Source organism: Bacillus sp. NPDC060175, assembly GCF_042728695.1.
Lineage (GTDB): Bacteria > Bacillota > Bacilli > Bacillales > Bacillaceae_G > Bacillus_A.
This window is the reverse complement of sequence record NZ_JBHWYR010000001.1, coordinates 1-56189: the sequence shown is the minus strand read 5'-3', so window position 1 is coordinate 56189 and position 56189 is coordinate 1. Positions and strand designations below refer to the sequence as shown.

Sequence of the window (56189 nt, the reverse complement as noted above, 5' to 3'; positions counted from 1 at the left end):
GCACCTGTATGAAGGTGTCCCTTTCACATTACATAGCTGTTGGTAGAGGGGGTTTGTATGAGCAAGAAGCAGAAAAAGAACCAGACAAAGACAAAAACCCACGTTCCCTTTCGGTTAAACGTGTTGTTTTTTTGCGTGTTTTTAATGTTCTCCGCGGTTATTGTAAGGCTTGGATACGTACAAATTGTTCGTGGCGAGGAATATAAAAATGAAGTTGAGAAAAAAGAAAATTCAACGATAAGTAATCCTGTACCACGCGGGAAAATATTTGATCGTAATGGAGAAGCGGTCGTAGATAATGAGCCTATTCGCACAATTACATTTACAAAAATGAAGGGATCAACTGCAGCAGATCGCTTAGAAACGGCGAAAAAGTTAGCAGATTTAATTGAAGTCCCAACAGATAAGTTAACAGATCGCGATAAAAAAGATTATTGGCTTGCTTTACATAAAGAAGAAGCAGAAGCAAAAATCATAAAAAAAGATCGTGAAGAGTTTAAAGCGAATAAAATTGACGATAAAGAACTAGATGAACGTCAACGAAATCGTGTAACAGAAGAAGAGATTAATCAACTGTCAGCAAAAGATTTAGAAATATTGGCGATCAAAAGTAAGATGGAAAGCGGATATGCAATGACGCCGCAAATCGTTAAAAAAGGTGCAACAGAAGAAGAATACGCGATTATTAGTGAAAATTTGGCGAAATTGCCAGGTGTAGATACAAATGTCGACTGGGAACGAAAATATAAGTATGACGATATGTTCCGAAGTGTACTTGGTGGTGTAACTTCTTCTGATGAAGGGTTACCGAGAGAAAGGCTAGATTACTATCTTGTTCGTGATTATAATCGTAATGATCGCGTAGGGAAAAGTTACCTTGAGCAACAATATGAAGATAGCCTACACGGTACAAAAGCTGAAGTAAGAAATGTTACAGATAAAGACGGAAATATTTTAGAAACTATTAATGTGTCACAAGGACAACGAGGTAACGACCTGAATTTAACGATTGATATGAAATTACAAAAGCGCGTAGAAGAAATTCTTACGAAGAACTTAATGAGATTTAAAGGGAGCGAACCTCTTTTAGACCGTGCATTCGTTGTAATGATGAACCCGAAAAATGGTGAAGTTTTATCTATGGCGGGGAAACAATTAGTGAATAAAGACGGCGAAACGAAAGTAGAAGATTTTGCATTAGGAACGATGACGAGTTCTTATCCTATGGGTTCAACTGTAAAAGGCGCGACAGTACTTACGGGATATCAAACTGGTGCAATTCAACCTGGATCTGTACAGTTGGATGAACCAATTAAATTAAAAGGTACACAAACAAAATCATCTTGGAAAACGATGGGGTATATTAATGACCTTACAGCGTTAAAACAGTCTTCTAACGTTTATATGTTTAAAACAGCGATGAATATCGCTGGGGTTTCATATGTACGAGGCGGTACGTTAGATATTCCGAAAAGTGCGTTTGATACTATGCGTTACTATTTTGGTCAGTTTGGACTTGGTGTAAAAACAGGAATTGATTTGCCAAATGAAACTGCTGGCCAGATGGGTAAAGGGAATCAACCAGGTTTCTTATTAGATTTATCAATTGGACAGTATGATACGTATACACCGCTTCAATTAGCGCAATATATTTCGACGATTGCAAATGGTGGATATCGTATGCAACCACAAGTTGTAAAGGAAATTCGTCAGCCATCGGCGAAGCCAGAGGAAGTTGGAAAAGTGGTTCAATCCATGGAACCGAAAGTATTAAATCGTGTTGATATGCCTGAATCACAAATTAAACGTGTTCAAGAAGGATTTAGACAAGTGTTTAACGATACAGGTGGTACAGCTACAAAATACTTTACAGGTGCACCATATAAAGCCGCTGGGAAAACAGGTACAGCTCAAACTGTGTATGGCGGAGATAAAGAGATTGGTAGAAATGCAAAGGGTGAGCGTGTTGAAACATATAACTTAACATTAGTAGGTTATGCGCCACTTGAAGATCCAGAAGTAGCATTTTCTGTTGTTGTACCATGGGTACATGATGATAAAACAGGAATTAACGGATATATTGGTCGTGAAATAATGGACGCTTACTTTGAGTTGAAAAAACAAGAATTAACTGGTGAAGCTCCAAAAGATGAAAAAGAGAAAAAAAGTAATACACAAGATGATGAATAAAAAAGTTGTAAAAAAAGCACACTATCTAAAAAGATAGTGTGCTTTTTTTTATGCTTTATGCATATGGTTTAGTAAATGTGGACAAGCGTAAAATGTTGAAAAAAACATGTAGTTTCAAAAACGATGAACATAACAAGATGAGTGCATACGCTCTAAGTTTGTCTTGTGTGATAGGAGATAACAGTTTTATCCCGCTATTTGTGGGCAGTAAAACTCCCACCTCAAAATTCAGTTGGAGCAAAGAAGTTAGGTGGGAGCCCTGCTGCCCGTAAACGCCCGATTGGTGAAGGCTAATAATCAGTGGGGGGATGAACAAAACCCCCACTGATCAAAGTTTCACTTTATGGATGATTAGAAAATTTCCTGCATCTAAAGTACAAAATTCAAAATTAAATTTGTGTATACAGTTGTTTTTGTGGAACTTTACAAAACTTTTACAAACAATTAAAACCGAATTAATAGTTTAGCAGTATTCTTATATCTGTAATCCTGTTATTTCCGGTTACTTCTAGGAGGAAAAACACGTGAAATGGATGAGCACATCGATTAAAGTTTTGACATTATCGACATGTTTCCTTTGTTTTAATATGTCTACTGCATTCGCTACAAATGAAATGGGAGAAGTGAGAGTTGATGGATCCTCAACGGTTTTTCCTATTATAGAGGCAGTAGCAGAGGAATATACAAAGGCCCATCCAAACGTGAAAATTTCTATTAGTATTTCTGGGACAGGAGGAGGATTTAATCGTTTCAGTAAAGGAAAAGTAGATATAAACAATGCTTCGAGATTGATGAAACCGGTAGAAGAAAATGCAATGCAGAAAAACTCCATTCAATTTACACCATTTGAGGTTGCTTATGATGGTCTAACGATTGTTGTGAATCGTCAAAATACGTGGGTAAACAATATGACGATAGACGAGTTACGTCTATTATGGAGTGAAAATGGAAGATTGAAACGATGGTCACAAATTCATTCATCATGGCCACGTGAACAAGTTAAATTTTATGCGCCAGGCGTAGACTCTGGTACTTATGATTATTTCCAAAATGTTGTCTTACAAAATAATCGCCTTGTAAAAACGGTTTCTTTGTCTGAAGACGATCAAGTTATTATGCAAGGGGTAATGAATGATAAAAATGCCATTGCTTTTGTAGGATATGCTTATTATATGGCCAATCGAGATAAGGTAAAAGCAATACAGGTGGATGGTGTATTTCCAACGAAAGAGACCATTCAATCGGGTACGTATAAGCCATTATCTAGGCCGCTATTTACGTATGTGAATCATGCATCTATCAGAAATAAAATTAATGTAGCAAATTATGTTGAGTTTATGATTAAGCATGTTGGAAGCCTTGCTGAAGAGGTCGGATATGTAAAATTACCAAAAGAAAAATATAATGAACAGCTGCGAATGTTAACAGAAATAAAAAGGTAATGTCAGGGTGGAAAGGGGTTTTCATCTTTGGCTCATAATGACAAAAGTCAAATTACATTTTCTGTACAACATTTGATTGAGAGAAATACAAATAGAAGAAAAAAAACGCAGCGAATCAATCGAATTGTTCCGTTAATACTAAAAGTCATTGCTAGCGTGTCCATTGTAACGACACTTGGAATTATTATTACGTTGGCAAATGAAACAATCATGTTTTTTCAAAAGATATCATTGTATTCTTTTTTGACAGAGAAAGAATGGTTACCTTTTTTTGAAAATCCGAAATTCGGTATATTACCACTTATATGTGGAACAATCCTTGTAACAGCAATTGCCATGTTCGTAGCAATTCCTATTGGTTTAGGTTGTGCCGTGTTTTTAAGCGAATACGCTTCGAATGGCGCTCGGAAAATATTAAAACCGTTGTTAGAGCTACTAGCAGGCATCCCGACAATTGTATATGGTTTTTTCGCGTTAACAGTTGTCACACCACTTTTACAACGCGTTATACCAGATTTGCAGTTTTTTAATGCTATTAGTCCGGGTATTGTTATAGGGTTCATGATGATCCCGACGATTGCGTCTCTATCTGAAGATGCGATGAGAGCTGTAGAAAAAGGAATTAAAGAAGCCTCATTAGCGCTAGGAGCGACTCGTTTTGAGATGGTAAAACAAGTGGTGTTTCCATCGGCTTTTACGGGCATAATGGCAGCGATTATATTATCAGCTTCCAGGGCGATTGGTGAAACGATGATTGTTGTTATTGCAGCTGGATCCACACCTAATGTATCGATAGATCCGACTCATTCTATTCAAACATTAACAGCCTATATTGTACAAGTGAGTTTAGGTGATGCTCCGCACGGAACGATTACTTATTACAGCATGTATGCTGTAGGTGCAACGTTATTTATGTTTACTTTTATTATGAATATCATTTCGCAATATATTATGCGCCGTTTTAGGAGGGTGACATAATATGCGAATGTTAAACCATAAAAAAATACAAGAAAATATGGCATCGCGTTTTTTAAAGGATCGGATTTACAAGTGTTTGTTTTATATAGCAATTTTGTTTTCAGTAGTAATACTTTTTATATTGCTTTTTCAAATTTTTGAAAAAGGTATAAGTTATCTTTCAATAGATTTCTTTACAAACTTCGCCTCACGTAATCCGAGAGAAGCTGGGATTGTCGCTGCTTTGTCAGGAACAATACTATTTATGAGCATTGTTATACCGGTCTCTTTTATATTTGGAGTCGGAACAGCTCTTTATTTAGAGCATTATGCGAAGGAGTCCGTTTTTAAAAAGTTAATTGAATTAAATAATCAAACATTAGCAGGGGTACCTTCCGTTGTGTTTGGTTTACTCGGGTTAACTATTTTCGTATACGCTCTCCATTTAGGAGAGAGCATAATGGCAGCGGCACTGACGATGAGTTTACTCGTCTTACCAACTGTTGTTGTAGCTAGTCAAGAAGCGATTCGAACTGTGCCGAGCTCATTACTAGAGGCTTCTTACGGATTAGGTGCTACGAAGTGGCAAACGATGTATCAAATTGTATTGCCAGTAGCTTTGCCAGGGATTGTAACGGGATGTACGTTAGCGGTATCGAGAGCAATTGGTGAGGCAGCACCATTATTAGTCATTGGGGCTCTTGCCTTTGCAAATTATGTTCCGTTCAGTATGTTTGATAGATTTACGGTTTTACCAATTCAAATTTTTAATTGGATGAGTAGACCACAAGAAGAATTTCAGTATGTAGCAGCAGCTGGGATGATTGTTTTGTTAGGGTTGCTGCTCTTTATAAATATATTTGTCTTATGGTTACGAAATCGAAAATAAGTTGGAAGTGGATGAAAGGGGAATTCAAATGGTAGCAACAGTAGTAAATGTACAGGTGAAAAACGAGAAAAAGATTGAGACAGCACCAAAAAAAGTGGTATTTGATACGAAAAATTTAAATTTATGGTACGGAGAAGACCACGCTTTAAAAGATATCAACTTAAGTATTCATGAGAATGAAGTAACAGCGATTATCGGTCCAAGTGGTTGTGGTAAATCAACGTACTTAAAAACACTAAATCGTATGGTAGAGTTAGTGCCTATCGTTCGAACTACGGGCGTTATCGAATATAGAGAACGAAACATATTCGAAAAGTCATATCCGGTTGAAGAATTACGTACGCATGTGGGTATGGTATTCCAAAAGCCAAATCCATTCCCAAAATCTATTTATGAAAATGTAGCATATGGCCCGAAAATCCATGGTGTTCGTGACAAAAAAACACTTGATGAAATCGTTGAAAAGAGCTTGCGCGGAGCAGCGATTTGGGATGAGTTAAAAGATCGTTTGCACGATAATGCATATGGTTTATCAGGTGGACAGCAACAGCGCCTATGTATTGCACGCTGCTTAGCGATTGAGCCAGACGTAATTTTAATGGATGAGCCAACATCGGCGCTAGATCCAATTTCAACATCAAAAGTAGAAGAGCTAATTCAGGAGTTAAAGAAAGACTTTAGTATTGTTATCGTGACGCACAACATGCAACAAGCAGCACGTATTTCAGATAAAACTGCTTTCTTCTTAAGTGGAGAAGTTGTGGAATATACAGATACGAACAAATTATTTACAACACCTACAGATAAGCGTACAGAAGACTACATTACAGGACGATTTGGTTGATATCGCTAGCAAGGCTAAGAGTAAATGCCCCCTTAACAGAGGGCATTTCTCACTTTCACCTCATTCTAATAGGGGAGTAATATTTCTCTTTTCTCAAGGCTTAATAAACGTACAAGAGGCTGGGTAGGGGATTTATATAAAATGGCACATAATATTGAGGGGGAAGAAACGATGGTAAGAGAACAGTTTCAATGTGATTTAAAAACGTTACAGCAAAAGGTGATTGAGCTTGGTGAGTTAGCAAGGGAAGCTTTATTGATCGCTATGGAAGGTCTTCACAACAGGGATGTAGAGAAAGCGTTAGAAGTCATTGATGGGGATTATCGCATGGATAATTTAGAAGAGGAAATAAATGACCTTGCGCTTATGCTTATTACAAAGCAGCAGCCTGTAGCAAGTGATTTAAGAAGGATTTTCATTTCAATTAAAACAGCGACAGATTTAGAACGTATTGCAGACCATGCTGTTAATATTGCGAAATCAACAATTCGTCTTGGTGAAAAAGAAGTGGTCGTTAGCTTGCGTAATCTTGAGGAAATGTTTGAGATTGCTCATAAGATGTTAAATTTAGCATTAGAAGCATATGAGCAAGAAAATTTAACTTTTGCTAAACAAATTGCTGAAATGGATGATTCAGTTGATGAAATTTATGGGAAAGCGATTCGTGAATTTATTTCCTCTGTCCCTGGACAACCAGAAGCGATTACACAAATTACACAACTATCCTTTGTTGCAAGATATATTGAGCGTGTAGCAGACCATGTTACAAATATTGCTGAGAATGTATTTTATTTAGTAAAAGGAAAGCATTATTTATTGAATGAGTAGGGGAAAAAGTAGGTGATGAGAAATCACCTACTTTTTTTAGTCAAAACATGACAAAAAAAGCTCGTTGTTTCCTTTAGTCTATGATGATAAGATGTATCATAATTAATGGGAAAATAAGTACATATGTGTTAGTTACGTCTTATTAATTATTTTACTAAGTTAATGGTAAACGCTTTCTTTTTTATCGGGAGTTAAAAGGCACATTTATTCATAAAGTGAGGCTTTAATTAGTGGGGCTGTCTCTCACTGATTGTTAGATTTACCAAACCGGACTTTTCCTGCAGTTAATGTGGGATAAATGATATACGGAGTTCTTGAACATTATATAAGTGGAGGCTGAAGTATATGAAGGGGGTTATTTTAGCTGGAGGAAAAGGGAGACGTCTTAGACCATTAACATGTAATACTCCAAAACCGATGTTACCATTGTTAGAAAAACCAGTTCTTGAATATAATATTGAATTATTACGTCAGCATGGTATTCGTGAAATTGCAATTACAGTTCAATATATGAGTACTGCCATTAAGCAATACTTTGGTGATGGTAGTAAGTGGGGAGTTAACTTGTATTATTTTGAAGATTCTCCTCCGCTTGGAACAGCAGGGAGCATTAAGCAAGCGGAAAGTTTTTTAGATGAAACATTTGTTGTTATTAGTGGGGATGCATTAACTGACTTTCAATTATCAGAAGGAATTGCATTTCATGAACAGAAGAAGAGAATGGTAACGATGTTTGCGAAAGAAGTAGAAAACCCACTCTCATTTGGGTTAGTTGTAATGAATAAAGAACAAGAAATTATACGATATATAGAAAAACCGAGCTGGAATGAGGTAGTTTCTAATATTGTGAATACAGGTATTTATATAATGGAGCCAGAAATCTTTTCTTACATACCATCCATGGGATTTTCGGATTTCAGTCATGATGTGTTTCCGTTATTGGCGAATAAAAATGCTTTATTTGCATATTTATCAGAAGACTATTGGCTAGATATTGGTACATTTGATCAATATCGGCAAGCTCAATTCGATTTGTTGACGAAAAAATTGAAGGTGCCTATTCCATATACAGAAGTATTACCAATGGTGTGGATGGGAGAAGGTGTAACGATAGGAAAAGGGACGAAAATTCATGGTCCTTCTTTTATTGGGGAAGGAGCAATGATTGGTGCGGGGGCTGTAATTGAACCGTACTCTATTATCGGGAAAAATAGTATCGTTTCAAGTTATTCTCATCTTCAAAAAAGCATCATTTTTGCAAACGCTCATATAGGAAAAAATTGTGAGTTGTTAGAAACAACAATAGGAGATCATACAATGGTCGAAGATGATGTTACACTTTTTCAAAAAAGTATTGTAGCGGACCATTGTCATATAGGGAAAAGTACAGTAATTAAGCAAAAAGGAAAAATATGGCCATATAAGGAGATAGATAGTCATTCGATAGTAGGTTCTGCCGGTGTTAAAGAGAGTGAAAAGAGTGCAGGGTGGTTACAAAAAAGCAGGATTGTAGGAAGGGGTAATGTTGAAATTACTCCTCAATTTATTGTGAAAGTTGCAATGGCTTATGGATCTCTTTTTGCTAAAGGAGAGAGTATATTGATTGGAAGTCAGGAAAATATAGAAACAACTTCCTTTAAAAATTTATTCCTCCATGCCATTCATGGCAGCGGGATTCATACGATGGAATGTAAAGAAATGAATGAGTCGCTTTTTCAGTATGCCATTCATAATTTGCAATGTGCAGGTGGAGTTTTCGTTCAAGTGGAAAGCGAAAGAGGGATTGTTATACAATTGTATGGTAAGGAGGGCTCATTTTTAACGTATAAGCAGCAAAAAGCGATAGAACAAGTATATATGTCTGAGTCGTTTTATTACGCTTGTGAGAAAGAAATGGGACGAAATAAGCTAGTTCACGTTTCTGTAAATAATTATGTAGAAGCTGTGTTAGAGCATATTGATATTGAAACGATACAAAAACAGAAGTTTCATCTTCTTATTAATAAGAGAAATGATATGTTACAACATTTACTTATGATTTTTTTGCAAAGGCTCGGATGCACAGTTACATGGATTTATGCGGGCGAACAAAAGCATCATGTGAAAGCCTTGATGAAATCAAGTAAAGCAAATATGGCACTTATGTTTTCAGAGCAAGGAAATTATTTCGAGTTATATGATAATCATAGTAATATTTACCAGGGAACAGATTTTGAAGAGGTAGATATTCCAGATTTATTACTTGAATCGGCAGGAAATATTTACCCGATGTCTTTGAAATTAGGAGAATGTTACCTTCTATTTTATACGCAGGATGAAAAAAAGTCGTTTCAAGCGAGATGGAAGCGAGATATTTTATATCGAATTGGAAAATTATTCGAGCTAATAGCATTGCAGGGAAAAACATTTCTCAGCATAGTAGAGCAATCACCTCCGCTCTATCTACTTTGTGATGAAGTTGTATGTTCATGGAATGAAAAAGGGAAAGTAATGAGGAAATTATTGGCTGATATGGAAAGAAAGGAAGAAGGTATATTTGAAGGAGTACAGTTCAAATATACTGAAAAAGAGTGGTCTTATATCGTTTCTGACACAAAACAACCGAAATTTTTAGTGTATTCGCATGCTAGAAACCCAGTAATAGCAAGGGAAAACATGAAAAATCTTATAGAAAAAATTAGACAATATCAAAAGGTGTAGAATTTTTATTTTAAAAGTGGTATTATAGTATAGTCTGATTTAAGTTATTAGTACTGGAGGGAAATAAGAATGCGTGTGAATATTACTCTAGCATGTACAGAATGCGGAGATCGTAACTATATCTCAAAGAAAAACAAACGTAACAACGCTGAGCGTATCGAGCTTAAAAAGTATTGCAAGCGTGACAAGAAGTCTACGTTACACCGTGAAACAAAGTAAGCAGTAGGAATATTTTCCTACTGTTTCTTTTTTTATTCGGTTCCTCTGTTAAAAGTGATACACTATCATCGTAGAGCAAAGTGTCACTGTGAGGGGGAAAATGTGTGAGAGAAGAGAAACTACGTTTACGTAAACAAATAATAGAACACATGAATTCTTTATCAGAAGAACGGTATACAACTTTATCAGAGCAAATTGCAGCTTCGTTGTATGCGCAAAAAGAGTGGGTTGAAGCTAAAACAATTGGAATCACCCTCTCAATGGAAAATGAAGTGAATACATATCCTATTATCGAAAAAGCTTGGGAAGAAGGAAAGAAAGTTGTTGTTCCGAAGTGTAATAAAGGAACACGAACGATGTCTTTCCGGAAAATTAGTAATTTTGATCAATTAGAAACAGTGTATATGAATTTACGTGAACCAATTCCAGCGCTTACGGAAGAAGTGAATGCAGATGAAATTGATCTTCAAATCGTGCCAGGCGTAGCTTATACAGAGCGAGGAGAACGGATTGGATATGGCGGTGGCTATTATGATCGTTATCTCGTGCATTATAAAGGGAAAGCGCTATCATTAGCTTATAGTTTTCAAATGTTAGAACATATTCCAGTAGAGCCATTTGATAAAAATGTAGAAAAAATTATTACAGAAAAAGGAACAATGGTTAAAAATGGGCTTGTATAGACAAATAAAAATTGACGAGACTTTTTCTTCGTGATTATAATAAAATATGTGAACGTTTTCTTATTATAATTTTTTATAGTAAGTGAGCATAGAGGGTGATGAAATGGTATCTATTTATGATATTCAGCAATTGCTAAAGAAATTTGGTACGATTATTTATACGGGTGATCGAATTGCAGATTTACAATTAATGCAAGATGAATTGCGTGAATTAAATCAATCACAGCTAATCGATCCACAAGACTATCAAACAGCTTTATTTTTATTGAAGCAAGAAATTCAAAAAGAGCTAAATAAGAATTAGATAAAGGTAGGTAAGTAACATGGAAGAGAAATGGTTAGTTGGTGTTGACCTTGGTGGTACAACGATTAAATTAGCATTTATTAATGTGTACGGTGAAATTTTACATAAGTGGGAAATCCCTACGAATACAAATGAACAAGGAAAACATATTACACTTGATGTAGCGAAAGCTATTGATAAAAAGTTAGAAGAATTAGGTGAATTAAAAAGCAAGCTAATTGGTATTGGTATGGGAGCTCCTGGTCCTGTACATGTGGCATCTGGAATGATTTATGAAGCGGTTAATTTAGGATGGAAAAACTATCCGTTAAAAGACTTGCTAGAAGTAGAAACAGGATTACCTGTTGTGATTGATAATGATGCAAACTTAGCGGCGCTTGGTGAAATGTGGAAAGGTGCTGGCGAAGGAGCAAAAGATTTAATTTGTATGACACTTGGCACTGGTGTTGGTGGTGGTGTTATCGCCAATGGTGAGATTGTACATGGTATAAGCGGTGCTGCTGGTGAGATTGGACATATTACAGTTGTTACAGAGAACGCTTTTCCATGTAATTGCGGGAAGTCAGGTTGCTTAGAAACAGTAGCTTCTGCAACAGGTATTGTGCGTGTTGCTATGCAAAAAATACAAGAGACAGATAAAGAAAGTGTTTTACGTTCTATGTTAGCAGAAGAAGGGCTTATTACATCAAAAGATGTGTTTGAAGCGCTTGGACAAGGTGACGAACTAGCAGGTGAAGTAGTGGAAAAAGTAGCTTCTTATTTAGGATTAGCTGTAGCGAACCTTGCTAGTACGTTGAACCCAGAGAAAATCGTAATTGGTGGTGGCGTATCTAAAGCTGGAGATGCACTATTAGAGCCAATTCAACGTTATTTCGAGCAATATGCTTTCTCTCGTGCTGTAAAGAGTACAAAATTAGCAATTGCAATACTTGGTAATGATGCAGGTGTAATTGGAGGAGCGTGGCTTGTAAAAAAGCACAAATACGAGGCGAAGATGATATAAGTTGTGAATAATGAGAAGAGGAAGGGACCCCCTTCCTCTTTTTATGCAAGATCTTGTTGGAGAATAAAAATGTAAATGGATTAAGCTGTTGGTGGGTACCCATTATATAGAACAGTCATGATTGTAAACCATCCGAAAACAAGTACGGTTGCAATAGCGAAGCCGCCCGCGAATAAGTTTTTTTCGCGAAGTGTTCTAAGCGTAGCAAATACAGCTAACAGAGTGACTAGCGTAAAAATAATAACAAGGCCCATACAATATCCTCCTCTGTCTACTCATTCCTTAGGATGAGTTTTTAGAATTTTTACTCTTTTATATTGTACATGTTTTAAAAATGATTGTCGAGATAACACCCCTTCTTTTCCTAAGAGAAAGAAATGTTGTATCATTGAAAGTAAATTAAATAACTGGAGGAGATTTTCATATGAAATGGATACAAATGCCGTTAGGCCCATTACAAACAAATGCTTATATTTTAACGAATGATCAAAATGAGTGTATTATCTTTGATCCTGGCCATGAAGGAGAGAAACTTGTTACATATTTACAAGAAGCACAGTTAAAACCACTTGCGGTTTTATTAACACATGCTCATTTCGATCATATCGGTGCTGTTGATGTGGTGAGAGACGCTTTTCATATTCCTGTATACGTACATAAAGAAGAAGCGGATTGGTTAGGTGATGCAACTGTGAATGGCTCGCAAATTTTTATGATGAACCGCAGTATTACAGCAAAACCAGCAGATCATATTATTGACGAAGAGGGTACATTAACGATCGGTTCTTTTAATTTTGAAATTTTTGAGACACCAGGACATTCTCCAGGAAGTATTTCTTATTATAGTAAAGAAGCGAATGCTGTATTTTCTGGAGATGTATTGTTTCAAATGAGTATTGGAAGAACGGATTTACCTGGTGGAAGTTTTGCTGAATTAATTGGAAGTATTGAAGAGAAATTATTTGTATTACCAGATGAAACAGCGGTGCTATGTGGACACGGTCCAGAAACAAGCATTGGTTTTGAAAAAGAAAATAATCCATTTTTACAATAAGGAGTCATTATGGGGATGGAGCTCATTTTAAGAGAATGGATGGGAAAAGAAAAGGATCATTCGATTTCATATAGTACGTATATGAGCCTCGTATTATATGCAGAGGAACATGGGTATTATATGAGAGAACGTGAAAAAATTGGCAGACAGGGAGATTTTTTTACGAGTAGCAATGTATCTTCTGTATTTGCGAAGACTTTTGCTAAGTTTTTTATTCGGCTTGTTGAAAAGGGAGAAGTTTCTCCAAATATTTGTGAGATTGGTGGGGGAACAGGAAAGTTTGCCTATGATATTTTACAAGAATGGAAACAATTATCTCCGGAAACCTTTATCAATTTAAACTATTCAATTATTGAAGTGAGCCCTTTTCATAGAAGGCTACAACAGGAGAGGCTTTGCTTATTTGATAATGTGTCGTATTATACATCTTATATTGAAATGGGAGAGTCTTTCGAAGGAATTATTTTTTCGAATGAATTATTTGATGCGTTTCCTGTTGAAATAGTTGAGAAAAGAAATGGAATTTTGTATGAAGTACGTATCACGTATACAGATGAGGGGAACCTTACAGAAGTATTTAGACCGATAGAGAAAAGAATCGGTCGTTACTTATTGAAATATAACATTCACATTGCTGAGGGACAGCGCTTTGAAGTGCCTATTGCAATGGAAGAGTATATAGAAGAGATTGCGAAATGGTTTCAGAAAGGTATATGTATTACAGTTGATTATGGATATACAAAAGAAGAATGGATGCATCCTGCACATCATGAAGGAAGTTTAAGAGGATATTATAAGCATAAGCTAATTCGTAATCCACTTGCATATCCAGGAGAAATGGACCTTACTACGCATGTTCATTGGGATGAGTTGAAGATGAATTTTGAGCTACAAGGAATTAATACGATATGGCATAGGAAGCAATCAGAGTTTTTGTTAGCAGCAGGAATATTAGATCAGCTTGCTAGCCATCAAGATACCAATCCTTTTTCTGAAACTCAAAAACGAAATCGAGCAGTTCGTTCTATGATTTTGAACGGAGGATTAGGTAATGCTTTCGATGTTGTTATACACACGAAAGATATGAAGAATTTACTTTTGAATCAATATTTAACAATATAAAAAAAACAAGACACAGTATTTTCTGTGTCTTGTTTTTTAATACGACTTTTAATTATGTAGCATTATATATTTTCTCTCATGATATATATTTATATTAAAGATATGAGATGAAAAATATAGAATACGCTCTTTTTCTCTGTCTATAGGTCCCTAACCTAATAATACGCGAACGAGTTGAATAATTGTTTCGTTTTCTACTTTGTAGTAAATTTCCAATCCTTTTCTTTCACTAGAAACGATTTTAGCACTTTTTAACTTTGCTAAATGCTGTGAAATTGTAGATTGTGGCATGTTTAAGCCTGTGTACATTGTAGAAACGTTGCTTGGGCCACGTTCAATTAATCCCTTTACAATACATAAGCGAACAGGATGAGCAAGCACTTTCAATAATTCTGCATTGCTTTCATAAAGTTCTATTTCTTTTTGAAAGGTTTCTAACATGTTCTTTTCCACCTCCGTGTGAGCTGTTATACCATACTATACATACCAAAAAATTAAAGAAAAGAAAACAGTTGTTGCAGAAAAAAAGTCCTAAAGTAAAGAAATTGTAAGAAAAGAGACCCTGATGTAAATAAAATAGATAAATTTGCACAGTTTTGTAAAATGACATTTTTGGGTGAAAATTTTGATGCGTTTCAAAAATTGAAAGATATAGATATATTCGTAACACAATTTTATCATGATTTTCTTATTCTTTCAAATGAATATACAAAATTTTTAAAATAATATGAAAAAGGAATTATAATGTTATATATAGAATATAAAACAGTTTAAAAGAAGCCCAATGTAATCAGCTTCTTTATGATGATAATGAGACACTTGAGTGTAGCTGATAAATCTTAGAATGATCCAGTCATTAGTCATTAGTCATTAGTCATTAGTCATTAGTCATTTATTCTAGAGCTCATCTTTTATCAACTTTAAAAATCTGTGGTTCCATATATTCTCATAAAAATCAATTGTCTCTTTTGCGGACATAAATGGATTGTTTAACGTAGAGGTTGTTTTCTGTCCCATGAAGTTTTCGTATCCTAGTCCGTGGGCAAATTTAATCGTAGCATCCATGCAGTATTCTGTTTGGGCACCACAGAATTCAATACGATGTACAGATAATTGATCTAAAATTTCTTTTAAGTTTGTTTTATAAAATGAATTTGCATGTGTTTTTCTTACAAAAAAATCTTGTTCTTGAACATCTAAATCGGTATGAATAGCCCAAAGTTCTTTTTCGGGTACTAAATCATCATCACAATGTTGAATAAAAATGATTGGTTTATTTGATTTTCTGTATGAAGAAATTCTTTTATTTACTTTTGTAAGCAAGTTTTGTAAATCAAATAAATGCTCTCCGCTATAACATACCCCATTTTGTAAATCGATAACGATTAAAATATCTGCGCAAGTATCCATTATTTTTACCCCTTTTTTATTTCTTAATATATCAATTAATCCATTACTTGGAAATAGATGATATACTTTTATTTTTTAATGAACTATACAAAAAGAAAAAACATTAAAATGAATATGCTAGACAGCATAAAAAGAAGATATGAAAACTTAATTTCATATCTTCTTTTCTCTCTATGCATTTACAGGTTCTTCTACATAAGAAAGAGCATTTTCGAAATCGGATATTAAATCGTTAACATTTTCAAGACCAACCGATAAACGGAGTAATGAATTAGAAATCCCTCTTTCATCACGTGCTTCCTGTGATAAGGCTGCATGTGACATTTTTGCTGGATATGAAAGAATAGATTCAACAGCTCCTAGACTAACCGCAAAAACGGGCAGTTTGACTTTTGATAAGAATTGGCGCAGTGCATCTTCGGATTGTAAGGTGAAAGATAAAACAGCCCCAGCCGATGTTGCTTGATTTTGTTGAATATTATAGCCAAGATGTGATTGTAATCCAGGGTAATAGACATTTTGAACTTTAGAGTGCTCCTGTAAAAAATGTGCGATTTTGTTGGTACCTGCAGCTGAATGTTCGAGACGTACATGCAATGTTTTAATGCCGCGAAGCACGAGAGAACAATCTTGCGGTCCTAAAATAGCACCAAAAGCGTTTTGTAGAAAGCCGAGCTTTTGAGCAAGCTCTTCATCTTTTACGACAGCTAATCCGGCGGTGACATCACTATGACCAGCAATAAATTTTGTTGCACTATGAAGAACAACATCGGCGCCAAGATCAAGTGGCTTTTGAAATAGTGGCGTCAAAAATGTATTATCAACAAAAGTAAGAGCACCAATAGATTTTGCAAGATTAGAAACAGCACGAATATCTGTCACTTTTAAAAGTGGGTTAGAAGGTGTTTCTACATAAAAGAGCTTCGTATTCGGTTTAATGTTTTCTTTTACTTCTTCTACATTGGTCATATCAACAAATGTATGTGAAACACCATAACGGGAGAGAACTTCAGTAACAATTCGATAAGTGCCTCCATATACATCTTCTGAAATAAGAACATGGTCACCTTGTGAAAGAAGGAGAAATGCAGTAGAAATGGCTGCAATGCCTGATGCAAAGGCAAATCCTTTTGTCCCGCCTTCTAATAAAGCAATGATATCTTCAAGAGCTTCACGTGTTGGATTTCCAGATCTACTATAGTCATACTTTCCGAAAGCATCTACATCAAACTGATGAAATGTTGATGTGTTATAGATGGGAACGTTAACAGCTCCTGTGTGTGAGTCATGCTTGTATTGATTATGCAGTAAAAGCGTATCTATGGAATAGCTCATATTCTTACACCTTCTTTTACAAGTTTAATTGCTTGCTTTAAGTCTTGAATTAAATCATTGCTATTTTCGATGCCGACTGAAAAACGGAGAAGACGATTACACACACCGCGTGCTGTTCGAATATCTTCTGGAATATCGGCATGAGTTTGCGTTGCTGGATAAGTCATTAAACTTTCGACGCCGCCAAGACTTTCAGCAAATGTAATTAAGGATAAAGATTGTAAGAAAGGATTAATCCAAGTTTCATCTTGAAGGCGAAATGAAATCATACCACCTCTTCCTGGATAAAATACATCTGTCACACCATCTTCATCATTTAAATAAGCAACAATTGCATGAGCGTTTTCTTCATGCTGTTTCATGCGAAGTGCTAAAGTTTTCATCCCTCGAATTAATAGCCATGAATCAAACGGGCTTAAGACAGCACCAGAGGCATTATGATAATGAGCAAGCTCCTCGCAAAGAGATTTCCCTTTCGCAACGACAAGTCCGCTTAGTACATCGTTATGTCCGCCTAAATATTTAGTTGCGCTATGAAGGACGATATTTGCACCTTCTGTTAATGGTTGCTGTATATAAGGTGTATAGAACGTGTTATCTACAATAAGAAGTAGTCCGTGCCTTTTCGCTACACTTGCTACACTTACGATATCAGTAACTTGCATTAATGGATTAGTCGGTGTTTCTATGAAAATAGCCTTCGTTTGAGATGTGATTGCTTGCTCAATTTGTTTAATAGATTGTGTATCTACGTATCTACATCGAATATTCCACTTGTCTTCATGTTCGGAAAATAGACGATATGTTCCTCCGTATAAGTCTTCAGATACGATAAGTTCATCTCCGGAACGGAATAGTGAAAGGACAAGGAGAACAGCGGCCATTCCTGAGCTACAGGCATACCCTTGCTCACCGCTTTCTAAGTCTGCAATTGCCTGTTCTAAAAGACCGCGAGTCGGATTTCCAGTTCTTGAATAGTCAAAGCCAGTAGATTTACCAATTCCTTCGTGACGATAAGCAGTTGAGAAATAAACAGGTGGATTAACAGTTCCTGTTGTAGCTTCGCTACGGTTCCCGATTTGTGCTAGTTTTGTTTCGATTGTTGACATGTGAAAATTCCCCCTTTTAAAGTGAAAGACTAAGTGAATTTAAAATGAAAAAAGCCTTCTAAGAAGAAGGCTTTCGGATTGAATAGAGTCTTCTTCTCATCTGTCAAATCTTTCACAATTTGCTGGAATTAGCACCTTATTAACGAATGAATGTTAATGGTTGCTGAGGCGTCATAGGGCCAGTCCCTCTACCTCTCTAGATAAGAATGTTCGTATGAAATTTTTATTATGTTTTTAACTTTACAACAAAAGATAATTGAATTGCAACTTTATTTTAAATAATTTTTATTTTTCCGCAAGTGTCATTGACTTTTATTTTAGTGCATGCTAAATTTATAAAAAATTAACAAACATTGTTAAAAGGGGAACGTATTTCCTTTTAGCTACATAAATAAAATAATAAAGACAAACTCTTATTGAGAGCGGTGGAGGGAAAGGCCCTGTGAAACCCGGCAACCTTCAAACTAAATGTTTGAAACGGTGCTAAAACCTGCAAAACGTGTGTTTTGCATAATAAGAGGAGGAACAATTATGTCCCCCTCTTCAAAGTGAAGAGGGGGTTTTTATATTGATAGAAATGAGGGAGATTCGTGAAATTACTAGATTTATTATCAAAAGGAATTGTAATAGGTGATGGTGCGGTTGGAACGTTATTACATTCGCATGGTTTACAAAGTAGTTTTGAAGAATTGAATTTGTCTGATCCGGACTTAATTATATCGATCCATAAACAATATGTAGCTGCTGGAGCGGATGTTATTCAAACGAATACGTATGGTGCGAATGAAGCGAAACTCCGCATGTATGGTCTAGAAAATCAAGTTGTTCAAATTAATAAAGCGGCAGTGAATATTGCGAAAGCATCAGTAACAGATCGGAATGCAATTTTAGGGACAATTGGAGGTATGAAACATATTGGTGCTGTTACAACGACTGATATAGAGCGAGAATTTATGTTACTTGAGCAGGCAGGTGCTTTACTAGAAGAACAGGTTGATGGATTATTATTAGAAACTTTTTATGATGAATTTGAATTATTGCATGCCGTTAAAGTATTGCGTAAACAAACGAATATTCCGATTGTTGCTCAGTTAGCGTTACATGAGGCAGGTACGACTCAAAATGGGAATGATGTCAATGAAGTATTAAAACAGCTTTTGGATTACGGTGCCAATGTTGTTGGATTGAACTGCCAACTAGGGCCACTTCATATGACGGAAGCTTTCAAAATGATATCGATTCCTCAAAATGGCTATTTATCAGCATATCCGAATGCAGGTCTCCCGAATTATGTGGAAGGGCGTTACGTATATGAGGGAAGTCCAGCGTATTTTGAAGAGATGACACCAAACTTTATTGAACAAGGTATTCGTTTATTAGGTGGTTGCTGTGGTACTACCCCGGAACATATTGGAGGAATGAAACGTGCTATTGCAAATGTTGTACCTGTAATAGCAAAGGAGACGATTCAAAGGCCTAAAGTGGTCCATACACATGAGAAGCGTTCGAGAGTTCATGTTACTCTCGCAGAAAAGGCAAAGAAACAAACGACAGTTGTAGTGGAATTAGATCCACCGAAAACGTTAGACACGCAGCGTTTTTTTGAAGGGGCAAGAGCACTGAAAAGGGCTGGAGCGGATGCTATTACTCTAGCAGATAATTCATTAGCATCTCCTCGCGTTTCGAATATGGCTATGGGTGCATTATTAACGAAGCATGATATTCCAGTATTGACGCATTTAACGTGTAGAGACCATAACGTCATTGGACTACAGTCTCACTTGCTTGGATTATCAGCATTAGGTATGGAGGAAGTGCTAGCTTTAACTGGTGATCCAGCGCGCGTTGGTGATTTTCCAGGTGCAACTTCTGTATATGATTTGTCATCTATAGAGCTAATTAAAATGATTAAAGAGATGAACGACGGTCGCTCTATTTTAGGGAAATCAATTGGTCCGGCAACAAGATTTTCTGTCGGAGGGGCATTCAATCCTCATGTAAGGCATTTAAAAGCAGCGGTAAAGCGAATGGAACGAAAAATTGATGCTGGAGCAGAATATTTCTTAACTCAGCCAATTTATGATGTCGCTTTAATTAAAGAAGTATATGAAGCGACAAAGCATCTGGAACAACCTATCTTTATTGGAATTATGCCGTTAGTAAGTAAGCGGAATGCAGATTTTCTTCATTTTGAAGTACCGGGTATTACGCTCCCTGAAGAGATAAGACAAAAAATGGATGGACATGAAACGAAAGAGGCTGCTATCGAGGAAGGGATTCGTATTTCACAAGAGTTGATTGATGCGGCAATGAAATATTTTAACGGTATTTATCTTATTACGCCGTTTTTAAAATATGAAATTACAGAACATCTCGTGAAATATGTGAGAGAAAAGCAAGAAGTGAAAGAGGGTATTAATTGATGAAACGAATAGAAGAGAGATTACAACATGAAATTTTAATATTAGATGGTGCAATGGGAACGATGATCCAGCAAGAAGACTTAACAGCGGAAGATTTTGGAGGAGAAGCATACGAAGGGTGTAATGAATATTTAGTAAAAACAAGACCGGATGTGATTTTAAATATTCATAAAGTCTACATTGAAGCTGGTGCAGATATTATTGAAACGAATACGTTTGGTGCAACAAATATTGTATTAAGTGATTATGCATTGTCTCATTTAGATGAAGAGTTAAACGAAAGGGCAGCGCTTTTGGCGAAGCAAGCAGTCAAAGAAAGTGGGAAAGAAGTATATGTTGCGGGAGCGATGGGACCAACGACGAAAGCGATTAGTGTTACAGGTGGTGTAACTTTTGAAGAGTTAATCGAAGCCTATACAAGGCAAGCGAGAGGACTATTAAAAGGAGAAGTTGATGTATTGCTCGTTGAGACGAGTCAAGATATGCGTAATGTGAAAGCTGCGTACCTTGGAATTCAAGCGGCGTTTGAAGAACTAAACAAAATAGTACCTATTATGATTTCTGGAACAATTGAACCGATGGGAACGACTTTAGCGGGTCAAACGATCGAAGCCTTTTATTTATCGGTAGAGCACATGAAGCCATTATCGGTTGGGTTAAACTGTGCTACGGGTCCAGAATTTATGAGGGAACATATGCGTTCTCTATCTGATTTATCGGAGTGTTATATTTCTTGTTATCCAAACGCTGGTCTTCCTGATGAAGATGGGCATTATCACGAATCTCCGGCGTCACTTGCTGAAAAAGTAAAACGTTTTGCTGAAGAAGGATGGATTAATATTATTGGTGGTTGTTGTGGCACAACACCAGAACATATAAGTGCAATGAAATTGGCGCTTGCCTCGATTAATCCTCGTGAGCATCATGAAAGGGTTGGACATGGAATTAGTGGACTAGAAGCGTTGCAATACGATGATTCTATGAGGCCCCTATTTGTTGGAGAAAGGACGAACGTAATTGGATCGCGTAAGTTTAAAAGATTAGTAGCAGAAGGTAAATTTGAAGAGGCTGCTGAAGTGGCAAGAGCGCAAGTGAAGAAAAATGCTCATATTATTGATATTTGTATGGCAGACCCTGATCGTGATGAAATAGAAGATATGGAAAGATTCTTGGCGGAAGTTACGAAAGTGTTAAAAGTACCAATTATGATTGATTCAACAGATGAAAATGTTATGGCGAAAGCTCTTACTTATATTCAAGGAAAAGGTGTTATCAATTCTATTAATTTAGAGGATGGAGAAGAACGTTTTGAAAAAGTGACACCCCTTCTTCGGAAATACGGTGCTGCGATAGTTGTAGGGACAATTGATGAAGATGGTATGGCAGTTAGTGCAGAAAGAAAGATAGAGATTGCTAAAAGAAGCTATGAATTATTAACGAAGAAGTATGGTATACGCCCATCTGATATTATTTTTGATGCGCTTGTGTTTCCTGTAGGAACAGGTGATGAAGAATATATAGGTTCAGCGGCAGCGACTATAGAAGGAATTCGTCTTATTAAAGAAGCGTTACCAGAATGTTTAACGATTCTAGGTGTGAGTAACATATCTTTTGGTTTACCACCAGCAGGACGTGAAGTATTGAACTCTGTCTTTCTATACCATGCAACGAAAGCAGGATTAGATTATGCGATTGTTAACACGGAAAAATTAGAGCGCTATGCGTCAATCCCAGAGGAAGAAAAACGTCTTGCGGATGCATTATTATTTGAAACGACGAAAGAGACGTTAGAAAAATTCACAAACTTTTATCGTGTTGCCAAAAAGAAAGATGTCGCTCCACAAGAAACGCTAACACTTGATGAACGACTGGCAAACTATATTGTAGAAGGTACGAAGCAAGGACTACAAGAAGATCTAAGTCTCGCGCTTACAGAAGGACGAAAACCTCTGGATATTATTAACGGGCCGCTTATGACAGGAATGGATGAGGTGGGGCGATTATTTAATGGTAATGAGCTTATCGTTGCTGAAGTATTACAAAGTGCTGAAAGTATGAAAGCTGCCGTAAGTTATTTAGAGCCACATATGGAATCTAGTGATAGTGCAAAAAAAGGGAAAGTATTATTAGCGACTGTAAAAGGTGACGTACATGATATTGGGAAAAACCTCGTTGAAATTATTTTATCAAATAACGGATATGAAATTATTAATTTAGGAATTAATGTTCGTTCGGATCGAATTGTTCAAGAGGTACAAGAAAAGAAACCTGATATTATTGGTCTTTCTGGTTTGTTAGTAAAATCCGCGCAACAAATGGTAACGACTGCCGAAGATTTAAAAGCAGCGAATATTGATATTCCAATTGTTGTAGGTGGTGCAGCACTAACGAGGAAATTTACAGATAATCGTATTTCTCCATCTTATAAAGGGCTCGTATGTTATGCAAGTGATGCAATGACAGGTCTTGATATTATTAACAAATTACAAAAAGAAGAAGAGCGTGAGAAGATGAAACAAGATAAAAAGGAACGCCATCTTCATATTGTGAAACAAGAGGAGAAAAAAATAGAAATTCCCGCAGTTATTGAGCCGTTGCCAAAAGTAACTGTTATAGTGCCAGATTCGACGAAACGAGTTGTATTACGGGATATTCCTGCCCTTCATCTTGCACCGTTTTTAAATAGACAAATGTTAATTGGACACCATCTTGGGTTAAAAGGAAACGTAAAAAAACTCCTGCAAGAAGGGGATAAAAGAGCGCATGAGCTAAATGATTTAATTGATGAATTATTACAAGAAGGACAATCTTGGTTACGCCCAAAAGCGGTGTATCAATTTTTCCCGGCGCAAAGTGATGGACAAAATATAATTATATACGATCCGGAAGATCACACACGTATTATAGAGCGATTTGAATTTCCGAGACAAGGGAAAGCACCATACCGTACTTTAGGAGATTATGTACGCCCTATTGGAGATGAGATGGACTATGTTGCGTTCTTATCTGTTACTGTTGGGGAAGGAGTGCGGGACATTGCAGAGGAATGGAAGGCGAAGGGAGATTACTTACGCAGTCATGCAATTCAATCGTTAGCACTTGAATTAGCAGAAGGACTTGCTGAAAAAACACATATGCTCATTCGTGATCGCTGGGGAATTCCAGATTCACCTGAACTGACGATGGAAGAGAGATTCCGTACAAAATATAGAGGAATACGCGTATCATTTGGTTATCCAGCATGCCCAGAACTTGCTGATCAAGAAAAATTATTTCGCTTAATTCATCCAGAAGAAATTGGTATTTCATTAACAGAAGGATTTATGATGGAGCCAGAAGCGTCTGTAACGGCTATGGTATTTTCTCACCCTGAGGCAAGATATTTTAGTGTATTATAGTGTTGAAGGGGGAGACGTATGAAAAAAATAGTCTTTACAGGTGGCGGTTCGGCAGGGCATGTAACGCCTAATTTAGCCATTATTCCACATTTACAGGAAGAAAATTGGGACATCTCTTATATTGGTTCTCATCAAGGGATCGAGAAAACGATTATAGAAAAGAAAGGCATTCCGTATTATAGTATTGCAAGCGGAAAGCTACGTCGTTATTTTGATTTAAAAAATATAAAAGATCCCTTTCTTGTAATGAAAGGTGTTATGGATGCGTATGTAAGGATTCGAAAACTAAAACCGGATGTGATTTTTTCAAAAGGTGGTTTCGTATCTGTACCAGTCGTAATTGGAGGATGGTTAAATAGGGTGCCAGTTTTGCTACATGAATCTGATATGACACCTGGACTAGCAAATAAAATTGCGCTCCGTTTTGCCTCGAAAATATTTGTTACATTTGAAGAAGCTGCGAAGCACTTACCGAAAGAGAAAGTAGTATATACAGGATCACCAGTACGTGAAGAAGTACTAAGAGGAAATCTTGAAAAAGGTTTAAAGTTTCTAGGGTTTTCCCGTAAGAAATCAGTTATTACTGTTATGGGAGGAAGTTTAGGAGCAAAGAAAATTAATGAAACGGTTCGATCGGCACTTCCAGATCTTCTGGAAAATTATCAAATTGTGCATCTTTGCGGAAAAGGAAATCTTGATGAATCCTTACAAAATAAAGCAGGATATAGACAATTTGAATATGTACATGGAGAATTACCGGATATATTAGCAGCAACAGATTTTGTTATTTCACGTGCGGGATCCAATGCGATTTTTGAATTTTTAACAATGCAAAAGCCGATGGTTTTAATCCCGTTATCGAAATTTGCCAGTCGTGGAGATCAAATTTTAAATGCAGAGTCCTTTGAAAGACAAGGGTATGCATCGGTATTATACGAAGAGGATGTAACGGTGAACTCGCTTATAAAGCATATAGAAGAGCTATCTCATAATAATGAGATGTATAAAACAGCATTAAAAAAATATAATGGAAAAGAAGCGATTAAAACTATCATTCAACATATTTCAGAGGCATGATTAAACAATCATGTCTTTTTTAGTAGGATGAAAGATTCCAAGAATTGATATTTTTATGTTACAATAAAGTGAAACTTTAATCAGTGGGGGGTTCATCCCCCACTGATTATTAGTTGAACTAATCGGGCTTTTACGGGCAGTTAATCCCACATCTAACTTCTTTGCTTTTGCTGAATTTTGAGGTGGGGGTCTTACTGCCCGTTAATGCGGGATAACAAATGGTTAATAGGGAAATTCCAATTGATTAAGCGTGAAAATACGAATGGATTAGGAGTGACTGTGTTGGAGCTAAGTCTCTATGAAAATACTGCACTTATTATATGCTTTGTGTTGTACGTTGGTAGTGTTATTGTTTATATTTCACGGAAATTTTCACAAGAACGAGAGCTTGAAAAATCAGAAATAACAGCTGAACTAGAAATGTTAGCTGATGAAAGTTATAAAAAACAAAAAATAAAAGAAGATCATGAGGCACCCCATCATTGAAACGCAAATAAGTTCTAAAGATGGGGATTTTTTTTGGGGAAATCCCATTAACGCTAAAAAAGGAGTTTCCCCATACATATTGAAGGAGTGGATATAAATGAAATTTTATATTGCTTCAGGATTTCAAAATAAACATCTTGTTCGTTTCGTATCAAGCCAGTTGAAAGAAGTGGGATGGCAGCATACATATGATTGGACGAAAAATGAAAGAGCAACCAATAGAGAACAATTGCAAAAGATTGGTGAAGAAGAACAAGAAGCGATACGAGAAGCTGATGTTTTCTTGCTCATACTAGAGGGTGGGAATGGAAGTCATACAGAATTAGGGATGGCAATTGCTTTAGAAAAGAAAATTTATATATATCACAAGGGCAATGAGTTGCAAACTACATTCTACCATTTACGAGAAGTTGATATTTTCGAAGGAGAAATTGAGGGGCTTGTCTCATATATATTGAATAAAGTGGAATGTTAGACGTGGGAATGTAGCGAGAAATATTTCTTGCAAAAAAAGAGTGAAGGTTACCATTAGGCTATTTTGGGCACAGTTATTATAAGTAAAGCATATAAAGGAGCTATAAATATGAAATTAGAAAATGGATGGGAAACAAGTTTTTTAGAAGTTGTACAAAACAGTGAATTTAAGAAAGATGCAATTCGTAGTCAATTACTTTTTGCAGATAGTGAAGAAGTAGAAGAGCTTGTTGATGATTACGGTTATGAAGAGATTGTTGAACGCGAACATGATGATGAGTTAGCAGGAATTTTAGGAGAAGAACTTTTTAGTGAGATGGAGCGAAACGTATTCTTAGCTTCACAGCCAGAAGAAAAACTGATTTCATTCGTAAATGGATTAGGTTTTCACGTGTTAGATTGGATCGTGCTTCTTGAAACAGAATTTGGCATTGATAGCGCAAATTTCACATCAGATGCGGTGAAAATGTTAGAAAAGCGTTTTAAACAATTCCCGTACATAGAAGATAAAACGATTTTTGATATGACTTTTGGAGAGGTAATGGATGTATTACAATCCGTTACAGGATTACAACTGAAAGAAAAGATGAACATATAAAGAAAAAGAACGTGAGGATATCACGTTCTTTTTTTACATAATAATAATTTTATCATCTAGCTTTGTTTGTCCAGTAAGAAGTGCATTTAAATACTCTACTTTTCGTATGCAAGCTTGTATATGTCTTTCAACCTCTTGTAACTCTGCTTGGTGATGCGTTTCAATTGGATGAATTTGTACGTTAAATTTTTCGAATTGACTACTATATGTTATTTTTGCATAGCCGCTCATAATATCGGTTTCGTTATGAAATAAAAATTGCTTCGTTTCTTCACAGAATGATACATCCTGAAAGCCATATACTTTTAATGCTTCAATTACTTTGTTAATCATATTTGTATTCATTTTTTAACCCTCTTTACGAAGTTCTACTTTTATATTATAACATAAAAAATTACGTAGAAAGCGCTTCCAAGTGTATTTTATTATAAACTTTACGTTTTAATCATAAAAATGAAACAAAGAAAAAATAATTGTAAAGAAGGAAGGACTCTTTTATTGTTTCGTCATATATATAGAGAAATAGTGCAATGAAAGGAAATTTTCCGAGGTGGAGATTGTATTTCCAATTTGAGCGCAGTAAAAGAGGTGAGAATCTTGAACTTTGATATTGTAGGACAAAAAGCATATATAAAAGATGGGCCGCATCGGAACCGAATTGGAACTGTAAAGAAAAATGAAAAACAATTAGAACCCCACTTTGCTATTGTAATTGGGGAACAAAGTATTGATGTAGAGCTAAAGGATATCGTTTTAGTTGGAGTAGATGTAGGACAATTTCATAAATGGTGCGAGCAGAATGGTTATTTGTGAAAGGGACGGGCTGTGAGATAATGAAGTATATTTGAGAAAAGAGAATATGTTATTGTATTCTCTTTTTCTATGTGTAAGGAGGCGGAAATGAAGTATAAAGAACAAGATTTCACATTGGAATTGAAAGAGAAAATTCAATGTATGGAAAAGGAAATAGAGCGAATATCATTTAAACTTTATAAAGAGCATTCGCATTTATACATAGAAAAAAACATGGAATTAGATATGGGATTTGTAAGAGACAAAGAAAATCCCTTTGAGATGGGTTATTATTCATCAGTTGCGATAGCTATATTAGATGAAGAACAAGAGATGATTGGGTTTCACAATATTCCAATTTGGAAATGCGAAAGACTCTTTTTAGGAATGCAAATTCAATCACGGATTTGGGGGAGTAAGAAAATAGGGGAACTAGTTGAGGAATCTTACTATGAGATTGAGGAAGAGTTAAAAGAGCAACTAGAAGAGTTTTTGGTAGAAGAATAAAGTTTGGATTTTAATGTAAAACATTACAAAAATGTAATTTTTATAAAAGTCAGAAAGGATATATAATTTATTTATAATTATCTATTCTAATATACAGGTGGTGTTTTTAACATGGCTGAAGTAATCGGTAGAGCTTTATTCATAGTGTTTGAGACAATATGTTATGCCCTGTGTTTAAAAAATAAAGAGGAAGATGGAGAGAAATGAAAAAGGACGCTAACATTTTTGTTAGCGTTCTTTTCATTATGAAGCAATTTCACCAGTTTTTACATCGTCTTGATTGTACGTATCTTGATCTAATTCACCAAGCCATTTACTAGAAATAAGACCTGCTGTCATAGAACCACTTACGTTAAGAGCTGTACGACCCATATCGATTAATGGTTCAACCGAGATAACAAGAGCGACAATGCCGATTGGTAAGTTCATTGTAGATAGTACGATTAGCGCTGCGAATGTTGCGCCGCCACCAACGCCAGCAACACCGAATGAGCTAATAGCAACGACAGCGATTAAAGTTAAAATAAATTGTGGTTGTAATGGATCGATTCCTACAGTTGGAGCGACCATCATAGCAAGCATTGCTGGGTAAATACCTGCGCAACCATTTTGACCGATTGATACCCCAAATGATGCTGCGAAGTTTGCGATTCCTTCAGAAATACCAAGCTTTTCTTTTTGTGCTTCAATATTTAATGGCATTGCACCAGCACTAGAGCGAGATGTGAATGCAAATGTTAATACAGGGAACACCTTTTTCAAATACTGAATTGGATTTAAACCAGATAGCGCGATTAATAATAAGTGAATAATAAACATTACGATAAGTGCTACGTAAGACGCTAACACGAAGTTACCAAGTTTTAAAATAGCATTAATATCGCTACCAGCAACTGTTTTTGCCATAAGAGCTAATACGCCGTATGGAGTAAGACGTAAAATTAATGTTACCATACGCATTACGATTGCATATACAGCATCAAGCATCTTCTTAAATAGCTCTGCTTGTTCTGGATATTTTCGTTTTACACCTATAAAGGAAATACCGATAAATGCGGCAAATATTACAACAGAAATTGTTGATGTTGGACGAGCACCTGTTAAATCAAGAAACGGATTTGTAGGCAACAGTTCTAATAATTTGTCTGGAATTGTTGTCTTCTCAATAGAAGTAAATCTTTCTTCTACTAATTTCAGACGAGCAGATTCTGCATCACCTTGTTGTAATCCTGTTGCTGATACATCAAATCCCGCGCTTGCAGCTATACCGACAGCTGCAGCAATTCCTGTAGTAAGAATTAAAATTCCGATAATAAGACCACTGATTTTACCAAGATTTTTCGTTAATTGTAATTTTGTAAATGCTGAAATAATAGATACTAAAATAAGTGGCATAACGATCATTTGAAGTAATTTCACATAACCGTTACCAATTAAACTAAACCAGGTATTTGATTCAATAATTACTTTAGAAGTAGGCTCATAAATAAATTGTAATATAAGACCGAATATAATTCCGACTCCTAAAGCAGTAAATACACGTTTATTAAAAGATACATGCTTACGTTGCATATAATATAATACGCCAACTAAAATGAGCATGACTGCAACGTTAATTCCGACAAGCAGTGTATTCATGTTGATTCCCCCTAATTCCAATGTGTTATATAGAATATAAGGTAATAAAACCTATAAGTCAACTAGGGAATTGCGGGATTAAAAAAAAGATGGCAATTTGCCATCTCTTAATGCCCAGCTCCAGGGACAAGTAAAAATGTTGTGTACCATGTAAATCCGATGAAGAAAACGGTTAAATATGCCCCGAATACGTATATATACATACGCTCTGTTAATTTTAAATAACTTAAAAGTACGAAGAATCCTGTTTGTCCTAAAAATAGTAGTGCGGTCGAATGCATATCCCCTACGTAAAACATAACCGAGAAAATTCCAGTCCAAAAGCCGAGAACGCGAAACATGCGCTCCATGCCATCTCCCTCCTTTTCTAAAAAAGTAAAACCTCTTTTCATTATAGTTTATTTTTCTAACTATTGTAAATATTCATTCATATAAAAGAGAAGAAGCCAATTACAATAATTGACTTCTTATAAGATAGAAAATTAAATTTGCACTTTATAGTTACAAGATTTACATCCGTCTAGTAGGCTATCATTTCGTGTTAATTCCGCGTTCGGGAATAGGATTTCAAAAATCCCCTTCATCATATCACCGTGCATATTACAAATTTCAGTTGGATGATGAACAGCAACTTCTTTAAATGGGCAATTGTGTACATCATAGAAAATTTTTGTACCATCCGTACTTATTTCAAAAGCAGGAGATAAACCAGCTGTTGAGAATGCTTCTTTTGCGATTTGCATTTTTTGTTCTATCGTCAATGCTTCTGCACTTACATTTAAGCGATGCATATGTTGTTGCATTAATTCTTTGCCGAATTGTTTCCCTGTTTCATATAGCGCTTTTTCACCAGCGCTACCTAAGCTTAGCAGTGAATTAAATGCTATCTGCGCTAATAATTGATAATCGCGAAATGGGAATTGTAACTGGATGACATCTTGAGACAAGACGTATAGTCTGCTTGGTCTGCCGCCTTTCCCAGTTTTTTTTGTTTCTGATTTGAGCATATTAACATCTTCTAATTTAGATAAATGTAAACGCGCTACGTTTGGATGAATGTTAAACTCATCTGCAATTTCTTGTACAGTTACGTAATTATGTTTTTGCGAAATATATTTATAAATGTAATAACGAGTAGGGTCAGATAATACACCTGTAATTTTTAAAGCTTGTTCCATTAGGATCTCCACCTTTATCACTTTATCCAAGATATTAACATTATAATACAGATAAACATACATATAGGTAATTTCAGACAATAATTCGGAAATTGTTCATAATTTCACAAACATATTTTCCCTTTTTATCCTAGTGAAAATACAAAAGTCCTAATTTTTCTTTTCCAGTTCTTCATGATATATACATGGTGAGGAGGGAAATTTGATGAATGGTATCGAGCTTTTTGCGAATACGATTATGAAAGAAGCTTGTGGGGTGCAAGCATCGGACTTACATATTGTGCCCAGGCAGAAGGATGTGGCGATTCAATTACGTATAGGGAAAGATTTAATTACGAAACGGTGTATTGAAAAGGAATTTGGAAAAAAGCTTGTTTCGCACTTTAAGTTTTTAGCATCAATGGATATAGGAGAGAGGAGAAAACCTCAAAATGGTTCGTTGTACTTACAAATTGATGGACAAGAAGTGTATTTACGCCTTTCAACACTTCCAACAGTATATCAAGAAAGTCTCGTTATTCGCCTCCATTTACAAGCATCTGTTCAGCCATTGTCTCATCTTTCGTTATTTCCAAGCTCAGCGGAAAAATTACTCTCTTTTTTAAAGCATTCTCATGGATTACTCGTATTTACTGGGCCGACTGGTTCTGGAAAAACAACAACAATGTATGCGTTATTAGAAGTAGCTAGAAAAGGGCAAACACGTCGCATCGTTACACTTGAAGATCCAGTTGAGAGAAGAAAGGACGGTTTATTACAAATTCAAATTAATGAAAAAGCAGGTATCACATATGAGACCGGATTAAAGGCTATTTTACGTCATGACCCAGATATTATATTAGTTGGTGAAATCCGTGATGAAGAAACAGCAAAAGTAGCTGTAAGAGCAAGTTTGACAGGTCATTTAGTAATGACGACGTTGCATACAAATGATGCGAAAGGGGCGATATTACGATTTATGGATTATGGTATTACAAGGCAAGAAATTGAACAATCATTATTGGCTGTAGCTGCTCAGCGGCTCGTCGAATTAAAATGTCCGTTTTGCAGAGGGAAGTGTTCAACTTTATGTAAATCAATGAGGCAAGTAAGGCAGGCGAGTATTTATGAACTGTTATATGGATATGAATTAAAACAAGCGATTAAAGAAGCAAGCGGAGAACATGTTACGTATCACTATGAAACATTGGAAGCATCAGTGCGAAAAGGATATGCTTTAGGTTTTTTAGAAGAAGATATTTATGTTTAAGAGAAAATGGAGCTTAAGTGATCAAGTATTATTGTTGAAAAGGCTAGGGGGGTTATTAGAGAAAGGTTACTCACTTTTACAGGCATTAGAATTTTTGCAGTTCCAATTACCAGTAGGAAAGAAATTACAGTTACAGCGTATGATTGAGGGATTGAAAAATGGACAAAGTTTGCATGCTTCTTTTCATCAATTAATGTTTCATCCGGAGATGCTAAGTTATTTATTTTATGCAGAGCGACACGGTGACATTTCTTTTGCTTTACAACAAGGGAGTGTGCTTCTTTATAAGAAGGATAAGTATAGGAAAGATATGATGAAAGTAATGCGGTATCCTATGTTTTTAACCTTTTTTTTAATGATTATGCTGTTTGTCTTTAACATCATTTTATTGCCTCAGTTTGAAATGATGTATAGTTCTTTACGTTCTACAGCACCACCACTTACGGAGCAAATTTTAGTCGCAATTAAATTATTACCCTACTTCATTTATATCATTTTTCTTATCGTTATAACGGGATTTAGTTTATATATATTTTATTTCCGAAAACTTCCGCCTACTCAAAAGGTAAAGATTATGATCCGTATCCCCCTTATGAAAACATTTCTTATTTTAAATCATTCGCATTATTTTTCCGCTCAATTAAGTGGTTTATTACACGGTGGATTGTCGATACACGAAGCATTAACAATAATGATGAAGCAAAAGTATCATCCGTTCTTTCAGTATGAAGCAGCCCTAATTGAGCGGCAATTAATTGCAGGAGAACCGTTACAATCTATTATTGATAAAAGCGGTTATTACGAGAAAGAACTTTCTTATATCATTACACATGGACAAGCAAACGGTAACTTAGCAAATGAGCTTGGTGATTACAGTGAGCTCATTATTGAAAAGGTAGAACAAAAAATTAAACGTATGTTATTTGTGATTCAACCCATTTTATTTACATGTCTTGGGGTTATAGTCATTTTGATGTACTTAGCGATGATTATGCCGATGTTTCAAATGATGAATTCTATTTAGGGGGCATTTACATGCAGAATGAGGAGGGTTTTACTCTTTTAGAAATGTTATTAGTTATGGTTGTCATAACTGTATTATTACTATTAATTATTCCAAATGTAGTTACACAGCGCTCATCCGTCCAAGGAAAAGGATGTGCAGCCTATGTGAAATCTATAGAAGCACAAATACAAGCATATCACTTGCAACATAATAAGATTCCATCAATAGAGGAACTTGAAACAGGAAAGTATATTACTTCTAAAACTTGCCCGAAAGGTGAACCCATCCATATTTCCGATGATGGTACGGTATCAGCTGGGAAATCGTGAAGCAAAAAGGTTTTACTCTTTTAGAAATGCTACTTGTCTTATTCGCTATTTCTGTACTGAGTGTTGTTACGCATTTTAACGTTACTTCATTATATGAAAAACAAAGAGTCGAGCATTTTTTGAAGCAGTTTTCAAATGATATTTTGTATATGCAGCAGTTAGCGATTAAGCGTCAAAAACATTATACGTTACGCTGGTTTAAAGAGAAACAGATGTATTATATCTCGGAATCGGAGACCGGATTTTTAATTGCTAAGAGAGAATATGATAAAGATGTCCAAATTGATTTGCATACCTTTCCAAATCCAATGACATATAATCCGAGCGGAAATATTAATAGAGGTGGTACGATTTTACTTTCCTATCGAGGGTATAAATATGAGATTGTATTTCAGCTTGGAAGAGGGAGATTTACGTATCGTGAAGTGTCAAAAAGGATCAGTAATGGTTGAAATGGTTGTAGCGTTAAGTTTAATAATGATGGCGGTATCGTTATTGCTCCCGCAAACATTATTAATTATGCAAGAAAGAAAAAATATAAAAATGAGCTATAAAGCATTAATATTATTAAAAAAAGAAGCGGCCTTATTTAAGTATGAGAATGAGGAAAAGCGAGTAAAAGAGCAAGTCATAAAAGGAATTGTATATTACACATATTGGAGAGGAGATGAAGTTTGTACGATGTGGAAAGATACGAGAGGAAAAGCGATGGAGCAATGCCTTTATGCAGAGAAAAGATAAAAAAGAAGTGGGATTTACATTAATAGAAATGATTGCATGTTTGTTGCTTTTATCAATGTTCTTTTTACTTTTACCACGTCTTCATATTATGGGGATAGAAAATACACATTCAAAAGGATTAAATGACTGGGAGTGGGATGTGTTTTTAGGACAAATGCAATTAGAGTTTCGTGAAGTATCAAGTGGGAGGAAGATAGCGCTAGAAAATGGTGGGAATATTTTGCGCTTCCAACTTCGTAATGGTGATGAGGTGACATATGAAAAAGTGAATAGTAATTTAATAAGAAAAGTAAATATGCGCGGAAGGGAATTTATATTGCAAAGGATTGAAGCGATTTCGTATAAATTAACACCTCAGTTGCTATATATATATGTGAAAGATATAAGTGGTGAAATATATGAAGGCGTGGCTGTGCGCTATAGTGAAATTGAGATAGAAACATGAGAAAACAAGATGGATTTGCAATGCCAGGAACAATTATTTTTCTTATTTTATTCATTTCTTTTTTGATGTACGAAACGAATATGTTACTTTCGGATAAAAAATTTTATTCTGAAATAGAACAAAGTTTTTTCATGGAGGAACTTGTTGATCGAGCTATTTCAGATATAAAAAAAGACTTACAGCAAAAAGAAAAAGAGGATGTTTTTTTATTTCAGTATGAAAGAGGAGAAGTGAGTGGGAAGTACGTCTTTGAAAATGATGGTATTATCATTTCGTTGCAATGTGTTACAAAACAGAGAGTTTTCTATAAGGTGAGCTTTCGCTATAGGAAAAGGGATAATAAAATATTGGATTGGGTAGAAGGATAAGATGTAAAATACGGGGAGAGACCCCTTAATTCTTATTGTGGAATGAGTCAATTTCTTTATGGAAAAGGATAAAATGATGTTCAAAAGTTTAAATTTTCTCAAAAAAGAGAAAGGTAGAAAGAATATGATATATTCATGCTATCCAATCATTTTTTCTAGGGAGATAAAGAAATGACAAATAACAATCAAATAGGTGAAAATAAGGAACAAACTATTTTTGATCATAAAGGAAATGCGATTATGACAGAAGATAGGGAAATACAAATTATTTCAAAATTCGAAGAACCACTTATTGTCGTATTAGGAAATGTATTAAGCGATGAAGAGTGCGATGAATTAATTGAAATGTCTAAAAATAAAATAGAACGTTCTAAAGTTGGTTCATCACGTGATGTAAATGATATTCGGACAAGTAGTGGTGCATTTTTGGAAGACAATGAACTTACTTCGAAGATTGAAAAACGAATTTCATCTATCATGAATGTTCCTGTAGCGCATGGAGAAGGATTGCACATTTTAAATTATGAAGTGGATCAACAATATAAAGCACACTATGATTATTTTGCGGAACATAGTAGATCAGCTGCTAATAATCGTATCAGTACTCTTGTGATGTACTTAAATGATGTAGAAGAAGGCGGGGAAACATTCTTCCCGAAATTAAACCTTTCTGTGCACCCTAGAAAAGGAATGGCAGTATACTTTGAGTATTTTTATCAAGACCAATCACTAAATGAGCTTACGTTACATGGAGGGGCACCTGTAACGAAAGGTGAGAAATGGATTGCAACGCAGTGGGTGAGAAGAGGTACTTATAAGTAAAAGCGAGTATATTACGTTTTGTTCTTCATAGTATAAGAAGAACAAAACGTTTTTTTATTAAACAAAGTAGCATCTTTCGTTATAATAACAATTAATACATGACGATTGAGAGGACAGAAAATGAAATCTATATACATAACCGGCTATATGGGAGCTGGGAAAACAACAATTGGAAAAGCGTTAAGTAAAGAACTTCAAATGGATGTTGTAGATACAGATCAAAAAATCGAAGAGAAGCAAGAGAAGACAATTCGAAATATTTTTGCAGAAGAAGGAGAAATGACTTTTCGGGAATATGAAAGTGAGATGTTACGTTCACTACCAGTTCATAATGTAATCATTACAACTGGTGGAGGGATTATTGAGCGAGTGGAAAATCGAAAGTGGATGAAAGAGAACGGAACTGTCGTGTATTTATATTGTGATCCGCATGTAATTGCAGAAAGGCTTCGTGAAGATATGACACGTCCACTATTTCAGAAGAAAGATATAGAGGCATTTGTGACGAAATTTGAATCGCGCCGAGCTTATTATGAAGAAGCAGATATTCATATCGACACGACAAATAAGTCAGTAAAGCAAATTATGAATGAATTAAAGGGAAAGATTAATGAATAAAAAAGTGGACATACTAATCAAGTAGAGGTGATGATAATATGTCTACTAATGATTATGTTCGCTTTGTGACGCAGCAGTTTGTGTCATATATGGATGCTCCAAAAGAGGATCGAAAACAACAGAAACAACAACGTCGTGCGGAGAAAGAGCCATTCTTAAATAAATGGTTTGGTGTTATGCCACTGAGCGCTGCTTTGTTTTATCGAAATGTAAAAAATAAAAGAAAAAAATCAAGCTAACTTTTTCGTAATATGTTTAGCAAAACAAAAATCCCCTAGTATAACAAGATGCTAGGGGATTTTTGTTTATTGCACAGATTCTTTTTCTTCAGTAACCGCATGTATTTTATTGTTTACCCATACAAATCCAATTCCGATACAAATAGAAATGCCCCAGCCAACAGCGGTCATAATAGCTCTCATTTCACCATATCCATCTACACCGAAAACAGAGATGAAATAGATTTTCAAGAAGCTTTTTAATATAAATTGAAGACCGAAAAATAGTGTTAAATATTGCAAGGCTGGATATATACGACTATCACGATAAAGCTCACGACTTTTATCACGATCATGACCTTGGAGTGCTGAAATGTCCGCTGCGAAATATAACATAAGTGGTTTTTTTATAAAGATTGTACATATAACGATGCAGCCAAGTACGATATGATAATATGCATCATTCCATAGCATTCGTTCCGCTGATCCAGATATTAAGTCTACCGTTGTATTAGAGATGAGTGTAATTAAAATAAAGAACCCTGTAACGTTAAACTGTTTTTCTTTTTTAAAGGTATACAGTGTATAAATAATCCCCGGAACAGAGGAAATTAACATTGCGTAATAAGGATCGATATAAGGCTTTGCAAATTTCCAAATGAGGAATGGGAATACGAGATAAAAGACAAGATCTAATATAGCTTTTTTATTTTGATTCATACAAATCCTCCTTAAGTCATACATATATTTTATAATATAATTTCTGAAAATTGTATAAGGTTTAATAAAAAAAAGAAAAGTAGATGATTAGTAGATTGAAAAATTGCCCCTAGCGTAGTAAGTTTTTTTAGTATATAATAAAGGAAACGCTTTCATTTTTTGGTTTGTTCACAAAATGGACGGAAAATCACATATTTACTATTGATATGTTGCTTTATAATGAAACTAATTAAATATATATGCATACAATATTGTGAAATAAATAACATAAATAATCTATATAAATGTAAACGTTATCAAAAAGAGAGGTGGAGACAATGAGTAAATTTTTCTTCAATCATAATCCAGCAACATTAGAGGATGGAAGACTTGTTAAGTATGCTGAAATTATTTATGGAGAAGGTGGCCGTTCTGTATTAGAAAATTTAATGGTGAAGGCATCTATCAGATTGCGTGATCGTTATCCGAATAAATCTGACGAACAGATCTCGAACCTCGTAAATCAAGGCATCCATGATATGTTTCAAAAATACGTGAATGAGTAGGAGTAGCTAATTGCTACTCTTATTTTTTTGTATAAGGATTGTGCTTTTAGCTGAAAATAAAGGTGCATTTTGAAGTGTGTAAAAAGGAGGGAAAAAGATGAGCAATGGAATTGGTCGTTCAAAAGAAAATCTTCCAACTGATGCAAATCATGTAAGCGCGAAGGATCGTGCATATCAAAAACGTATGACAAAGAAAAAACAACAAGAGCGTAATGACGATAGAGAATAGGCTGGAAAAACATCTTAAAGAAAGCTCCTTCAATAGTTGAAGGAGCTTTCTTTAAGATAGAAAATGATTTGCGGTAACATAAAAGAGACCGCCGTTTATAATTTGTATTGTAATGCGTGGTTCGTATTGTTCTTGTAATGCTTGCTTTTCAATTTCATAGCTTTCTGGAAGTTCATCGCTATCTTCGTAAAATCGATTTAAAAGGTCTAAATCGTGATTCCAACGCACTCTCGCTTCTTTTGCCCACGTGTGGTCATCTTCAGCGATTATACTTTTTAAAGCATCCTCTATACGTTGTAAGCCACTTTGTGGCTTAATGATAGGTGAGAGCGTAAAACAAAAATCAGGTATTTTCGGTGTGAGTTTGATCTCTGCTAAAGTGTCATGAAAGTTTGCAATCATTGTCCCGGAAATAAGATGAATACCGATGGAATGAAGCATGTCTTTTTTTCGGTCGCATTGATAAGATACTTTTATATTTACACCAAGCCAAGGATGAAGGGGGGTATGAGTTGCCCCGCTATGTTTCACTTCCTCATATAAACGTATGTATGAACCTAGTTCTTTTGTTGTTTCAAATATTTGATGCAAACGGGGTGAACCGTAATGAATAAGTTCACCGTCGTTTTCTTCGTTTTCCGGATTTGTAATAAGAGTAAGGCGCATCGGGTTCGGAACGCCTCCTGTTTTTTCAAGATAGTGCCAATAGAATGGGCGGTTCATTAATAATTTATCCATTTCAATTGTTAACTGCACGTCTAACAGGTGAGGGGAACGTTCTAAAATTTCGCAGTTATTCGCCTCAAAAAAGTTGTATAAGTAATTATGAATTTCATTTTGCTGCATAGTCCTGCACCTCTGCTTCATTGCGCTTCGCAAAATCGATAATAGATGTTAAATTTTCCATCTTGATTCGAATTTCACCTTCGCTTTTTGACTGCGCGAAAATCTCTTGAATATGCGCATCAATATTTTTCATGTTGATTCTCGTTAAAATTTCATCGAGTTCACCAATTACACGTTCAAATAAATTAATTTTTTCATATAGTAGTTTTAAAATGTGCTCTTCAACAGTATGCTTTGTTGCTAAGTTATAAATATGAACATCATTTTTTTGTCCAAGACGGTGAATACGTCCAATCCTTTGCTCAAGTCGCATTGGATTCCACGGTAAGTCGTAATTAATCATATGGCTACAAAATTGTAAGTTAATTCCTTCACCACCAGCTTCGGTCGCAATTAATACTTGGGCATGAGTTTGGAAAAGCTCCTTCATCCAATCTTTTTTCCCGCGCTTAAATCCACCGCGAAATGGGACAGAGGAAATGCCATGTTGTTGTAAGAACCATTGTAAATACATTTGTGAAGCTCTATATTCAGTGAAAATAATGACTTTATCGTCAACTTCTTTTATAAGCTCTAGTGCTTTATTTGCTTTGGAGTTGAACGGAATATGATTAATTTTATCCATCAGCACATCAATATGCGGGTCCTTTATGTAATGCTCATTTTCTTTCTGCCGTTTTTCTACATGTTTTTTTAATGAATAGTAAACAGCTTCACGACTACTACATGCTTCCCGTTTTAAAGTTAAGGATGAGAAAGCAGATGTGAAGGCATTTTGTTCACGCCAATTTTCAATTTCATTATACAAAGCTTGTTCTTCTTCATTAAATTCAACGAAGATTGTTCGTACATGTCTCTTCGGCCAATCAATGCCAGTGTTATGGCGTCTATTTCGAACCATTACTTTATTGATAAGAGCTTTTAAATCTTCATCGGATTCAGTGGAACGATTTTTGGAAGCATAATATTCTTCAAAATTAGATTGATTGCCTAGATGACCTGGTTTTAATAAAGAAACGAGGTTGAAGATTTCATCAATTTTATTTTGAACAGGAGTTGCAGTTAGTAATAAACAAAACTTCTTTTTTAATCGTTGTGCAAATTCATAGTTTTTTGTTTTATTATTTTTTAGTTTATGTGCTTCATCGATAATAATAAGGTCATACTCTAGGTTTAAAACGATATCGCGATGTGGTGAACGTTTTGCAGTGTCAATTGATGAGACAATCACATCAGCTTGTTCCCAAGAATAACTTTTCTTTTGAGCGACCGCAGGAATAAAAAATTTTGTGTTTAGTTCATACGCCCACTGAGATACGAGAGAAGCTGGAACGAGAATGAGTACCTTTTTTACAAGTCCTCGAACCATATATTCTTTTAAAATAAGTCCAGCTTCAATCGTTTTTCCAAGTCCAACTTCATCTGCTAGAATCGCTTTACCATTCATTTGTTCAATGACATTTTGAGCAACCTCTAATTGATGCGGAAGCGGCGTGAAATGTGATAAATGTTTCGGTGCTTGCAATCCATCAAAAGTAGGAACGAGTAATGATTTCTCTGTTTTATAAGCTAAATGATATAAATCCCAATTTGTCCAAGGACCATCTTCATCAATTCTTTTTAAAAAATTGTTTTGCCACGTTCGATCTACAGAAATATCGACATTCATTAAGACTCTCCCACCTTTTATAAACTAAAGTGATTATTTTAAAAATCTTTATTATAAGCCTCGTAATAAGGCACTATCACAATTACTAAAAGTTAAAGAATAGGCAATGATTTAGGACTAAATCTCGAAAGCTGTATTTAATATGATTAAGAATAAAAAATTCTAAATTTTTTTTTATGCTAGAATATTGATGAAATATAGCGAATGATGTTAGGATAATGGTGTGAAATGTGTGGAATCTTTCGTATTTTATCCAAGAAAGTAACTTTTTATTTACGCTTTCATAAAAAAATATACTGAGATTCCGTATAACCTTATCTTTTCAGAATGAAAATGTTTAGATATGGGAAGCAACTTTTATTGATTTGTCAGAGCATAAGGGGGAAAGAGCATGATTACATTACAACGTACACCGTTATTTGATGTATACGCGAAGTATGGTGGGAAAACAATCGACTTCGGTGGTTGGGAATTACCAGTTCAATTTTCAAGCATTAAAGAAGAGCATGAAGCTGTGCGTACAGAAGCAGGTTTGTTCGATGTATCTCATATGGGAGAAGTAGAGGTAAAGGGTGTAGATAGTTTAGCATTTTTACAACGTGTTGTTACAAATGACGTATCTACCTTAAAGGTAGGAGGCGCACAATATACAGCTATGTGCTATGAAAATGGCGGCACAGTAGATGATTTATTAATCTACAAACGTGGTGAAGAAGACTATTTATTAGTAATCAATGCATCAAATATCGAGAAAGATTACGAATGGTTAGCAAGTCATGTAATTGGCGATGCAAAAGTAGTCAATGTTTCTAGTGAAGTTGCGCAACTTGCAATTCAAGGACCAAAAGCACAAGACATTTTACAAAAAGTTGTGTCAGAAGATTTGAAAGAAATTAAGTTCTTTAAATTTAAAAACGATATTCTTGTAGATGGAATTCCTGCACTTGTATCTCGTACAGGTTATACAGGTGAAGATGGATTCGAAATTTACTGTAAGAGTGAAGATGCTGCAAAACTTTGGGTGAAACTTCTTGAAGTTGGAGAAGAAGATGGGTTAAAACCATGTGGCTTAGGTGCTCGTGATACACTTCGCTTCGAAGCAACACTTCCGTTATACGGACAAGAGTTATCAAAAGATATTACACCGATTGAAGCGGGAATTGGCTTTGCGGTAAAACCAAATAAAGAAGCAGATTTCTTTGGGAAAGAAACGTTAAAAGAGCAAAAAGAAAACGGTGCATCTCGTAAGTTAGTCGGCATCGAAGTAATCGAACGCGGTATTCCTCGTACGCATTACCCTGTATTTATAGGAGAAGAAAAAATCGGGGAAGTAACGAGTGGTACACAATCTCCAACGTTAAAGAAAAGCATTGGTTTAGCACTAATTGATGTGAAATACGCAACAGTTGATACAGAAGTAGAAATTGAAATTCGTAATAAACGCGTCAAAGCAGTAGTTGTTCCAACACCATTTTATAAACGTTCAAAGTAACGGGGAGAGGGGTAGATTTCATGTTGCATCGTTATCTTCCAATGACAGAAGAAGACAAAAAAGAAATGTTACAAACAATCGGCGTTCAAACGATTGATGAGTTATTCTCTGATATTCCAGAGAGTGTTCGTTTTAAAGGGGATTTAAAAATTAAAGAAGCAAAATCAGAGCCAGAGCTTTTAAAAGAGCTATCTCAAATGGCTAGCAAAAATGCGAACTTAAAAGAATACGCTTCTTTCTTAGGAGCAGGTGTATACGATCATTACGCTCCAGTAATTGTTGATCATGTAATTTCTCGTTCAGAATTTTATACAGCTTACACACCATACCAACCAGAAATTTCACAAGGGGAATTACAAGCAATTTTTGAGTTCCAAACAATGATTTGTGAATTAACAGGAATGGATGTAGCAAACTCTTCTATGTATGACGGAGGTACAGCTTTAGCTGAAGCGGCAATGTTAGCAGCTGGTCATACACGCAAAAAGAAAATTCTTGTGTCTAAGGCAGTTCATCCAGAATCAAGAGCGGTACTTGAAACATATGCAAAAGGTCAAAATCTTGAAGTTGTTGAAATTGATCATAAAGACGGTGTAACAGATTTAGACGTATTACAAAGTGAAGTAGATGATACAGTTGCTTGCGTAATCGTTCAATATCCAAACTTCTTCGGACAAGTTGAAAAGTTAGCTGATATCGAAAAAATCGTTCATCAACAAAAATCATTATTTATCGTTTCTTCAAATCCATTATCATTAGGCGCATTAACACCGCCAGGGAAATTCGGTGCTGATATTGTAATCGGTGATGCACAGCCATTTGGTATCCCAACGCAGTTTGGTGGACCTCATTGTGGTTACTTTGCAACAACGAAAGCATTTATGCGTAAAATTCCAGGACGTCTTGTCGGACAAACTGTAGATTCAGATGGTAAACGTGGATTTGTATTAACGTTACAAGCACGTGAACAGCATATTCGCCGTGATAAAGCGACGTCTAACATTTGTTCAAACCAAGCGTTAAATGCATTAGCAGCATCAGTTGCAATGACGGCACTTGGAAAACAAGGTGTGAAAGATATGGCACGTCAAAATATTTCTAAAGCACAATATGCAAAACGTCAATTCGAAGCGAAAGGCTTCACTGTAACGTTCGCTGGACCATTCTTTAATGAATTTGTTGTAGATTGCAAACGTCCAGTTAAAGAAATAAATGATGTATTAATACAAAAGAATATTATCGGTGGTTACGACCTAGGCCGTGATTATAAAGAGCATGAAAATCATATGCTTGTAGCAGTAACTGAGCTTCGTACAAAAGAGGAAATTGACACACTTGTAAACGAAATGGGGGCTATCCAATGAAGAACCAAGACCAAGCACTTATTTTTGAAGTGACTAAAGAAGGGCGCGTAGGATATAGCTTACCCAAATTAGATGTAGAAGAAGTGAAATTAGAAGATGTATTTGAGAGCGATTATATTCGCGTTGAAGATGCAGAGCTTCCAGAAGTATCTGAACTTGATATTATGCGCCATTACACAGCGCTTTCAAACCGTAACCACGGCGTTGATTCTGGATTCTACCCACTTGGATCTTGTACGATGAAATATAATCCGAAAATTAATGAAAACGTAGCTCGCTTCGCAGGCTTTGCAAATATTCATCCACTTCAAGATGAAAAAACAGTGCAAGGTGCAATGGAATTAATGTACGATTTACAAGAACATTTAATTGAAATTACAGGTATGGATACTGTTACATTACAACCAGCAGCTGGTGCACACGGAGAATGGACAGGTTTAATGTTGATTCGTGCATACCATGAAGCAAATGGTGACTTTAACCGTACGAAAGTAATTGTTCCTGACTCTGCTCATGGAACAAACCCGGCGTCTGCAACGGTAGCTGGTTTTGAAACAATTACGGTGAAATCAAATGAACATGGTCTTGTTGACTTAGATGATTTAAAACGTGTTGTAAACGAAGAAACAGCAGCACTTATGTTAACAAATCCAAATACATTAGGCCTATTCGAAGAAAATATTTTAGAAATGGCAGAAATCGTCCATAACGCAGGCGGCAAATTATACTATGATGGTGCAAACTTAAATGCTGTATTAAGCCAAGCACGCCCAGGAGATATGGGATTTGACGTTGTGCATTTAAACCTTCATAAAACATTTACAGGTCCGCATGGCGGCGGTGGCCCAGGTTCTGGTCCAGTAGGTGTGAAAGCTGATTTAATTCCGTACTTACCAAAACCGATTTTAGAGAAAACGGAAAATGGCTATCACTTCAACTATGATCGTCCAGAAGCAATTGGGCGTGTGAAACCATTCTATGGTAACTTCGGAATTAACGTTCGTGCATACACATATATTCGTTCTATGGGTCCAGATGGACTACGTGCAGTAACTGAGTATGCTGTATTAAATGCGAACTATATGATGAGAAGATTAGCACCATTCTATGAACTTCCGTTCGATAGACATTGCAAGCATGAATTTGTATTATCAGGTCGTCGTCAAAAGAAACTTGGTGTACGTACATTAGATATTGCAAAACGTCTGCTTGATTTCGGTTACCATCCACCAACAATTTACTTCCCATTAAATGTGGAAGAATGTATTATGATTGAGCCAACAGAAACAGAATCAAAAGAAACATTAGATGGTTTCATTGATAAGATGATTCAAATTGCTAAAGAGGTAGAAGAAAATCCAGAAGTTGTACAAGAAGCGCCACATACAACGGTAATTAAACGTTTGGATGAAACATTGGCTGCTCGTAAACCAGTTTTACGTTATGAAAAGCTAGCACCTGTACAAGTGTGATTGGAATAAAAAGAACTCGCTATATGCGGGTTCTTTTTTTTGCAACATTGGTGCGGATAGAATGAAAAAAATGTTAAAAATTTATATTTTTTGTTTCATATTGCTGTAAAGATGCGGTTTTATAGGTGATTTTGTTGAAAAAGTCGGTTTGATAAAAGTATTTATTTTTGTTAGAATTTTATTGAAATTAAGAAGATGTGATGAGGTAGAAATTACTCATTTTTATGTATATGTGAAAAAACGAGCAAGGCGGGGGTGGAAGCGTGGGATATCGATGCTATAGAATGGTATACCATTTAGAAAATGGAGAAACAATTAAAGATGTAAAAGAATTTTGTTACAGAGACCAAGGAAAAGTGCTAGAAAGAGTAGCGCACCGTGTAATGGATAATAGAGAAGTGACAGCGATTGATAAACAAGGAACAATCATTTCAATAGCGTGTGAGGACATTGTAAAGGTAGAACTTGATTACATAACAGAAAGTTAACCTTGAGTCATATCGAATTATTCGATACAATATACTGTTGAATGGTGAAGAGAGCAGAGAGGAGTTTATCATGGGTAATACAAGACACTTTTATATGTTTATTTTAGCGTTTGTTCTTGTTGTGGCGTTAACGATTTATTTAATTGTTGATAGCAGCTGGTACAATACAGTTCATCCGGCATTCCTTCTTTTTATGTATGTAGGAATAGCGGTTGTTAGTTTCGGAATGAGAGACGAAATGTTAGATCGCTTTGAAAAGTGATACATATACGAAAGACCAACAGGGAAATGTTGGTCTTTTTTTTCTTGCCAAAAAATAGGATGTTGTGTATATACTGTATATATAAGGTATATACAGTATATACACACTGGAGGAAAACATGAATATTATTATTTCAAATTCTTCCCAAGACCCTATTTATGCGCAAATAAGGAAGCAATTACGCCAGCTTATTTTAAATGGTGGTTTAAAGGGTGGAGATCAATTACCGTCTATTCGTAGCTTAGCGAAGGAATTACAAATTAGTGTAATTACAACGAAGCGTGCGTACGAGGAGCTTGAAAAAGAAGGATATATAGAAACTGTTGCTGGGAAAGGGACTTATGTTTCACGTGAAAACAATGAACTATTAAAAGAACAGCGGCTACGTCTATTGGAAAGTAAGGCTGAAGAAATTGTGAATGAAAGTAAAGTGTTGCAACTTTCACTTGAAGAATTACAACAGATGATTGCGTGTTTATACAAGGGGGAATGAGAGATGTTAGAGCTAAAAAACGTTTGTAAAAGTTATCAAGATTTCTCAGTGAAAAATATGAATTTTACATTACCACGTGGATATATTATGGGATTTGTCGGACCGAATGGATCCGGAAAAAGTACGACGATCAAAATGATTATGAATTTAATTAGAAAAGATAGTGGCGATATAAAAATTTTTGGTAAGGACAATAAGAAAGCTGAAAAAGAAATAAAACAAAATATTGGTTTTGTATATGATGAAAATCATTATTACGAAGATTTAACGTGTGAGCAAATGAAACGGATTATTGCACCGTTATATAAAAAGTGGGACGAAAAGCAGTATCAATCGTATATGCAGAGATTACAAGTTCCAAAGTATAAAAAGATTAAAGAGTTATCCAAAGGGATGAAAATGAAATTTGCGATTGCAATCGCACTTTCACACCATGCGGAATTCATTATTATGGATGAACCAACAGCAGGATTAGACCCAGTTGTTCGAAGTGACTTGCTTGATATGTTGCAAGAGATTGTAATGGAAGATGAAGTGTCTGTCTTATTTTCCACACACATTACTACAGACTTAGAACGCATCGCGGATTACATTACGTTCATCAATGATGGAGAAATTATATTTACTGGTGAGAAAGATGAATTAATGGAGAACTACGTAATCGTAAAGGGAAGCAATGATTTATTAGATCGAGAAGGAAAAGAACTATTTGTTGGATTACGAAAAAATAAATTTGGCTTTGAAGGTTTAGCAGAGGATAGACAAGCAATTATCGATTGGTTTGGAAATGAGGTTGTACTAGAAAAACCTACATTAGACGATATCATCGTTTACACTGCGAAAGGGAGAGGTGCCTATGCGTCAGCTCGTATATAAAGATTTGTTCTTTTTTCGGGGGATATGGTTAGTGTATCTTACTATACCTTTTATATTCTTTTTATTTGAACATGGTGATGGAATGCTGTTTCCTATGAGTTGTTTATTTATAACTCTTTCCTCAGTTACGATATTAGTCGTAATAGATGAACGAAATACAAGTGACATTATTATTAATAGTTTACCGTTAAGTAAAAAGGATATCATAATTGCTAGATATATTTCCAGTGCAATATTTATTGTAGGTGGTATGTTCTCCACTATGTTGTTTGCTTTTCTTATAAGAGGTATTGCTGTTATTGGTGATATCGGTGCATATCATCCTAACCTATACATTGAAGTTCCATGGTATGGAGTAGTAAATGGGGTTGTTTACGCCGTATTTTTGGTTGTCACCTTTTTCCCTAGTTATTATGGTACAAAATCGAAGGTAGTAAGAAGTATAGTATCAGCAGCATCAATAGGAGTGGGGGGAATACTTTGGATATTTATTAGTGATGGGCTGAATGAAACAGCACCTTCATTCATTGAGTGGATTATGAATCCATTACATCTTGGCATATTTATAGTTGGATTAATTACACTAGCTAGTATATATATCGCCTCTATGTTTCTTACAATTAAAATTTACGGAGCACGTGATTTATAGAGAGGAGAATTCATATGCAACAGTTGATTTTGAAGGAGTTTTTCTTACAGAAGAAGATGTTTCCTTTCTATTTTTTAATACCTATTTTATCTGTTTTTAGAAATTCCGTAGAACCAATGGGGATTGCAATAGGATTATTTATAACATGTAGTACGATTATATATATTTCTTTTTATTATGAAGAGAAAAGTAAAATAGAAAAAGTATTAGTGAGTTTGCCTATAACAAGAAAAGAGATAGTTATAGCTAAATATATTGCAACCACATTATTTATTATAGCCGGTCTGAGTACAACTTTTATAGTCGTAATATTAGGAAATATTTTATTGAACAGAGATATAGTTATTCCTGGATATGCAATATTTTCAGCAATAGTAGCAACTTTGATTTATTGTGTAGTAACGATACCTACTAATTACATTGGAGGATATAAAGCTACTACTTCTTGAATGTTATTATGATTTTTCCTTTAATGGGTATGATTGGCCTTATGTGCAATATTTTTGGTGATAAAACAATCATGCTAAAAGTACTTCACTCTGAAGTTGCTATATTATCAATGAGTGTTCTTGGTATCGGAGTGTTAGTAAGTATAGTCATATCAATGTTGCTCTCAATGAAAATGTTTCAGGAGGCAGAGTTATAGAAGCTGGCATTTTCATACTAGGAGGTGCAATAAATGATCAAGCAACTAGTCTTAAAAGATATGATGTTGCAAAGAAAGTTAGGGTTTGCTTATCTTATATGTTTGTTTTTCCTTGTCATTGTTGATTTTCGTAGTGATAGTTTTCTGATGACATTTAGCATGTTTATACCTATTCTTGGCATGATGCTGTCAATGAGTTATGAGAATAAAAATAAAAGTGAAATGCTAGTAAATAGTCTTCCATTTCAACGAAAAGAAATTGTCATAGCAAAATACATATTTGTAAGCATTTTAGTTGTTTTAGGTGGAATTTTCTCACTTGTGGTTGGTTTAATTCAGTTGCAAAATGAACATATAACTGGATTTATGCTGTGGGGAGCGATTCTTGGTGGAATAACAGGTGGTTTTGTTTATAGCATAATTGTACTTCCAATTGAATTTTCAGTAGGGTATAGCAGTGCAAAACAAATTGCTCCGTTTGCCGGACTTGCATTGGGGTATTTAAGTGGAGTGATTGTAAGTAACGTGTGGTTAGATGTAGAGAATATTTGGAGCACGAGTCTAGTCATAAATATTTGTTTCATAGCCGGGCTGCTCCTTTTATATGTCATGTCGATGGTACTCTCAATTAATTTGTATAATGAGCGTGATTTGTGAGGGGAGGGAATGTTGTTGAAACAACTAATTTTAAAAGATTTCATCGTCCAATGGAAATTTTTAATTTGGTATATACTGTATCCTATTTTCTTTTATATGGCTTTAACAGATACGGAAAATCTGTTCATAATTATGTCAGTAATTATTACAATTGGGGCAACAGTAAAAACATTTGAAGCAGATAGTAAAAATGAGAGTGAAGTTATAGTAAATAGTTTACCAATATTGAGAAAACAAATTGTGTATGCGAAATATATAGTAGCAATTATTATTCTTTTTATAAGCGTAACGGTCGGTTGTTTCACGATGGGAATGAAGAATGGGGTTAACCTATTTGAATTTATTGAAACGACAATGGTTGCTAGTATTAGCTTTATTTTAGTGTATTTAAGCTTTGTTTTACCAATATCGTTTTGGTTAGCGTATAAAAAAACTATTTTTATTACGCTTTTCATACTAATAGTACCGATAGCAATTTGTTCTATGTTCTTTCAAATCAACCTAGAACAAATTCAACTATATAACAGCGTGTTATTCGTTAGTTCAATATGCATGTTCATAGTATCTATCTTCGTTTCAGTGAAATTGTATGAGAAGAGAGAATTTTAAAAGGTGCCTCATAAAAGGCACCTTCTTCAATAATGACAATATGAAAGCAACAGTTTATAAACAGAAACGCTACTTGGCACATCTTTCGGAGTATGTAATATTATGCTGAAAAATATGATGAGAAAGAGAAACAGGAAAAATAAAAATAGGATCTGCTTATGTATAGAATTTTGCATATGATCCACTCCTTTTTTAGGTAGTATGTCCAAAAGAAAGGAGGGTATGAAAATTTTAGGAGGGAGAATGATGAAAAAAAGAAAATGGTTGTATAGAATAGGGGTACTTTTATGCTCAATTGGTTTCATATTAGCAAATTTTTACTCAGATATACCATCGCCATTTCCTAATTTGCATAAAGGGATTGGTATGAGTGTTGTCATAGTTGGTCTGCTTTGTCTGATCGCATCAAATTTCTATAGAAAATCAGAATGAATATAAAGTGAAACTTTAATCAGTGGGGGTTTTGTCCATCCCCACTGATTATTAGTTGAACCAATCGGGCGTTTACGGGCAGTTGATCTCCCACCTAACTCCCTCGCATTCGCCGAATTTTGAGGTGGGGGTCTTACTGCCCGTTAATGCGGGATAAAAAAAGGACAGTTACTCTTTTTCAGAAGAACTGTCCTTTTTAAATAACTTGTTCCATAGCTTGGCGATACTCCATATAATTACGATTGCAATGGAGGCAATAATTGACCAAGCGATAGATGCAATTTCAAGTGCCATGTTGGGAAAGAATGTAAGAATGGATATTACTTTATGAAACAACCATTCTATTATATGAAAACTTATTTGCAATAGAATGACGATCCCAAGTGTGATCCATGTTAAGATTTGTTTTCCTTTTTCTTTCCACATGACATTCACCTCACGTTAGCCTAATAGTTTTAAGCCAACAGCACCGCATAGAATGCAGCTTAAGAAGGCAAGGCGGCGCCAATCCGCTGACTCGCGGAAAATAAGAATACCTAGAAGTGCACTTCCGGCAGTTCCGATTCCAGTCCAAATTGCATAAGCAGTTCCCATCGGTAATGTATTCATTGCAAGTGATAAGAAGAAGAAACTTACGCCGAAGTTAGCGATTAAAATAACTTTTGGTGCCCAGCCTTTCTTTTCAGTGGCTACTTTCATAAAGAGTACACCAACAATTTCACAAATACCAGCTAGAATTAAAAATACCCAAGCCATTTTATGCAGCCTCCTTCACTTCTTTTTCTTCTGTTACTCGTTTTAAACCAATTACTCCGAAGAAAATTAAACCGATTAATAAAACTTTTACGATAGAGAAAGGTTCTCCGAAGATGAAAATCTCTGTAAGAACGATTCCACCAGCTCCAATTCCTGTAAAGACTGCGTATACAGTACCGACAGGTAAATCTTTATAAGCTCTAAATAATAAGACGAAACTAATTGTGATTAATAGAGCAACACCAGCCCACTCAAGTGGTGCCTCCGCTTTTTTTAGTCCAATCACCCAAAAGATTTCAATAATACCAGCTATGATTACATAAATCCATGCCATATGTCATTTCTCCTTCCTACCAGTCGTTAGGTAAAGGGCTTAAAAACGACGCATTGCAAAGGAGCAATCCGTCAGTTTGAAAGTCCGCGCCAAAATACTTTCCAAGAAGCTTCTAAACGTGTCTCAAAACGATTTAAACCTGCGTATAGTAGTTCAACCATAAGGCCGTCAAGTAAGCATAAAAAAGCCTCCAAAGCGTCTTTTACTTCAATGTTATGCAGTTCATTTTGTTCGCTTGCTCTTTTAAACGCAGGGAATAAAAGTTTCCCGACATTTTCAATGTGTACATTCGCTTTATCAATAATTTGTTCGCGAAATGCATCCGGCGGAAAATAAGAAGTTCGTAACCAAAACATTGATTCTTCACTTTCACCAAATCGTTTTGCATAGCCTTTTAACAAATTTAAGAGCAATTCTTCAGTAGACGATTTGGAAAAATTTTCGATATCGTCTGTGAAGCTCTGCAAATCTTTTTGAAGAGCGGATTCCAAACATGTAAAATATAGCTCTTCTTTTCCTTTAAAGTGTGCGTAAATCGATGGTTTTTTAATCCCAACTTCCTTAGCAATATTTGCTAAGGAAGTTCCTTCGTAGCCGTAGCGTGCGAAATGAGAAAGTGCTACAGCTTTAATCCGGTTTGCTGTCATTTTCATCCCCTACCTACCGTTCGTTAGGTTAATTATATGAGATGAAAAATATAAAGTCAATAGGTGAAGAGTTGAAAAAAGAGCGCTATAATTAACGCTCCTTTTTCAGACTGTTTTTCGTTCAATTAAATGGAATGAAAGTTCTTCTGTGCTTCCGGTAATTTGCTCGCTTTGAATCTGTTTATGGAATAAAGAAAAAGCATGTGAGCCCATTGTGAGCCCGGGATGTTCAATAGTTGTAATTTCTAATGCTTTTGAAATTTCATGGTTATCAAATCCCAGGATAGCGAGGTCTTCAGGTATGCGAATGCCAAGTTTTTTTGCCTCTGTTAATAAACCAGCAGCAACTTGATCGTTCGCTGTGAAAATAGCGGTTGGGCGATTTTTCATGTTTAAAATACGGTGAAGTATTTTTGCCCCGTCCTGCATCGTATAACATTGATGGAAAATCCAATCAGGGTGAACTGTTTTTCCTTCGTGACGAAGGGTATCGGCGAAAGCTTTTTCACGCTCGATTGAATTAACACTTGTTTTTCTTGCTAAACAAATGCCGATTTTTTCATGACCTTTACTGAGTAAATAGGAAGTACCGAGACGGAAGCCCTCATAATGATCTACATAGACAGATGAAATGAGGGGATGTTTCATTTTTTCACATGAAATAATAGGGGCAAATTTTGCGAACGGTTCAATTTGTTCCCATGAACTCGTGCGAGAGCAAATAATCATCCCGTCAAATTGCTTCATTTTCATCATTTCAAGAACGCGAATTTCTTCAATACTATCGTAATTCGTTTGGCATAAATTAATATGATATCCAGCTGCTAATGCTTCGTTTCCGATTCCTTCAATGATCGTGCTAAAGTACGGAACATTAATGAAAGGTAGCATAACGCCAATCGTATATGTTTTACCTTTTATTAAATGGATAGCATTTATATTTTTTGCATAGTTCAATTCTTCAACTGCATCTAAAACACGCTTACGCTTTTCTTCTTTTACGTAAGGATGATTATTAAGGACACGGGAAACCGTTGATATGGATACACCAGCAGTTTTTGCAATTTGTTTTATATTGGCCATATGTATCACCTCTTTACTTAATTATAAGGGGAAAATAATAAGAATGAAAAAATCTTGACCTGAAAAGCTTTTCACAATCTATGTTATAAGCATGACTTCTGTTATTCGCGTAACCTTTTTATTTGGGCGTAAGAATAGCGAGGTCTTTTTTGTATGTCTGCAAAGAATTTTTGTCAAAATGTGTGAGAATAACGTGGAAAGTTTTCGGAGGAGGTGTTTGATAACGAGGCGAATAGAAGAGAGTATAAACGCTTCGCTCGTTAAGAGAGCGGTATGAAAGGGCGGAAACAAATTGAAAAAAGGCATCATTTGTTTCGTGTTTTCTAGTGTAATACTTAGCTCATGTTCATTTCAGCAAACGATGCAAGAAGAAAAAACATTTGTAGGAACAACAGGAGGGGCTAAGGACCGTGTTACTGATCCGATTCCGCTAAAGGAACTTCCAAAATATTTTCCGGCGAAGTTTAAAGTTCCAACGTTTTTACCTTATGACATTACGAGTGATGTGAAGGGAGAGGTAAGAACGATGGGAAAGAAGAATGCTGTCTTAACGATTAAATATAAGCAACAAGAGAAAGGAAGGCGCGATTATATAGAATTAACAGTGGCCAACTTTTCTTACAGTTTTCCATACCTCGTAGAAGAGAATCGATTTCAAGAACAAATGAAATTGAATAATGGAGCACCTGCTTATTTTAAAAATAAGGATGATTACGAGCGAGGGGACGAATTTGCTACGCTTATATGGAAAGAGAAGGGGATTGAATATCAGCTATTATATCGTAATGTAGATGAGAAAGATGAAGATGTGATTAAACAAAATCTACTGTACATTGCGAACAATATGGAATGAAAAAACTAGCTGTATCGTGCAGCTAGTTTTTGTATGTTACTTCTTTTTAATTTTGCCTGACCAAGATTTAAATCCACCTTTTAATTGGTAGAAATCTGTGTAGCCTTGTTTTTTTAAGTATTGAGCTGCACGACCTGTACGGAATCCGCTTTGGCAATATAAATAAACCGGTTGATCTTGGCGAAGTTCTTTGTGGCGAAGGCGAATTTGTGATAATGGAATGTTACGCGCACCTAAAATATGTCCCGCGTTAAATTCATCCGCTTCGCGAATATCGATAAGCTGTGCTTTACGGTAGCCAGCGCGAAATTCTTCTTCTGAAAGTGTTTTAATTAATTTTTTCTGATAGAAATACATCCATACAGTGTAGCCGATGAATGCTGCAATTGCGGCTAGTATAATAATCAAGTTTGTTGACACGATTCTATCGCTCCCTTTTTTCTTATCCTACTTTCAATATTATAATGCCCATATGTATTTATGCAACAGATTCATTTGTATATAAGAAGAAATTTCGTATTCTTTCACAAATTTTGTCGAATTTGGTAGACTAGAGAATGTGAAAAATAATTGGTTATATGAGGTGCAGGATGGGAAAAGAAAAATGGTGTTATATTAACTCTGGTCAATGTTCACCAGCATTTAATATGGCGTTAGATGAATGTTTATTAAATTGGCAAAGTGAAAAGAAAATGCCACCAACAATTCGTTTTTACGAATGGGAAGTACCAACATTAACAGTTGGGTATTTCCAGCGTGTTGAAAAAGATATAAATATGGATGTAGTTAACGAAAAGAAATATGGATTTGTTCGTCGTCAAACAGGCGGTAGGGGTGTACTACATGATAAAGAATTAACGTACAGTGTTATTGTGTCTGAAGATCATCCGGATATGCCTAAAACAGTTACAGAAGCGTATCGTGTTATTTCACAAGGCTTATTAGACGGTTTTAAGGCATTAGGATTAGAAGCATATTATGCAGTTCCGAAAACAGAAGAGGATCGTGAAAATTTAAAAAATCCGCGTTCAGGCGTATGCTTTGATGCACCATCTTGGTATGAAATTGTAGTTGAAGGAAGAAAAATCGCAGGTAGTGCTCAAACCCGTCAAAAAGGTGTTATCTTACAACACGGTTCGATTCCGTTAGAAATAGATTTAGATGAGTTATACGATCTATTTTTATTCCCAAATGAACGTGTAAAAGAGCGTATGAAAAACATGTTTTCTTCTAAAGCGGTAGCGATTAATGAATTAACAGACCGTACATTTACGATTGAACAGTTAATTCAAGCGTTTGAAACTGGATTTGAAAAAGGTTTAGATATAGAGCTTGTGCCGTATGAACTAACAGAAGAACAGCTTCATGAAGTTCAAACTTTAGCAAAAGAGAAGTATGAAAGTAATGAATGGAATTATAAAAAATAAGGAGATGGCGACCGCCATCTCCTTATTTTTATAGTAAATTAAGTACTTTTTCTACTTTGATTCCTTTATCTTGTAAAGAACGAAGGCGATTTACAACGTCCATAATTTCTTTGTCGAATGTAACGCTAATACCTTGGCTTTGTAGCTCTTTTTTTAATCCTTCAATAGAATCATCTATGTCGATGCCAAGCTCGTAATCTTGACAAACTTCAATTGTCTTTTTCACAAGTTTAACATAATTTTCTTGTAGTTTTGTATTTGTTTCAGTCAAAGCAGGTTGTTTCGGTTTTACAGGAGTAACCGGTGCTGTCTCTTGCTTTGTAACTGGAGTAGGTACTGCTTTTTTCACAGGTGTTGGAGTAGATAGTTCTACAGCTGCTTCAACACTTACTGACTTCGGCGTTGGTACCGGAGTAGGCTTAGGTGTTATAGCGGGTGTTTCTACACGCATAACAGGTTTAGGAGCGGGTGTAACTGCTTTAGGAGCCTCTACAACTACTTCTTTGTTCGGAGTAGCTTCTACAACTGTTTCTTCTTGCTCAGCAGCTTCTTTATTTTCTTTGCTCCACATAACGCGTTCAATTTCTAGAGAAACATTGTTCTTATTCATCGCTGTTAATGTAACTTTACCAACTTCCGCGTTCCCAGTGAAATCAACAATTTTATAAATAACACTCTTGTTCCAATCCACGTTTCCGCTCAAAAATAATTCTTCGTTACATTTCGGCGTTAAGCCCTCGATTTTAATTTCTGCGTTTACACCGTTTTCACTGTATACCATAATTAGCGAAGCATTTACATCTTCGTCTGCTAACATTAGTTCACGTACCATTTTGCCGGTGCGTACTTGCGTTTTCTTCTTAACTGACATCTAATTTCTCCTCTCAAAAATTCAGTAATAATAAAAAAATCGTATAACGAAAAATAATTGCTCACGAAGATTTATGATACCGATAATAAAAGCATCACGTCAACAATTAACTTTAATTATTTTGCATTTTTCTTATTTTCTTTATGAAATTTTTCAATTTGTAAAATTAGACAGAAGAAAAACAGCCGTTTGAAAGGCTGTTAAAAATTTGATTTTTTGTATAGTAATTTATATAAAATAAAAAATAGGATAGCGATTAAGGCGTTTTGCCAAAAGGTTAGATGATAAATGAGATAAGGTTGTTTTTTAAAAT

General features: G+C 35.4%; 65 protein-coding genes, 2 pseudogenes and 2 riboswitches. Of the genes and pseudogenes, 47 read left to right on the top strand and 20 right to left on the bottom strand.

The window, feature by feature from the left end:
* Positions 1 to 57: 57 nt before the first annotated feature.
* The 11 genes from ACFWDE_RS00335 to glcK all read left to right on the top strand — a co-directional run bounded on the left by ACFWDE_RS00335 (position 58) and on the right by glcK (position 12059).
* Positions 58 to 2190: a peptidoglycan D,D-transpeptidase FtsI family protein gene (locus ACFWDE_RS00335; RefSeq protein ID WP_377889292.1), complete on the top strand. Its 2133-nt coding sequence runs from the start codon at positions 58 to 60 to the stop codon at positions 2188 to 2190.
* Between the two features lie 524 nt (positions 2191 to 2714).
* Positions 2715 to 3632 (top strand): PstS family phosphate ABC transporter substrate-binding protein, encoded by a 918-nt coding sequence (locus ACFWDE_RS00330; protein ID WP_377889291.1) that lies wholly within the window; start codon positions 2715 to 2717, stop codon positions 3630 to 3632.
* Positions 3633 to 3659: 27 nt separating this feature from the next.
* Positions 3660 to 4610, top strand: a complete 951-nt coding sequence (gene pstC, locus ACFWDE_RS00325) for a phosphate ABC transporter permease subunit PstC (RefSeq protein WP_377889289.1) — start codon at positions 3660 to 3662, stop codon at positions 4608 to 4610.
* A 1-nt stretch (position 4611) separates the two neighbouring features.
* On the top strand, positions 4612 to 5478 hold the full coding sequence (gene pstA, locus ACFWDE_RS00320; RefSeq protein WP_070144872.1) for a phosphate ABC transporter permease PstA: 867 nt from the start codon (positions 4612 to 4614) through the stop codon (positions 5476 to 5478).
* 28 nt (positions 5479 to 5506) lie between these two features.
* Positions 5507 to 6322, top strand: a complete 816-nt coding sequence (gene pstB, locus ACFWDE_RS00315; protein WP_002111857.1) for a phosphate ABC transporter ATP-binding protein — start codon at positions 5507 to 5509, stop codon at positions 6320 to 6322.
* Positions 6323 to 6493: 171 nt separating this feature from the next.
* On the top strand, positions 6494 to 7150 hold the full coding sequence (gene phoU, locus ACFWDE_RS00310; RefSeq protein ID WP_002145720.1) for a phosphate signaling complex protein PhoU: 657 nt from the start codon (positions 6494 to 6496) through the stop codon (positions 7148 to 7150).
* A gap of 345 nt (positions 7151 to 7495) precedes the next feature.
* A complete protein-coding gene (locus ACFWDE_RS00305) occupies positions 7496 to 9850 on the top strand; it encodes a sugar phosphate nucleotidyltransferase (protein ID WP_377889286.1) in 2355 nt (784 codons plus the stop codon).
* A gap of 69 nt (positions 9851 to 9919) precedes the next feature.
* Complete coding sequence (gene rpmG / locus ACFWDE_RS00300) at positions 9920 to 10069, top strand: 50S ribosomal protein L33 (protein ID WP_001265616.1); 150 nt, start codon at positions 9920 to 9922, stop codon at positions 10067 to 10069.
* A 104-nt stretch (positions 10070 to 10173) separates the two neighbouring features.
* Entirely contained in the window at positions 10174 to 10752 is a 579-nt protein-coding gene (locus ACFWDE_RS00295) for a 5-formyltetrahydrofolate cyclo-ligase (RefSeq protein ID WP_377889284.1), read from the top strand.
* A 103-nt stretch (positions 10753 to 10855) separates the two neighbouring features.
* Positions 10856 to 11056 (top strand): YqgQ family protein, encoded by a 201-nt coding sequence (locus ACFWDE_RS00290; RefSeq protein ID WP_000253699.1) that lies wholly within the window; start codon positions 10856 to 10858, stop codon positions 11054 to 11056.
* Between the two features lie 19 nt (positions 11057 to 11075).
* Complete coding sequence (gene glcK / locus ACFWDE_RS00285) at positions 11076 to 12059, top strand: glucokinase (RefSeq protein ID WP_002145726.1); 984 nt, start codon at positions 11076 to 11078, stop codon at positions 12057 to 12059.
* A gap of 80 nt (positions 12060 to 12139) precedes the next feature.
* On the opposite strand, the gene ACFWDE_RS00280 is transcribed toward glcK, so the two are convergent.
* Positions 12140 to 12313 carry a DUF2759 domain-containing protein gene (locus tag ACFWDE_RS00280; protein ID WP_002015138.1) on the bottom strand — a complete coding sequence of 58 codons (174 nt, stop codon included), beginning with the start codon at positions 12311 to 12313 and terminating at the stop codon, positions 12140 to 12142.
* Between the two features lie 170 nt (positions 12314 to 12483).
* Here ACFWDE_RS00280 and ACFWDE_RS00275 point away from each other — a divergent pair, with 170 nt between their 5' ends.
* A complete protein-coding gene (locus ACFWDE_RS00275; RefSeq protein WP_377889279.1) occupies positions 12484 to 13113 on the top strand; it encodes an MBL fold metallo-hydrolase in 630 nt (209 codons plus the stop codon).
* Between the two features lie 9 nt (positions 13114 to 13122).
* Positions 13123 to 14235, top strand: coding sequence for a class I SAM-dependent methyltransferase (locus ACFWDE_RS00270; RefSeq protein ID WP_377889277.1), 1113 nt, complete (start codon positions 13123 to 13125; stop codon positions 14233 to 14235).
* Positions 14236 to 14385: 150 nt separating this feature from the next.
* Here ACFWDE_RS00270 and ACFWDE_RS00265 read toward each other — a convergent pair whose 3' ends face one another.
* The 4 genes from ACFWDE_RS00265 to metI all read right to left on the bottom strand — a co-directional run bounded on the left by ACFWDE_RS00265 (position 14386) and on the right by metI (position 18089).
* Positions 14386 to 14676, bottom strand: coding sequence for an ArsR/SmtB family transcription factor (locus ACFWDE_RS00265; RefSeq protein WP_000894375.1), 291 nt, complete (start codon positions 14674 to 14676; stop codon positions 14386 to 14388).
* 456 nt (positions 14677 to 15132) lie between these two features.
* Positions 15133 to 15645, bottom strand: a complete 513-nt coding sequence (locus ACFWDE_RS00260) for a cysteine hydrolase family protein (RefSeq protein WP_078182004.1) — start codon at positions 15643 to 15645, stop codon at positions 15133 to 15135.
* Positions 15646 to 15816: 171 nt separating this feature from the next.
* Positions 15817 to 16980, bottom strand: a complete 1164-nt coding sequence (gene metC / locus ACFWDE_RS00255; RefSeq protein WP_377889275.1) for a cystathionine beta-lyase — start codon at positions 16978 to 16980, stop codon at positions 15817 to 15819.
* Positions 16977 to 18089 (bottom strand): cystathionine gamma-synthase/O-acetylhomoserine thiolyase, encoded by a 1113-nt coding sequence (gene metI / locus ACFWDE_RS00250; protein WP_219920212.1) that lies wholly within the window; start codon positions 18087 to 18089, stop codon positions 16977 to 16979. Before metI ends, metC begins: the two co-directional genes overlap by 4 nt.
* 93 nt (positions 18090 to 18182) lie before the next feature.
* Positions 18183 to 18296: riboswitch (SAM riboswitch) on the bottom strand.
* Between the two features lie 203 nt (positions 18297 to 18499).
* Positions 18500 to 18609, top strand: a riboswitch (SAM riboswitch).
* Positions 18610 to 18679: 70 nt separating this feature from the next.
* On the opposite strand from metI, the gene ACFWDE_RS00245 reads away from it, so the two are divergent.
* The 6 genes from ACFWDE_RS00245 to ACFWDE_RS00220 all read left to right on the top strand — a co-directional run bounded on the left by ACFWDE_RS00245 (position 18680) and on the right by ACFWDE_RS00220 (position 26545).
* Entirely contained in the window at positions 18680 to 20512 is a 1833-nt protein-coding gene (locus ACFWDE_RS00245) for a bifunctional homocysteine S-methyltransferase/methylenetetrahydrofolate reductase (RefSeq protein WP_377889273.1), read from the top strand.
* Positions 20512 to 23910, top strand: coding sequence for a methionine synthase (gene metH, locus ACFWDE_RS00240; RefSeq protein ID WP_377889487.1), 3399 nt, complete (start codon positions 20512 to 20514; stop codon positions 23908 to 23910). Before ACFWDE_RS00245 ends, metH begins: the two co-directional genes overlap by 1 nt.
* An 18-nt stretch (positions 23911 to 23928) precedes the next feature.
* Positions 23929 to 24987, top strand: coding sequence for an undecaprenyldiphospho-muramoylpentapeptide beta-N-acetylglucosaminyltransferase (locus tag ACFWDE_RS00235; protein WP_377889271.1), 1059 nt, complete (start codon positions 23929 to 23931; stop codon positions 24985 to 24987).
* A 243-nt stretch (positions 24988 to 25230) separates the two neighbouring features.
* On the top strand, positions 25231 to 25473 hold the full coding sequence (locus ACFWDE_RS00230) for a DUF3966 domain-containing protein (RefSeq protein ID WP_085960924.1): 243 nt from the start codon (positions 25231 to 25233) through the stop codon (positions 25471 to 25473).
* Positions 25474 to 25570: 97 nt separating this feature from the next.
* A complete protein-coding gene (locus ACFWDE_RS00225; protein WP_002034029.1) occupies positions 25571 to 25948 on the top strand; it encodes a nucleoside 2-deoxyribosyltransferase in 378 nt (125 codons plus the stop codon).
* 108 nt (positions 25949 to 26056) lie between these two features.
* Complete coding sequence (locus ACFWDE_RS00220) at positions 26057 to 26545, top strand: hypothetical protein (RefSeq protein ID WP_377889268.1); 489 nt, start codon at positions 26057 to 26059, stop codon at positions 26543 to 26545.
* A gap of 33 nt (positions 26546 to 26578) precedes the next feature.
* Here ACFWDE_RS00220 and ACFWDE_RS00215 read toward each other — a convergent pair whose 3' ends face one another.
* Entirely contained in the window at positions 26579 to 26890 is a 312-nt protein-coding gene (locus ACFWDE_RS00215; protein ID WP_377889267.1) for a hypothetical protein, read from the bottom strand.
* A gap of 252 nt (positions 26891 to 27142) precedes the next feature.
* Here ACFWDE_RS00215 and ACFWDE_RS00210 point away from each other — a divergent pair, with 252 nt between their 5' ends.
* Entirely contained in the window at positions 27143 to 27358 is a 216-nt protein-coding gene (locus ACFWDE_RS00210; protein WP_377889265.1) for a DUF3912 family protein, read from the top strand.
* An 87-nt stretch (positions 27359 to 27445) separates the two neighbouring features.
* Positions 27446 to 27844 (top strand): hypothetical protein, encoded by a 399-nt coding sequence (locus ACFWDE_RS00205; RefSeq protein ID WP_377889263.1) that lies wholly within the window; start codon positions 27446 to 27448, stop codon positions 27842 to 27844.
* Positions 27845 to 28087: 243 nt separating this feature from the next.
* On the opposite strand, the gene ACFWDE_RS00200 is transcribed toward ACFWDE_RS00205, so the two are convergent.
* From ACFWDE_RS00200 to ACFWDE_RS00190, 3 genes are all read right to left on the bottom strand, one after another.
* Positions 28088 to 29482, bottom strand: a complete 1395-nt coding sequence (locus ACFWDE_RS00200) for an L-cystine transporter (protein WP_016096111.1) — start codon at positions 29480 to 29482, stop codon at positions 28088 to 28090.
* Positions 29483 to 29589: 107 nt separating this feature from the next.
* Positions 29590 to 29832, bottom strand: a complete 243-nt coding sequence (locus tag ACFWDE_RS00195) for a DUF2626 domain-containing protein (protein WP_002015110.1) — start codon at positions 29830 to 29832, stop codon at positions 29590 to 29592.
* A gap of 132 nt (positions 29833 to 29964) precedes the next feature.
* On the bottom strand, positions 29965 to 30660 hold the full coding sequence (locus ACFWDE_RS00190) for a helix-turn-helix transcriptional regulator (RefSeq protein ID WP_002067110.1): 696 nt from the start codon (positions 30658 to 30660) through the stop codon (positions 29965 to 29967).
* 205 nt (positions 30661 to 30865) lie between these two features.
* Between ACFWDE_RS00190 and comGA the strand changes: the two genes are divergently transcribed.
* The 10 genes from comGA (at position 30866) to ACFWDE_RS00140 (ending at position 36477) form a co-directional block, all read left to right on the top strand.
* Positions 30866 to 31909 carry a competence type IV pilus ATPase ComGA gene (gene comGA, locus ACFWDE_RS00185; RefSeq protein WP_219920191.1) on the top strand — a complete coding sequence of 348 codons (1044 nt, stop codon included), beginning with the start codon at positions 30866 to 30868 and terminating at the stop codon, positions 31907 to 31909.
* Positions 31896 to 32933, top strand: coding sequence for a competence type IV pilus assembly protein ComGB (gene comGB, locus ACFWDE_RS00180; RefSeq protein WP_377889485.1), 1038 nt, complete (start codon positions 31896 to 31898; stop codon positions 32931 to 32933). Before comGA ends, comGB begins: the two co-directional genes overlap by 14 nt.
* Positions 32934 to 32944: 11 nt before the next feature.
* Positions 32945 to 33244 (top strand): competence type IV pilus major pilin ComGC, encoded by a 300-nt coding sequence (gene comGC / locus ACFWDE_RS00175; protein WP_002088623.1) that lies wholly within the window; start codon positions 32945 to 32947, stop codon positions 33242 to 33244.
* On the top strand, positions 33241 to 33696 hold the full coding sequence (comGD, locus tag ACFWDE_RS00170) for a competence type IV pilus minor pilin ComGD (RefSeq protein ID WP_377889259.1): 456 nt from the start codon (positions 33241 to 33243) through the stop codon (positions 33694 to 33696). The genes comGC and comGD overlap by 4 nt, the downstream gene beginning before the upstream one ends.
* On the top strand, positions 33689 to 33985 hold the full coding sequence (locus ACFWDE_RS00165; protein ID WP_377889483.1) for a type II secretion system protein: 297 nt from the start codon (positions 33689 to 33691) through the stop codon (positions 33983 to 33985). The genes comGD and ACFWDE_RS00165 overlap by 8 nt, the downstream gene beginning before the upstream one ends.
* The gene (gene comGF, locus ACFWDE_RS00160) at positions 33969 to 34430 is read left to right on the top strand and encodes a competence type IV pilus minor pilin ComGF (RefSeq protein ID WP_377889257.1); all 462 of its coding nucleotides are present in this window, start codon (positions 33969 to 33971) and stop codon (positions 34428 to 34430) included. The genes ACFWDE_RS00165 and comGF overlap by 17 nt, the downstream gene beginning before the upstream one ends.
* Entirely contained in the window at positions 34427 to 34798 is a 372-nt protein-coding gene (gene comGG / locus ACFWDE_RS00155) for a competence type IV pilus minor pilin ComGG (protein ID WP_377889255.1), read from the top strand. The genes comGF and comGG overlap by 4 nt, the downstream gene beginning before the upstream one ends.
* Before the next feature lie 171 nt (positions 34799 to 34969).
* A complete protein-coding gene (locus ACFWDE_RS00150) occupies positions 34970 to 35620 on the top strand; it encodes a 2OG-Fe(II) oxygenase (protein ID WP_377889253.1) in 651 nt (216 codons plus the stop codon).
* A 120-nt stretch (positions 35621 to 35740) separates the two neighbouring features.
* On the top strand, positions 35741 to 36238 hold the full coding sequence (locus tag ACFWDE_RS00145) for a shikimate kinase (protein ID WP_377889251.1): 498 nt from the start codon (positions 35741 to 35743) through the stop codon (positions 36236 to 36238).
* Positions 36239 to 36276: 38 nt separating this feature from the next.
* Positions 36277 to 36477, top strand: a complete 201-nt coding sequence (locus ACFWDE_RS00140; RefSeq protein ID WP_002015009.1) for a YqzE family protein — start codon at positions 36277 to 36279, stop codon at positions 36475 to 36477.
* Positions 36478 to 36543: 66 nt separating this feature from the next.
* Here the strand turns inward: ACFWDE_RS00140 and ACFWDE_RS00135 are convergent, their stop codons facing one another.
* Both ACFWDE_RS00135 and ACFWDE_RS00130 read right to left on the bottom strand, forming a co-directional pair.
* Positions 36544 to 37176, bottom strand: coding sequence for a VC0807 family protein (locus tag ACFWDE_RS00135; protein ID WP_215586842.1), 633 nt, complete (start codon positions 37174 to 37176; stop codon positions 36544 to 36546).
* 127 nt (positions 37177 to 37303) lie between these two features.
* A pseudogene (locus tag ACFWDE_RS00130) lies at positions 37304 to 37421 on the bottom strand (GTP pyrophosphokinase).
* A gap of 72 nt (positions 37422 to 37493) precedes the next feature.
* On the opposite strand from ACFWDE_RS00130, the gene ACFWDE_RS00125 reads away from it, so the two are divergent.
* Both ACFWDE_RS00125 and ACFWDE_RS00120 read left to right on the top strand, forming a co-directional pair.
* A complete protein-coding gene (locus tag ACFWDE_RS00125; protein WP_000032698.1) occupies positions 37494 to 37721 on the top strand; it encodes a hypothetical protein in 228 nt (75 codons plus the stop codon).
* A gap of 97 nt (positions 37722 to 37818) precedes the next feature.
* Complete coding sequence (locus ACFWDE_RS00120; RefSeq protein WP_377889248.1) at positions 37819 to 37950, top strand: hypothetical protein; 132 nt, start codon at positions 37819 to 37821, stop codon at positions 37948 to 37950.
* 51 nt (positions 37951 to 38001) lie between these two features.
* Here ACFWDE_RS00120 and ACFWDE_RS00115 read toward each other — a convergent pair whose 3' ends face one another.
* On the bottom strand, positions 38002 to 38796 hold the full coding sequence (locus ACFWDE_RS00115; protein ID WP_377889246.1) for a YqhG family protein: 795 nt from the start codon (positions 38794 to 38796) through the stop codon (positions 38002 to 38004).
* Positions 38783 to 40465, bottom strand: coding sequence for a DEAD/DEAH box helicase (locus ACFWDE_RS00110; RefSeq protein WP_002160498.1), 1683 nt, complete (start codon positions 40463 to 40465; stop codon positions 38783 to 38785). The genes ACFWDE_RS00115 and ACFWDE_RS00110 overlap by 14 nt, the downstream gene beginning before the upstream one ends.
* Before the next feature lie 391 nt (positions 40466 to 40856).
* Here ACFWDE_RS00110 and gcvT point away from each other — a divergent pair, with 391 nt between their 5' ends.
* The 12 genes and pseudogenes from gcvT to ACFWDE_RS00050 all read left to right on the top strand — a co-directional run bounded on the left by gcvT (position 40857) and on the right by ACFWDE_RS00050 (position 49905).
* The gene (gene gcvT, locus ACFWDE_RS00105; protein ID WP_002111803.1) at positions 40857 to 41957 is read left to right on the top strand and encodes a glycine cleavage system aminomethyltransferase GcvT; all 1101 of its coding nucleotides are present in this window, start codon (positions 40857 to 40859) and stop codon (positions 41955 to 41957) included.
* 20 nt (positions 41958 to 41977) lie between these two features.
* Positions 41978 to 43321 (top strand): aminomethyl-transferring glycine dehydrogenase subunit 1, encoded by a 1344-nt coding sequence (gene gcvPA / locus ACFWDE_RS00100; RefSeq protein WP_377889243.1) that lies wholly within the window; start codon positions 41978 to 41980, stop codon positions 43319 to 43321.
* Positions 43318 to 44793, top strand: coding sequence for an aminomethyl-transferring glycine dehydrogenase subunit 2 (gene gcvPB / locus ACFWDE_RS00095; RefSeq protein ID WP_377889241.1), 1476 nt, complete (start codon positions 43318 to 43320; stop codon positions 44791 to 44793). The genes gcvPA and gcvPB overlap by 4 nt, the downstream gene beginning before the upstream one ends.
* 284 nt (positions 44794 to 45077) lie before the next feature.
* On the top strand, positions 45078 to 45281 hold the full coding sequence (locus ACFWDE_RS00090; protein WP_000262495.1) for a DUF3929 family protein: 204 nt from the start codon (positions 45078 to 45080) through the stop codon (positions 45279 to 45281).
* A gap of 70 nt (positions 45282 to 45351) precedes the next feature.
* A complete protein-coding gene (locus ACFWDE_RS00085) occupies positions 45352 to 45543 on the top strand; it encodes a hypothetical protein (protein ID WP_002088608.1) in 192 nt (63 codons plus the stop codon).
* A 118-nt stretch (positions 45544 to 45661) separates the two neighbouring features.
* Positions 45662 to 46036 carry a GntR family transcriptional regulator gene (locus tag ACFWDE_RS00080; protein WP_377889239.1) on the top strand — a complete coding sequence of 125 codons (375 nt, stop codon included), beginning with the start codon at positions 45662 to 45664 and terminating at the stop codon, positions 46034 to 46036.
* A 3-nt stretch (positions 46037 to 46039) separates the two neighbouring features.
* Complete coding sequence (locus tag ACFWDE_RS00075; protein ID WP_377889237.1) at positions 46040 to 46912, top strand: ABC transporter ATP-binding protein; 873 nt, start codon at positions 46040 to 46042, stop codon at positions 46910 to 46912.
* Positions 46893 to 47561, top strand: a complete 669-nt coding sequence (locus tag ACFWDE_RS00070) for an ABC-2 transporter permease (protein WP_131230510.1) — start codon at positions 46893 to 46895, stop codon at positions 47559 to 47561. The genes ACFWDE_RS00075 and ACFWDE_RS00070 overlap by 20 nt, the downstream gene beginning before the upstream one ends.
* A 14-nt stretch (positions 47562 to 47575) precedes the next feature.
* A pseudogene (locus tag ACFWDE_RS00065) lies at positions 47576 to 48207 on the top strand (ABC-2 transporter permease).
* A 33-nt stretch (positions 48208 to 48240) separates the two neighbouring features.
* Positions 48241 to 48864 carry an ABC-2 transporter permease gene (locus tag ACFWDE_RS00060; protein WP_377889235.1) on the top strand — a complete coding sequence of 208 codons (624 nt, stop codon included), beginning with the start codon at positions 48241 to 48243 and terminating at the stop codon, positions 48862 to 48864.
* A 12-nt stretch (positions 48865 to 48876) separates the two neighbouring features.
* Complete coding sequence (locus ACFWDE_RS00055; protein ID WP_377889233.1) at positions 48877 to 49473, top strand: ABC-2 transporter permease; 597 nt, start codon at positions 48877 to 48879, stop codon at positions 49471 to 49473.
* Between the two features lie 246 nt (positions 49474 to 49719).
* Positions 49720 to 49905: a hypothetical protein gene (locus tag ACFWDE_RS00050; protein ID WP_377889231.1), complete on the top strand. Its 186-nt coding sequence runs from the start codon at positions 49720 to 49722 to the stop codon at positions 49903 to 49905.
* A 168-nt stretch (positions 49906 to 50073) separates the two neighbouring features.
* Here the strand turns inward: ACFWDE_RS00050 and ACFWDE_RS00045 are convergent, their stop codons facing one another.
* The 5 genes from ACFWDE_RS00045 to ACFWDE_RS00025 all read right to left on the bottom strand — a co-directional run bounded on the left by ACFWDE_RS00045 (position 50074) and on the right by ACFWDE_RS00025 (position 52725).
* Positions 50074 to 50331: a DUF3975 family protein gene (locus ACFWDE_RS00045; protein WP_377889229.1), complete on the bottom strand. Its 258-nt coding sequence runs from the start codon at positions 50329 to 50331 to the stop codon at positions 50074 to 50076.
* A gap of 15 nt (positions 50332 to 50346) precedes the next feature.
* On the bottom strand, positions 50347 to 50661 hold the full coding sequence (locus tag ACFWDE_RS00040; protein WP_002015033.1) for a DMT family transporter: 315 nt from the start codon (positions 50659 to 50661) through the stop codon (positions 50347 to 50349).
* A 1-nt stretch (position 50662) separates the two neighbouring features.
* On the bottom strand, positions 50663 to 50995 hold the full coding sequence (locus ACFWDE_RS00035; protein WP_242785084.1) for a DMT family transporter: 333 nt from the start codon (positions 50993 to 50995) through the stop codon (positions 50663 to 50665).
* Positions 50996 to 51066: 71 nt separating this feature from the next.
* Complete coding sequence (locus tag ACFWDE_RS00030) at positions 51067 to 51648, bottom strand: TetR/AcrR family transcriptional regulator (RefSeq protein WP_377889226.1); 582 nt, start codon at positions 51646 to 51648, stop codon at positions 51067 to 51069.
* A 99-nt stretch (positions 51649 to 51747) separates the two neighbouring features.
* Complete coding sequence (locus ACFWDE_RS00025; RefSeq protein WP_377889224.1) at positions 51748 to 52725, bottom strand: LacI family DNA-binding transcriptional regulator; 978 nt, start codon at positions 52723 to 52725, stop codon at positions 51748 to 51750.
* 316 nt (positions 52726 to 53041) lie between these two features.
* On the opposite strand from ACFWDE_RS00025, the gene ACFWDE_RS00020 reads away from it, so the two are divergent.
* Positions 53042 to 53578, top strand: coding sequence for a DNA polymerase III subunit delta (locus ACFWDE_RS00020; RefSeq protein WP_377889481.1), 537 nt, complete (start codon positions 53042 to 53044; stop codon positions 53576 to 53578).
* A gap of 36 nt (positions 53579 to 53614) precedes the next feature.
* Here the strand turns inward: ACFWDE_RS00020 and ACFWDE_RS00015 are convergent, their stop codons facing one another.
* Positions 53615 to 53998, bottom strand: a complete 384-nt coding sequence (locus ACFWDE_RS00015) for a rhodanese-like domain-containing protein (RefSeq protein WP_002034000.1) — start codon at positions 53996 to 53998, stop codon at positions 53615 to 53617.
* 170 nt (positions 53999 to 54168) lie between these two features.
* Between ACFWDE_RS00015 and ACFWDE_RS00010 the strand changes: the two genes are divergently transcribed.
* Positions 54169 to 55005, top strand: coding sequence for a lipoate--protein ligase family protein (locus ACFWDE_RS00010; RefSeq protein WP_002111778.1), 837 nt, complete (start codon positions 54169 to 54171; stop codon positions 55003 to 55005).
* 28 nt (positions 55006 to 55033) lie between these two features.
* On the opposite strand, the gene ACFWDE_RS00005 is transcribed toward ACFWDE_RS00010, so the two are convergent.
* Positions 55034 to 55876: a hypothetical protein gene (locus ACFWDE_RS00005; protein WP_377889221.1), complete on the bottom strand. Its 843-nt coding sequence runs from the start codon at positions 55874 to 55876 to the stop codon at positions 55034 to 55036.
* Between the last annotated feature and the right edge of the window lie 313 nt (positions 55877 to 56189).

Excerpts from the sequence above, each read along its gene's own strand:
- ACFWDE_RS00010 (WP_002111778.1), top strand. The coding sequence starts at position 54,169 with ATGGGAAAAGAAAAATGGTGTTATATTAACTCTGGTCAATGTTCACCA.
- rpmG (WP_001265616.1), top strand. The coding sequence starts at position 9,920 with ATGCGTGTGAATATTACTCTAGCATGTACAGAATGCGGAGATCGTAAC.
- ACFWDE_RS00035 (WP_242785084.1), bottom strand. The coding sequence starts at position 50,995 with ATGGCATGGATTTATGTAATCATAGCTGGTATTATTGAAATCTTTTGG.
- ACFWDE_RS00030 (WP_377889226.1), bottom strand. The coding sequence starts at position 51,648 with ATGAAAATGACAGCAAACCGGATTAAAGCTGTAGCACTTTCTCATTTC.
- ACFWDE_RS00265 (WP_000894375.1), bottom strand. The coding sequence starts at position 14,676 with ATGTTAGAAACCTTTCAAAAAGAAATAGAACTTTATGAAAGCAATGCA.
- ACFWDE_RS00305 (WP_377889286.1), top strand. The coding sequence starts at position 7,496 with ATGAAGGGGGTTATTTTAGCTGGAGGAAAAGGGAGACGTCTTAGACCA.
- ACFWDE_RS00275 (WP_377889279.1), top strand. The coding sequence starts at position 12,484 with ATGAAATGGATACAAATGCCGTTAGGCCCATTACAAACAAATGCTTAT.
- ACFWDE_RS00140 (WP_002015009.1), top strand. The coding sequence starts at position 36,277 with ATGTCTACTAATGATTATGTTCGCTTTGTGACGCAGCAGTTTGTGTCA.
- ACFWDE_RS00190 (WP_002067110.1), bottom strand. The coding sequence starts at position 30,660 with ATGGAACAAGCTTTAAAAATTACAGGTGTATTATCTGACCCTACTCGT.
- gcvT (WP_002111803.1), top strand. The coding sequence starts at position 40,857 with ATGATTACATTACAACGTACACCGTTATTTGATGTATACGCGAAGTAT.
- comGG (WP_377889255.1), top strand. The coding sequence starts at position 34,427 with ATGAGAAAACAAGATGGATTTGCAATGCCAGGAACAATTATTTTTCTT.
- ACFWDE_RS00335 (WP_377889292.1), top strand. The coding sequence starts at position 58 with ATGAGCAAGAAGCAGAAAAAGAACCAGACAAAGACAAAAACCCACGTT.
- glcK (WP_002145726.1), top strand. The coding sequence starts at position 11,076 with ATGGAAGAGAAATGGTTAGTTGGTGTTGACCTTGGTGGTACAACGATT.
- ACFWDE_RS00145 (WP_377889251.1), top strand. The coding sequence starts at position 35,741 with ATGAAATCTATATACATAACCGGCTATATGGGAGCTGGGAAAACAACA.
- ACFWDE_RS00070 (WP_131230510.1), top strand. The coding sequence starts at position 46,893 with ATGCGTCAGCTCGTATATAAAGATTTGTTCTTTTTTCGGGGGATATGG.
- ACFWDE_RS00235 (WP_377889271.1), top strand. The coding sequence starts at position 23,929 with ATGAAAAAAATAGTCTTTACAGGTGGCGGTTCGGCAGGGCATGTAACG.
- ACFWDE_RS00290 (WP_000253699.1), top strand. The coding sequence starts at position 10,856 with ATGGTATCTATTTATGATATTCAGCAATTGCTAAAGAAATTTGGTACG.
- ACFWDE_RS00115 (WP_377889246.1), bottom strand. The coding sequence starts at position 38,796 with ATGCAGCAAAATGAAATTCATAATTACTTATACAACTTTTTTGAGGCG.
- ACFWDE_RS00085 (WP_002088608.1), top strand. The coding sequence starts at position 45,352 with ATGGGTAATACAAGACACTTTTATATGTTTATTTTAGCGTTTGTTCTT.
- ACFWDE_RS00075 (WP_377889237.1), top strand. The coding sequence starts at position 46,040 with ATGTTAGAGCTAAAAAACGTTTGTAAAAGTTATCAAGATTTCTCAGTG.
- comGF (WP_377889257.1), top strand. The coding sequence starts at position 33,969 with ATGCAGAGAAAAGATAAAAAAGAAGTGGGATTTACATTAATAGAAATG.
- ACFWDE_RS00125 (WP_000032698.1), top strand. The coding sequence starts at position 37,494 with ATGAGTAAATTTTTCTTCAATCATAATCCAGCAACATTAGAGGATGGA.
- ACFWDE_RS00215 (WP_377889267.1), bottom strand. The coding sequence starts at position 26,890 with ATGAATACAAATATGATTAACAAAGTAATTGAAGCATTAAAAGTATAT.
- ACFWDE_RS00220 (WP_377889268.1), top strand. The coding sequence starts at position 26,057 with ATGAAATTAGAAAATGGATGGGAAACAAGTTTTTTAGAAGTTGTACAA.
- ACFWDE_RS00050 (WP_377889231.1), top strand. The coding sequence starts at position 49,720 with ATGAAAAAAAGAAAATGGTTGTATAGAATAGGGGTACTTTTATGCTCA.
- metH (WP_377889487.1), top strand. The coding sequence starts at position 20,512 with ATGAAACGAATAGAAGAGAGATTACAACATGAAATTTTAATATTAGAT.
- ACFWDE_RS00110 (WP_002160498.1), bottom strand. The coding sequence starts at position 40,465 with ATGAATGTCGATATTTCTGTAGATCGAACGTGGCAAAACAATTTTTTA.
- ACFWDE_RS00025 (WP_377889224.1), bottom strand. The coding sequence starts at position 52,725 with ATGGCCAATATAAAACAAATTGCAAAAACTGCTGGTGTATCCATATCA.
- ACFWDE_RS00040 (WP_002015033.1), bottom strand. The coding sequence starts at position 50,661 with ATGGCTTGGGTATTTTTAATTCTAGCTGGTATTTGTGAAATTGTTGGT.
- ACFWDE_RS00135 (WP_215586842.1), bottom strand. The coding sequence starts at position 37,176 with ATGAATCAAAATAAAAAAGCTATATTAGATCTTGTCTTTTATCTCGTA.
- ACFWDE_RS00005 (WP_377889221.1), bottom strand. The coding sequence starts at position 55,876 with ATGTCAGTTAAGAAGAAAACGCAAGTACGCACCGGCAAAATGGTACGT.
- ACFWDE_RS00165 (WP_377889483.1), top strand. The coding sequence starts at position 33,689 with ATGGTTGAAATGGTTGTAGCGTTAAGTTTAATAATGATGGCGGTATCG.
- metI (WP_219920212.1), bottom strand. The coding sequence starts at position 18,089 with ATGTCAACAATCGAAACAAAACTAGCACAAATCGGGAACCGTAGCGAA.
- phoU (WP_002145720.1), top strand. The coding sequence starts at position 6,494 with ATGGTAAGAGAACAGTTTCAATGTGATTTAAAAACGTTACAGCAAAAG.
- ACFWDE_RS00280 (WP_002015138.1), bottom strand. The coding sequence starts at position 12,313 with ATGGGCCTTGTTATTATTTTTACGCTAGTCACTCTGTTAGCTGTATTT.
- ACFWDE_RS00045 (WP_377889229.1), bottom strand. The coding sequence starts at position 50,331 with ATGTGGAAAGAAAAAGGAAAACAAATCTTAACATGGATCACACTTGGG.
- ACFWDE_RS00225 (WP_002034029.1), top strand. The coding sequence starts at position 25,571 with ATGAAATTTTATATTGCTTCAGGATTTCAAAATAAACATCTTGTTCGT.
- gcvPB (WP_377889241.1), top strand. The coding sequence starts at position 43,318 with ATGAAGAACCAAGACCAAGCACTTATTTTTGAAGTGACTAAAGAAGGG.
- ACFWDE_RS00120 (WP_377889248.1), top strand. The coding sequence starts at position 37,819 with ATGAGCAATGGAATTGGTCGTTCAAAAGAAAATCTTCCAACTGATGCA.
- ACFWDE_RS00270 (WP_377889277.1), top strand. The coding sequence starts at position 13,123 with ATGGGGATGGAGCTCATTTTAAGAGAATGGATGGGAAAAGAAAAGGAT.
- comGA (WP_219920191.1), top strand. The coding sequence starts at position 30,866 with ATGAATGGTATCGAGCTTTTTGCGAATACGATTATGAAAGAAGCTTGT.
- pstB (WP_002111857.1), top strand. The coding sequence starts at position 5,507 with ATGGTAGCAACAGTAGTAAATGTACAGGTGAAAAACGAGAAAAAGATT.
- pstA (WP_070144872.1), top strand. The coding sequence starts at position 4,612 with ATGCGAATGTTAAACCATAAAAAAATACAAGAAAATATGGCATCGCGT.
- comGC (WP_002088623.1), top strand. The coding sequence starts at position 32,945 with ATGCAGAATGAGGAGGGTTTTACTCTTTTAGAAATGTTATTAGTTATG.
- metC (WP_377889275.1), bottom strand. The coding sequence starts at position 16,980 with ATGAGCTATTCCATAGATACGCTTTTACTGCATAATCAATACAAGCAT.
- gcvPA (WP_377889243.1), top strand. The coding sequence starts at position 41,978 with ATGTTGCATCGTTATCTTCCAATGACAGAAGAAGACAAAAAAGAAATG.
- ACFWDE_RS00195 (WP_002015110.1), bottom strand. The coding sequence starts at position 29,832 with ATGGAGCGCATGTTTCGCGTTCTCGGCTTTTGGACTGGAATTTTCTCG.
- ACFWDE_RS00090 (WP_000262495.1), top strand. The coding sequence starts at position 45,078 with ATGGTATACCATTTAGAAAATGGAGAAACAATTAAAGATGTAAAAGAA.
- ACFWDE_RS00205 (WP_377889263.1), top strand. The coding sequence starts at position 27,446 with ATGAAGTATAAAGAACAAGATTTCACATTGGAATTGAAAGAGAAAATT.
- ACFWDE_RS00150 (WP_377889253.1), top strand. The coding sequence starts at position 34,970 with ATGACAAATAACAATCAAATAGGTGAAAATAAGGAACAAACTATTTTT.
- ACFWDE_RS00060 (WP_377889235.1), top strand. The coding sequence starts at position 48,241 with ATGATCAAGCAACTAGTCTTAAAAGATATGATGTTGCAAAGAAAGTTA.
- ACFWDE_RS00080 (WP_377889239.1), top strand. The coding sequence starts at position 45,662 with ATGAATATTATTATTTCAAATTCTTCCCAAGACCCTATTTATGCGCAA.
- ACFWDE_RS00200 (WP_016096111.1), bottom strand. The coding sequence starts at position 29,482 with ATGAATACACTGCTTGTCGGAATTAACGTTGCAGTCATGCTCATTTTA.
- ACFWDE_RS00260 (WP_078182004.1), bottom strand. The coding sequence starts at position 15,645 with ATGGATACTTGCGCAGATATTTTAATCGTTATCGATTTACAAAATGGG.